Source organism: Rahnella inusitata, from assembly GCF_018288855.1.
GTDB lineage: Bacteria > Pseudomonadota > Gammaproteobacteria > Enterobacterales > Enterobacteriaceae > Rahnella > Rahnella inusitata.
Genome location: NZ_CP065024.1, coordinates 2358417 through 2413993, shown reverse-complemented (window position 1 = coordinate 2413993; position 55577 = coordinate 2358417). Strand labels below are relative to the sequence as shown.

The window sequence follows — 55577 nt, the reverse complement described above, 5'->3', positions numbered from 1 at the left end:
CGGATCTGACACAGTGGCAGCGTCCTGATACAGACATCGACGGCGTGCGCATCGCAATGGGTAAATGCGGCGTACAACTGCCGGGCCCCGATATCCCTAAAACAAATAATGAGTCAGTTCTGTACTACCAATGCATGGAGAATATGGGGTTTACCCGTAAAGACGGATTCGAAATTTGCAGCATTCGTGTTTACCATGATACCCCAGCCTGCCTTGAGCAAGAGCAGGGGCATCCTTTAAGTCAGAGCCAGCTGGAAGCGCTGCCGTTTGTCGCAGACAGTGGGTTTCATCCGATTAAACCGGATTCTGGCATAAGCCCGTATTCCCTGATTACCTGGCGCAAAAAAGGGGCTTCGCTGCATTTTTCTCATAAAGTTGAAAACGACAAACAAGCACTGGCGGTAATGTACCAATGCGGTTATCCACAACCCTTGGGCTCGGTGCCTTACGTACCGACGCTGCGCAAAGCCGCTGATGTTCAAAAATGCATGCTGGATAAAGGTTTCGAGCCTAAATACGAACTCAATCTGGTCTGTCGTAATTACCCGAAAGTCACAGGCTGCCCAAAAACCTGATTATTTCTTCTGACATTACCCTGGGACGCTGTATTAACACTGGAGAAATCTGCCCCGGCATCGCCTTTCACTGCCCTGCGGCTTGTTCCCTTCGTATCTCAATGAAAATAGAGTTTCAGCGTTCTTTCTCATCAATCCAGGCAATGAGATCGGCCAGCCTGTTCTCAGAAAACACGGCTATGCCATGTTCAGTAAGCAGGGATGCTGCGATCCCCATACCTGCCTTACGCTTGCCGCTAAATGAACCGTCATAGATAAATTGGCTACCGCATGTTGGACTGCCATCGGTTAACAGCGCAGCGGTACAGCCTGACTCCTGAGCGGTACGCAGCGCCAGCCAGGCGCCAAGCTGATATTGCTCCGTGACATCTTGTCCGGTAATTTCAACTATTCTGACCTGCTTCGGCATGACGTCTTTACCTTCAGCAGACACAATCTCAGCCGGTGGACGCGGCGTTGGCAGCCCGGCGGCGAGTTCAGGACAGTGGATCACAAGACGCTGCTCTTTCTGCCAACGGTGCAACTGATCGACCATTTGTGCTTTCTCGCTACCGTCATAGCGGACTTTGAACCCCATGAGGCAGGCACTTACCAGGATTTTATTCATCATCGTTATCGTATATCAGGGCAATTTAAGGCCGGGATTATAACACCTTCGCTTTATACACCGGCTTCGCTGTAGCAGTGTCAACCGGCGGCTCAGAGCGAAGAGCAGATGCTGATAAAGTGACCCACCGCCTGTATCTTGCAGTCATATCGTTTTAAACCTCTGACCTGCTGCCACTGATATACGCGATGATTTCATTGATTTTTTAAAATCAATAGTGAACTAATCCGCCGTCCACAGCATATTGGCTTCCGGTGACATAAGACGCATCATCTGAGAGCAAAAACAGTGCGACGGCGGCCGCTTCATCAGCGGTACCGGCTCGCCTGAGTGGCACCTGGTTCACCACAAAATCCTCAAACTGTTGCCGCGACTCCTCGGGCATGAAGTGTCTGAAATTAGTCTCGATGGGTCCCGGTACCAGCGTGTTGGCGCGAATGTTGCGTGTAGCCAGCGAGGCGGCCCAGCTTTTTACCATGGCGACAACGGCCCCTTTGGTTGCAGCATACAGGCTGGTCATTGCCGCGCCTTCATAGACCGAAGACGACGCGGTGACTAACACTGATGCGCCAGGATTCAAAGCCCTGGAAAGCGATGCAAGCTGGAGCATAGGCCCGCGAACATTGGCATTCATCATGCGATTAAAGGCGTCGGCCGTAACAGATTCCGGTGTCCCCACTTCTGCGAAACCCGCATTCAGCCACAATCCGTCGAGATGCCCCCAGTCGCTGACAGCCGTTGTCAGCGCATCGATATCAGCCTCACTGGCTGCATCACTTTTCAGGACCAGTGCGGTACCCGGTAACAGCCTGCGAGCCTGGGCCAGACGTTCTTCATTGAGTCCCGTGAGGGCAATTTCCCCTCCCTCTTTCACAATTCGCAGCGCCCCTGCCAGCCCTATACCGCTGGTGCCGCCCGTTATAAGTACACGTTTACCGTCAAATCTGCCCATTATCGATCCCTTTTAATCCTTAAAGTTGCCATTTACCTTACGAAAGATATGCACAGTCGTCATCTGTTTCATCCGGTCGCAATGGCATTAAGTCCTTCCTGATCAGGGTATTTAGTATGATGATTAACCGCCGGTTGAGGGTAGTCGTGAGATAATCAGGTTTCACCCTGAATGTATGGCAGAAGAACGCAGTAACAACTAACCCGAAGACAGATCAGCTTTTCCGACCCTCACCACACGCCCTTCTTTGAAGGTTTTGGCAGCATGGCGACAAGGCGCAGAAAGTGTTTTTCGCCGCGCGGGTCGTGGTGCCGTTTTGCCGTAAATAAGCGGTTAAATGTGAAGGAATTGTGCAGGACTCCGCAAAAAATGCGGTCGGTGCAGGGAACTTTTCGAACAGCATGAGAAAGCTTTGGCCTGTTGGCAATAAATCCTTATAATTAGCGACCCTGAAATGTGATTCGTTACACATACTGAGTCTCATTAAAGTGCTCTGTGAAAGTACCGTGTCTCTCCGGTGGTAAGCCTGCCGGGGGGAAATCAACATTCTGACAACAACTGCCAGTGTGGCATTAACGACCAACGAAAATATGAAAATGAGCATTCGCGCGATAGTTACCCTGGTTTTGGCAGTTGCTGCGTACAGCCAGGCATCTTTTGCTGTGGTATATCCTCTTCCGGCGAACAATGGTCGTCTGGTCGGTGAAAATATTACGGTCACTGTTCCACAGGGCAGCAGCCTGCCTCTGGAACATTTTGCAGCGCAATACCAGATGGGTTTGAGCAACATGCTTGAAGCCAACCCTGGCGTTGACCCGTTCCTGCCAACCCCTGGCACCGTGCTGACTATTCCGCAACAGTTAATCCTGCCGGATACGCCGCACGAAGGTGTTGTCATCAACAGCGCAGAAATGCGTTTGTACTACTACCCGAAAGGCAGTAATACCGTTGTCGTTCTGCCAATCGGTATCGGTGAGCTGGGCAAAGACACCCCGCTGAACTGGGTGACCACTATCCAGCGTAAGAAAGCTGGCCCGACCTGGACCCCGACGGCAAAAATGCATGAAGAATATGCCGCCCGCGGCGAGTTCCTGCCTGCCGTCTTCCCTGCCGGCCCGGACAACCCGATGGGTCTGTACGCGCTGTACGTAGGCCGCCTGTATGCTGTTCACGGCACCAATGCCAACTTTGGTATCGGTCTGCGCGTTAGCCACGGTTGTGTGCGTCTGCGTGATGCTGACATCAAATGGCTGTACGACAACGTACCACAAGGCACCCGCGTTCAGTTCATCAACGAGCCGGTGAAAGCCACCGTTGAGCCAGACGGCAAGCGTTATGTTGAGATCCATAACCCGCTGTCTTCCAACCAGGAAGAATTCGACTCCCAACAGCCGATTCCAATCAGCCTGACCGGCAGCTCCAACGCCGTGGCGATGGATCCAAGTGTAAATCAGACAGTGGTTCAGCGCGCGATCGAGATGCGTGCAGGCATGCCGGTTCAAATCAACTAAGCGTTAAGGCTTGGAGTGGTGTGAGACGTTGGAAAGCCCCGAAACTATTTCGGGGCTTTTTTTTGGGGATTTTTTGGACTGCCATCCAATGGCGGCTAAAAAAATAACCGAGAAAGTTTCGGTTTCTCAATAGCAGTGATCACTTAACTCGCTGCGCCGAAACCGCCCAAAGAGGGTCAGGACGGGCCCTCTTTGGAATCTCCACGTCTTTTTAAAACATGCGCTACCGCTGGAACGATGGACCTGTTCTGTTGCTGACGCGTGTGGCGCAAAATCACGCCGCAGGAAGAGGTGGAAAACCGCGCGTATCTTTGCGCAGGTTGTAACCCGACCGAAGGGTACCGCGCAGCGGCGGGATTTTGCGGCAACAGGAGGAGTTTCTGAAACAGAGCCGGGATGCATGGCACGTGTTTTAAAGAGCCGGGGATTCTTAAGGGGGGCGGCGATAAGCCCCCTTTAAGGCCGGTTTGGGTGGCAGCCCAAGGTCTTAACCTTAAGGCCAGTTTGGGGTCTTGACCTTAAGGCCAGTTTGAATGGCAACCCACGCTCTTGAATTTAGTGGGCGAGGAACTTCTCCAGAAACTGCTTAGTTCTCGCGTGCTGCGGATTCGAGAACAACTCCTTCGCAGGCCCCTGCTCCACGATCCTTCCCTGATCCATAAAGATCGCCCTGTCCGCCACATCGCGCGCAAAACTCATTTCATGCGTCACGATAACCATTGTGCGGTGCTCGAGCGCCAACGCGCGGATAGTGTTGAGGACTTCGCCGACAAGCTCCGGGTCGAGGGCAGACGTCGGTTCATCGAACAAAATGACTTCAGGATTCATTGCCAGTGCGCGGGCGATCGCCACACGCTGCTGCTGACCGCCGGACAACCGGCGCGGGTAGGCGTCTTCTTTACCGCTCAGGCCGACTTTTTCCAGCAGTTTGCGCGCGGCGGCAATCGCTTTCTCTTTCGGTTCGCCTTTTACGATGACCGGGCCTTCAATGATGTTTTCCAGCACGGAACGGTGCGGGAACAGATTAAAGTTCTGGAATACAAAACCTACCTGCTGACGCAGTTCGCGAACTTTGTTTTTCTGCTTGCTGACAGGCTTGTTACCGTCAATTTCGATTTTACCGACCTTGATGGTGCCACCGTCCGGCTCTTCCAGCAGATTGATGCTGCGCAGCAGCGTGGTTTTACCAGAACCGCTCGGGCCGATAATTGCCACTACTTCTCCGGCATTCACCTGTAAATCGATACCGTGTAACACCGTTTGGCCGTTGAATTTCTTAGTCAGTTGCTTAACGTCAATGGTACTCATGAAGGCTCCTGATCCTGACGGTTAACGCGGTCTTCCAGACGGTTTTGCAGGAAGGATAAAACGGTTGCCAGCACCCAGTAGATGATCGAGGCGGCAAGATACATGGTGAACACTTCCAGCGTGCGCGAGGTGACCAGCTGCGCCTGACGGAACAGCTCAGGTACCTGAATGGTCGCGGCCAGCGAAGTGTCTTTGACCAGACCGATAAAACTGTTGCCAAGCGGTGGCAGCGCGGTACGGGCGGCCTGCGGTAAAATCACGCGGCGCAGCGTCTGCCAGTGGTTCATACCAATGCTGGAGGCGGCTTCCCACTGCCCTTTTTCGATCGACGAAATCGCCGCACGCAGGGTTTCAGAGGTGTAAGCCGCTGTATTAAGCGACAGGCCGATCATGGCAGCCGGAATAGGATCCAGCTCAATGCCAAACTGCGGCAGGCCGTAATAAATCATAAACAGCTGTGCGATAAGCGGCGTACCACGAAATACTGACACGTAAAAACGTGACAACCATGACAGCGGCCAGAAACGCGAAAGGCGCATCAGCGCCAGCATAAAGCCCAGTAATAACCCGAAAATCATCCCGCCAATACTTAGCTGGAGCGTAAACAGGGTTCCCTTCAATAAAAATGGTGCTGAATCCAGCACCAGTTGAATACTTTCTTGCATCCGATAAAGACCTTTTGGATGTTTGCTCTAAGAGTACCGGGAGCAACATCAGCTCCCGGTGCAACGAGCATTATTTGGTGACGTCAGCCCCGAACCACTTCTCAGAAATTTTGGTCAGTGAGCCGTCTTTTTGCATCTCGGCAATGGCTTTGTTGATTGCAGCCAGCAGTTCCGGGTTGTCTTTACGCAGCGCCACGCCCGCTTCCAGACGGGAGAACGGTGCGCCCGCAACGGCTAAGGTGTTGCCGGTTTTCTTCACCAGATCCAGCGCTGCCAGACGGTCTACCAGAATCGCATCAATACGGCCTACGCGCAGATCCTGATATTTTGTCGGGTCATCATCATAGGTACGAATATCCACGCCCTGAACATTTTCACGCAACCACTGCTCGTAGTTACTGCCCAAACCCACGCCTACTTTCTTACCTTTCAGGTCTTCAGGTTTAGCAAAATTGGCCTCATTGCCTTTTTTGGTCAGCGCCTGAATGCCGGAAACGGTGTACGGGGTGGAGAAATCATATTTCTTCTGACGCTCAGGAGAAATCGTCACCTGGTTAATCGCCACGTCGATACGCTTGGATTCCAGCGAGGCCAGCATGCCGTCCCACTTGGTCGGTTGCAGCTTGGCTTTTACACCCATGTGCTGCGCCAGCGCATCAGCAAACTCCACTTCAAAACCGGTCAGTTTGCCGTCTTCACCCTGGAAACTGAACGGAGGATAAGTGCCTTCCAGCCCGACGATCAGCGTGCCGCGTTCTTTAACTTTCTTCAGTAAACCTTCATCAGCGAAGCTGTTGCTGACCATGCCGGCAGTTAACGTCACCGCCACAGCACCCAGGAGTAAACGACGACGCAGTGTAGAAAAACCCATATTCACCTCATTTATAGTTAATTATAAAACGTTATATACCCTATGGATTTGCGCACAGTAGCACCCGTCGCATCAGTTATCAGGAATATAATTCTATAATCTTAGCTCAAAATGGAATAAGCACACTTTAAGCCATCAAAACGATCACTTCCACCCATCACAGCGATATGTGATGCCTATACAAAGGGGTGATAGGCAAACAGCGCTGGTGCCCCGCCGGTGTGAATAAACAGGATCGGGCCGTCTTCCGGGAAGAGACCGCGTTCGATGCCATCGAGTAAACCCGCCATCGCTTTGCCGGTGTAGACCGGGTCGAGCAACATCGCTTCCTGTTCGGCCAGCAGTTTAACCGCCGCCATACCCGCTTCGTTCGGCTCGCCGTAGCGCGGCGCGAAGTATTCATCCCACAAAACTATCGACGGAATGTTTTCATCCAGTTGCAGATGAGTGGCAACCTCGCGGGCAATCGCCTCCACTTTCGGACGTTGCTCGTGGGCTTTACGTGACACCGTCACGCCAATCAGGGCGGTATCCGGCATCAGATGGCTCAATGCCACCGCCAGACCGGCGTGCGTCCCGGCGCTGCCGGAAGCGACTACCACGGCGCTGAAATCCACAAAGCTGGCGGAAGATTGCTCAGCGATTTCCAGCGCACATTGCACGTAGCCCAGCGCGCCTAATGCATTTGAGCCACCGACCGGCACCACGTAAGGACGAAAACCCTGTGCTTCCAGACGCTCTGCCTGCTCTGCCAGCTGCGCCATCGGATCGTGCAAAGCCTCGCACATCACCACTTCGACGTTGAACAGGTCCAGCAACAAACGGTTGCCGTTGGTCAGATAATTTGTCTCGACGGTGCCAATCGGGTTTTCCAGCAGCGCGACGCATTTTAGCCCGAGTTTTGCGGCCACGGCGGCGGTCTGGCGTACGTGGTTTGACTGAATAGCCCCGGCGGTCACCAGCGTATCCGCGCCCTCTGCCAGCGCGTCGGCGACCAGATATTCCAGCTTTCTGAGCTTGTTGCCGCCCATTGCCAGCGGAGTGACGTCGTCGCGTTTGATGTAAATGTCGCGGCCAACGTGTTCTGAAAGACGGTGTAATTTTTCCAGCGGCGTGCAGTTACCCAATAAATCGAGACGATCAAAGGCATCCAGCCGGTTTTTAAGCATTGAAATTTGAGCAGGCACAGTGTTCCCCTGACGCGCAGCCGCAGGGCTGAGCGAAACCGTAAAAAGAATTATTCGGATATGAAATGATATTGATGATTAAGTATATAAAGAATGTATACAAACTGGAGACAAAAAAACAGGCTCCCGGAGGAACCTGTTTAGGGTGTTTCATTGTCATTCTGTGCGAAACGGACTCAGGCGGATTTCTGCCAGGCCAGATACTGATCGTATTTGCGCAGGGCAATACGGTAGTTATCGTGTGCCGCCACCGGTACATCACTAATGATCCGCTGGTGGATGCTGTCCCCTTTCAGTTTATCGAGAGGATAGTTGCTGGCAGATAAAATCTCATCCAGACGGCGGAGGCGGACAACGTACTCGCGCACCGTGCTGTGATTCATTTCAGTCTGTTCAAACAGATATTGCTTAAACGCCATGATGTCGAAATACGACGAATGGCTGTTACAGCTAATCTCACTGCAAAAACGACACAGTGCGGTCAGTTCTTGCGACAGGTTGTGCCACACGTCGTCATCAATAGGCTGGTCCATCTTAGCGATGGCCTCTTTATTGATGATTTGCCCGCGAAACACCAGTGCCATCCTGTCGAGTTCTTTTGCACACTGTGAGCAATGAGTCTGACTATGTTTAAAATCTTTAAGATAACGGCTTAAAGGCCTTGTTTTGATTCCCGCTGGCATAAATTTATTCCTGATAAGGGACATAAAATGTATAACCGGCCAGGAAAAAGCGGATCAGTGGTCGTTGGCCAGGCGCGTTCGCAATCGCTTAATCGCCTGACTGTGCAGCTGGCTTACCCGGGATTCCCCGACTTCCAGCACTGCCCCGATCTCTTTTAAATTCAACTCTTCCTGGTAGTAAAGCGTAAGAACTAACTTTTCCCGTTCTGGTAACGCATCGATGGCTTCCATCACCCGGTGGCGTAAATTGCCCTCCAACAGATGATGTAACGGGTTGGCCTCTTCGTGCCCTTCCATCAATGCCTCGGCTGAATCGCCGTGCTCTTCACGCCACTCGTCATAAGAAAACAACTGGCTACTGTTCGTGTCCATGAGTATTTGCCGGTATTCCTCGATGGGAATATCCAGCGCCTGCGCCACCTCTCCTTCGCTCGGTGGACGCCCTAATCGTTGTTCTGCATGATGCATTGCCTGGGACACTTCACGCGCATTGCGTCGCACGCTGCGCGGCACCCAGTCGCGGCTGCGCAACTCATCAAGCATCGCGCCGCGAATACGCTGAACGGCGTAGGTGGTAAACGCCGTGCCCTGCATCGCATCAAATCGCTCAACCGCATTCAACAGGCCAATTCCCCCCGCCTGCAGTAGATCATCAAGCTCTACGCTGGCGGGAAGCCGTACCTGCAAACGCAGGGCTTCGTGGCGCACCAGGGGAACGTAGCGCTGCCACAAAGAATTTTTGTCTATCACGCCGTCGGCGGTATACAGATCGCTCACTGTCGTAACCTGTAAAATTAAGGGTCTGTAGCATTGTGACAGTGGAAACCCTGTTCAATCGGCAGAATAAGGACAAAAAAGCGCGGCTATTTTGATTATGTCTCGAACATCGCCTGTCGCCATCCCTTTGACTGCCGGTCGTGATAGCTTAAATTTTATTCTAAATATAAAGATTATCCTAAATTATACCAGCCTGCCCGCTAAAGGGATTGTACAAATTCGTAAGTTTTGGTTAAAAAAAACCCCGCCGAAGCGGGGTTGGACTGTTTGTAACCTGCGAAGAAATTATTGCAGCAGGGACAGAACAGACTGTGGAACCTGGTTAGCTTTAGACAACACTGAAGTACCCGCCTGTTGCAGGATCTGCGCTTTAGACATGGCAGAAACTTCAGTCGCATAGTCAGCATCCTGAATACGGCTCTGTGCAGACTGCAGGTTGGTGGTGGTGTTGTTCAGGTTGGTGATAGCAGAATCGAAACGGTTCTGTACAGCACCCAATGAAGAACGGAATTCGTCAACTTTAGCAATGGCATCATCCAGTGCTTTAAGTGGATCAGCCGTTGCTGCAGAAGTGGTAGCGACATCAGTGGTTAATTTACCAGCAGCATCTTTATAGATTGCAGCACCTGAGCCATTAGTTACAGCGCCATCTTTCTGCAGATAATAATTAGTATCTGTTGTCGTTGCAGTGGTCAGAGCACCCTTAGAATCGAGATTTACAGCTGTAGCAGAGGTAGTTACCGCGCCAGTAGTTGCAACATCATAATCAGTGCTGCCACCAACAGTAGCGGTATATGCTTTGCCGGTAGTTGTTGCTGCCAGACTTTCAGCACTCACAGAAGCATCTTTTACGCTGAAGGAGACGCCAGTGCCACCCAATGTCGTAAAGGTACCTTTATCAGTTGCGATAGATGTTTCAACTGCGGTACCACCATCATCGGCGTTAGTCTGTAAACTAAGCAATGTTGCCTGGCTCAAGCCACCTGCGTTGTTTTTGGTCAGGTTACCGGTAGTGTCCAAATACATTACTGCACCATCATCTGATGCGGTCAAAGAACCATCTTTGGCAATAATAACGTCTTGAGAAGTACCAGTGGCTCCTCCTGTTGTAACAGTAGCTTTAGTTGAGGAACCCACTGACGGATTAAGATAGGTGAGAGCCTGTGCAGTCGTTACACCTGCGGTGTCAAATGTGAATGCCTTAGATGTCGCGTTATAAGTATAATCAGCAGATGCTGCTTGACCTAAACCAGTATCACTACCAGCATAAGTAACTGTGTCATTATCTTTCAGGCTTGAAAGAACATTCGCTGCTGTTGCAGATGCATTTGTAACTTTATCAGTGTAAGTAATTGCACCTGTTGTCGCATCAGTCGCACCAACGGTCATACCTGATAAATCGCTTTTTGCTGCAGCAGTATTCGCCACTGAACCGGCACCATTCACGTTGAAGCCCGTCAGTTTCAGAGTATCAGCAGTAATTGCTTTCAAATCGATTTTGATGGTTTCGCCATCGTTAGCGCCAACCTGGATAGACATGGTGGAGTCTTTCGCCAGTACTTTCACGCCGTTGAACTGAGTCTGACCAGATACGCGGTCGATTTCAGACAGACGGGACGTGATTTCGTCCTGGATTGAATCCAGGTCAGAAGAGGAGTTGGTGCCGTTCTGCGCCTGAACAGTCAGTTCACGGATACGCTGTAAGTTGTTGTTGATTTCGCTCAGTGAGCCTTCAGTGGTCTGCGCAACGGAGATACCGTCGTTGGCGTTACGTGAAGCCTGAGTCAGGCCAGTGATGTTAGAAGTGAAGCGGTTAGAAATCGCCTGACCCGCTGCATCGTCTTTGGCGCTGTTGATACGCAGACCGGAAGACAGACGCTCGATAGCAGTGCCCAGAGCAGATTGTGATTTGTTCAGGTTGTTCTGAGTCATCAGTGACAAACTGTTGGTATTGATTACTTGTGCCATGAGGATATTCCTTCAAATCTGGTTAAGGGTTCGGGCTTATTTGCCCACGGCGTTCATCACCGTCCAAACTTGTATCGGCGCTTCACCAACAACCTTTAGAATTATTTCTCAAAAATCCAAACTTTCTTACGCCGCGAAATACCCCTCCTTATACCGGCTATTCCCGCCATTACTTTTTGTTGCATTCCATTAAACTTTTTCTACGTCGTGCCGATAGGGCTTAAAGACACTTACACACTGTAAAGGATACGTATGGCTACTATCACTTCATTAGGCATCGGTTCAGGATTGGACCTCAGCACTTTATTGACCAATCTGAGCACGGCGGAAAAAGCGCGTTTAACGCCAATTACTAACGCGCAGAGCTCCAACACCGCGAAGCTGACTGCCTACGGCACTCTGAAAAGCGCACTGTCTACCTTTAACGATGCGTCAAAAGCGATGGCCAGTGCAGACCTCTATAAGAGCAGCACGGCGACATCCAGCCTCAGCAGCGCTGTTACCGTAACGACGACCGCCGGGGCCGCGTCGGGTACTTACGCCATCGGTGTGACTCAACTGGCGAAGGCACAGTCCCTGATTTCTGGTGTACAGCCTGATACCACCACTGCGCTGGGCACCACTGGCAGCACCCGCACGTTGACCATTCAGCAAGGTGGCACCGCCAAACCTCTGACCATCAACTTGACGGATGCGCAAACGTCGCTGGGTGGAATGCGTGATGCCATTAACAATGCCGGTGGCGGTGTCACAGCCAGCGTATTGAAAGTCTCCGATGGCAGCTACCAGCTGATCGTCAGTGCCAATAACAGTGGCGTGAATAATGCCATGTCGATAAGCGTCACAGGTGATGACAAACTGAACAGCGTGATTGGTTATACCGCCGGTTCTGAAGCGACTAACGGTATGAAGCAAAGCGTTGAGGCTAAAAATGCCAAGTTAACCTTAAACGGTACGCCAATTGAGCGCGACAGTAACATCGTCACCGATGCACCTGAAGGCGTAACACTGAATCTGCTGGCCACCACCACGACGGGCAATGATGCCAGCGTGACCGTCACTAAAGACACCACGGCAGCGGCTACGGCGATCACCAACTTTGTGAATGCCTACAACACACTGCAGGACAGCTTCTCAAGCCTGACCAAATACACGGCGGTAGATGCCAATACTGACACGCAAAATACCAACAACGGGGCGCTCTTAGGCGATTCGGTGTTACGTGATATTCAGGTGAAACTGAAAAGTGCTATTTCCAGCGCTCAGGGTAGCGGCACTTTCACGAACCTGGCGGCGATTGGTATTACTCAGGACCCGACCAATAACGGTAATCTTAAAATCGACAGCACCAAACTCACTGCTGCGCTTAAAAACAATACCGTAGCAGTTTCCCAGTTGATCGTAGGTGATGGTAAAAAAACCGGTATCGGTACAATGGTCACCAATCTGGCGACAGGGTTTATTGCCACCGATGGTTCCATCGAAACGGCAAAAACGGGGATCAATAATACCCTCAAGCAACTGACCAAACAGTACAACTCAACCAACGACAGCATTAATGACACCATCGCGCGTTATAAAACCAGTTTCACTGCGCTGGATGTTGCCATGTCGAAACTTAAAAATACCGGCGACTATCTGACTCAACAGTTCGAAGCAATGAATTCGTCAAGTTCATAAGGATTGAGAAATGTATAACTCAAAAGGAACACAGGCCTACGCTCAGATAGGAATTGAAAGCGCTGTCATGAGCGCTTCTCCGCATCAGTTAGTGGTGATGTTATTTGACGGGGCGCGCAGCGCCCTTATCCGTGCTGGCATTTTTATGCAGCAGGGAAATATTGCCGATAAAGGCAAAGCGCTCTCTAAGGCCATTAATATTATCGACAGCGGACTGAAAGCCGGAATGAGCCGCGAGAAAGGCGATCCCGATTTAGTGGATAACCTCGAAGCGCTCTATTCCTATATGGTTCGTCGCATATTGCATGCCAATTTACACAACGATCAGGAAGCCATCACGGAAGTGCTGGGCTTACTGGAAAATATTGCCGATGCCTGGCGGCAAATCGGCCCAAACTATCACCCGTCGCAGGACCAATATAATGGATCAACATCAGTATCTGGTTAATGAATATCAACTGATCCTGACTTTAAGCGAGCAGATGTTGCGGCTGGCGAAAGAAGAGAAATGGGATGAGCTGGTCGAGCTCGAAGTCAGTTATCTGAAAGCCGTGGAAGCGACCACCACGTTACCGGTATCCGAAAGCACGTCGATGGCTATTCAGTATGAAGTACGCAAATATTTGCGTCAGATTCTGGATAACGAAAATATGATCAAAACATTATTACAAGCCCGGATGAATCAACTCACCGAGCTGATTGGACAGTCGTCAAGACAACAACAAGTGAATATGACTTACGGAAAAATCGATCTCCGTTCGATCGCGTTTGGCGATCGCCAATAATTATTACTTTTGTTTTATTTTATATTGTTCTATTTTATCAAATATTTCTTGTACATACTAAGGTTTCAGAGGCAGAGAGCACACAGCTGCCAGGGCTAATTCTCTCTGTCTCCATCCCTGACTTTCGCCTCAACCGGTGACCAGTTTGTATTAGTAACAAAGTCGCGCAGCTTTGATTTATATTCAGGCAACTGGACGCCGTCGTCGTCATATTCGGGCATCATCACCATGGTACGTAAAATAAAAGTCACCCCAGGGATAGGATCGACCTCGCTACTTATTCAGCACAGTGAACTTTTTATTCAAGATGTGTATATCGACAAACCTCAGTTACTCCTGATCCAAAATGGTAGCATGACGGTTCATTATCAGCATCAGGAAGTGTCCCTGCAAACGGGTGAAATGCTGGTGCTCAACAGCGGGCAAACGCTGGGGCTTACTCATCAGCTTTCTGAAAATGGGCCATTTAGCTGCGCGATTATGGCGTGGGATAATGCCCTGCTGACCGATGCAGGATTGCACACGCCGGCGTTTAAACCCCCGCTGATTACTGTCGATCACCTGCAGGTCATCCCCCACGTTCCCGGCGCTTTCAGACAAAGTTTTATCGATACACACAATGCCATTCTCTGGCATCACGGTTTACCTGCGCCGATTACCCGTCACCGGATGCTTGAGCAGTTGCTGTGGCTGTCGCAGCTCGGTGTGCGCTATTCCCTGCAACACAGCGAAAGTATGACCCAGCGGGTGCGCGAACTGCTGGTCAACAATCTGCATAAAGCCTTTACGGCAGCGGAAGTGGCCGAGCAACTGATGATGAATGAAGTGATGCTGCGCCGCCGGTTGGCAGCCGAAAACAGTGTACTGCGTAATCTGATGATTGATGTTCGCATGACCCACGCCCTGCGCTTGTTGCAATGCACGGATCTGGCCATCTCCCACATCGCGCATCAGGTTGGCTATGAAAGCGGTTCGCGTTTTGCTGAGCGGTTTCGCAAACGTTTCGGTTTTGCACCCACCGCCATTCGGGGGCATTTACGCGCGCAGTCGGTTCATTCCCCCATCACAAGTGATGTTCAATAACAATCAATGCCAAATACTTACATTACAAAATCATGAGTAACATCACACAATAATTGATTACCAGATGTTAACGGAATATCATACCCGCCGGTTTTTATGAATGGTCAGGGGTTGGTTGTGCACGTTTGGTGGGAAGTGATTAAAACGATTTACTGGGGCGGGCTGGGTATCGCCGTACTGTTCACCCTGCTGGTGAGCCGCGATACGATCAAGATCAGGCTATTAACGTCCGGCATTATTGGATTTACCTGGCCGATGAGCCTTCCTGTGGTCCTCCTCTTCTCTCTGTTCTGACCCTCGAAAAAGAAAACCCGGCATTCAGACCGGGTTTTCAGATGACGTGTTATGTCAGTCTTCGTGCTGCGATGACAAGGCTTGTTATTTACGCGTCTGTACCCAAAAACCGTGGATCAGACCCGGGAAATAGCCCAGTAAAGTCAGCAAAATATTCAGCAGAAATGCTCCGCCTAAACCATTACCTATCAGTACGCCCAACGGCGGTACCAGAATGGTGATCAGTACTCTCCAAAATCCCATTTTGTATCTCCCTTTGGTTATCATCGTGTTAATGATAGTTCATCCCTAAAAAGACAGACATCAGAAGAAACCTAATTGATCAGCTCCAGCATAATTTCCATATCCCGCCGGGTTTTTTCCAGAATTTCCACATCGCCTTGCCGGTGTTCAGCATCGGTCACCTGATGGATCTGGCGCATCTGCCATCTCACTTGATTTTTTTGCTCTTCGGTCATGCTCCGGCACATCACGATAATAAAATTGCGCAGCATCAGATGTTGCATGGCAGTTTCTTCGACGTGTTTATTGACCGACATGACCAAATCTATAACCTGTTTATCTGCCATTGCATTTCCTGCGCGAGTAAAAGAGTCAACGTAGCCAAAGTAGCACGACATACCTGACTTCTAAGCCCGCAGCACAAGGGATTAACCCCCCTATTTCAACCGCTGACCTCTGTGGCGGCTCAACGAAAAATGCCTTCATTCACAATGGCCTGACGGAATGTCTGCGCACAATCACAATCATGGAAAAATATAAAGTGACGCAGGTCACATTTCACCCATATTTCTCCCCCCATCTTGTGATCTGCTCTATAGTTTACGTAATAAAAAATGTGTTCTTCGGGTGGTTTCGGCGCCCGTTATTGTCTCTCTTGTTTTGTTTTCGGGTTGAAATTCCAGGTAGTTTCCTTGTAGTCAGGACAATTACCCCATCATATTTGGGGTTCAGGAGGCAGTATGTCTGAATATCATTATTTACTGGTTGGCGGAAGCCGCGACGGACAACGGCATGTCGATGCATGTCATCAGTTTTCGCTGTGTTTCTGGGAAGATGCATCAAAGAATGTGGATCGTGAATTTTACGGTAAGCGTAACGAGCGTTACAAAGTGAATCCGGAGAAAGGCGCTGACGGAAGATGGTATCTGGTGGGGTATTGCGGCAGTTGTTCAAAAATTCCCGCAGACGTTCTGACGACTCAGGCGAACACCAAACACGTGAAGCCAATGATGTAACTGACGCCATGTCAGCGTGAAGTGAAAGTGTGAAGTAGTTAAAGACCCCGCCACTAAAGCGGGGTTTTGTTTTTTATGCCTCGGGGGCCATACCCTGAATATTTCTGGCATAGAAAGCGACCTGCCCGCCGAGCGCAAAATGCGCCTGCTCGTGCCCCTGCCGGCCAAGGGTGGCGATGCGGACAATCTCGCCCTCGAACTCACCGTCATGGATGGCGGTAATCGCCACATCCAGCTGATAGCTGGCAGGATGAATGCCCACGGGAAAAGTGAGTAACTTCACCCTGTCTCCCACCTGAAAACGGGTTAACAGCGGTAAGGGTGCCTGTTCGAACAAGTCCTGATCCATTTGTGACTCCTTGTTTTTCAGTAGGATTAATTAGAGGATAGGACATGTTGCGTCGTTTTGCAGAAACACGACGTGAGGCACTTCTCCCTTTTCAACATCTTTTCAGAAACTTTTAACACTTTTAAAAATTCTGCTTTTAAAAATCGCTTAAGGAACTCAACGTGACGAAACTAACACCCGAGCAATGCATCATCCTCACCGGTTTTACCGGCATTCTGCACGGAGAGTTTGAGGGATTTCACGAGGATTTAGAAAAACGATTGGGTCGTGATGTGCAGACATCCGAACTGGGCTACCCGGAGTTTATCCAGGAGTGCCGCGAGCTGTACGAAGAGGATTTTAACGCGCTGATGCCTGACTGACCGGGGCACAAAACATGACCGGTCAGGCAGCAGCTACGCAGCCTGACCGGTCATATTGTTAAGGTTTTATAATTCCGCGAATGAAGTTCTCATTCACTCTGATCACATTGCCAGTCTCAACATTCATCAACTGATACTGCACCGGCGATACCTCATTCAAAATCGTGATTACTTCAAACAAACCTGGTGTAAAAGTAAGCGTGACAAAAACGCCAACAGGATAGACAGCCATAATTTTATCCTTCATTCAAACACTTATAATGTGTCTCGTTCATCTCACTGTGATTGCAGGGTGTGAATTAATCACGGTGAGTTATTGCATTGTATACACTTCTTACAGTGGAAGAATATGAGGTAAAAGAAATAGGGATGACAGACAAAGTGATCACATTTTGATCAATTCAGATAACTCTGACAGACGTGGCCAAGACTTCTTCAATTATTACGATTTCCTTACACCTTCGAGTGCCCCCTTCCCTTCATCCCTCTGGCAGTCCCTTGTTTTTGGGGCGATTTCGGTTAAGAATATAAATCCAAAATGTTGCATTGAGAGCCACGCCGTGAGTGCCCAGATTTTTGAAACCGATGTCGCCCACCCGCATTTAGCCCGTCTTATTGCCGAACTCGACGCTTATCAGTACCCGCTCTATCCACCCGAATCGTTTTACGGTGTCAATATTACTGAGCTGGATGAAGGCGATATCACCTGTTTTATGGCGCGTGTCGATGACGACTGGGCCGGATGCGCCTGCCTGTACATCTCAAAACATCGCATCGCTGAGATGAAGCGGGTGTACGTCAATCCCTTATTTCGCGGGCAAGGGATCGCTTCACTGCTTATCGCCGCGATGGAAAAGAAATTGAAAGAATTGGGGCACACAGACCTATATCTGGAAACGGGCGTGTTTCAGGAAAAAGCCATCACGCTGTATGAGAAACTCGGCTATGCACGTACGGAAGCCTTTGGCGATTACATCCAGTCGCCGGATCCGCTGAGCGTCTATATGATGAAAACCGTGGCTTAGAGGAGTTCTCCATAACACTGTCGGTATGGCAGTGCTATGGAGACTGTATCACATCAGGACGTTGCTTTTGGTGGCAGGCAGGTCATTAGAAGGAATGACCCATTTTTTGAGTGTGATAACAAAGAAATTCTTACCCTTGGTGATTTTCGCACCGCGATCTCCGCATTCCAGCGCTAGTTTGAAAAACTCATCACTGTTAATACTAAAAGCCAGTTCGACTTTTTTCACCATACCGGAATTCAGCAGGTCTTCGGCTTCGTGCAGGGATTTGGCCTGAATGACTGACATAAATACCTCGAAAATGCTTAGGGACGTTATACAGCGGACCCGTCCACGCTATTTCATTTTTGTTGCGTATTTATGACAGTCTTATGAATCTTACCCAAACCGTGACACTCGCCACCTAGGTCAGACGATAATGCGCGTCCGGCATCGGCGTGTCCGGTAGCTGCGACTGGTTGTTCATCTCCAGCAAATTGATTTCGATGTTGGTACACATCGCATCCATCGGCAGGTGATTGTTGGCATAACCAAACGGCATCTCCAGCTCTTCAGCCAGCGTATCGAGCGACAGAAATGTATAGGAGATAAAACCGGACACCAGCAGCGTCATGTAATGCAAATCCACCACCAGGGCAAACGGCAGCAGGCTACAAAAGAGATACACCGTGCGGTGCAACAGCAGCCCGTAAGCGAAAGGGATAGGCATACTGACAATGCGCTCGCAACCGCCGACAACCTGAGAAAGCTGTGACAGCGTGGTGTCCATGTGCGCGTAAACCACATCCGACATTTCGCCGGTCCGGCGGCGTTCCGCCAGCCATTGCGATAACCGCAGCTGCACCATGTTGGTCGGTGCGCGCCGTGAAAGAATATCCTCCGCATCATCCCCTAACAAACGTTCAAGATCAGGCCGTGAATCGCTGTGGCGCAGCTGATGCTTGAGGCTGTAACAGAACGCCAGCAGCAACGCCGTCACCCGATGCGCTTCGCCCGGACAGACGGCCATCACCTGACTTTGCAGCGTACGGCAGGCAATCAGCAACCCGCCCCACAGCTGACGCGCTTCGATATAACGCGAATACGCTACACTATTTCTGAACCCCAAAAAGATCGCAATCGAGACGCCAAGCAGGCTGAAAGGCGCAAGTGTCAGCTTAACGCCAAGCGTTTCGTACCAGGGCAGACAAAGGATGGCGGCCAGTGACATCAGAAGATTAAGACTCAGCCGGAACATAATGCTGGGCAGCACAGAGCCGTGCCAGACGAACAAACGCAAGAACCAGTGACGGGGTGGGCGGATTATCATTTTGTGCAGGTGCTTTTGGCAGGTGGAAACATTTTTTCGCGATTTTGGCAAATAAACCTGCACAAGCAAAGGACAATTTTGTGACATCGGTAACATATATTTTTTAGAAAACTCATTTTGTTCACAACGCAACCTTCACGTTGAACAATAAATTGAAACAATTCTTCCCTGCCTATCAAGTTGTAGTTGTTTGCGGTCGATAATAATATCAGAACGTGACTATTCAAAAACTAAGTCAGGATCTTATGACTGTAACAAAACAGTCCTAAGCTCGGGAAAATGACGGACGTCCTGTGAGAACCTTCGCAAAAGTGAAATGAAGGAATTGGGCTATGATAATTTTGTTTATTGTTTTGGCATTGCTGGGTCTGGCTGTGTGGTGGGTGATCCGTTCGGCCATGCAGGATATTGATAACGATTATTAACAGTTAAGGTTCGAATTTTTTTGCGAAGTTTGTCTTTGCTGCTCCTGTTATTTCCTTCCCCCTCAAAAAACCCAATAAATTGCCCCCGCCATGCCCCACAGGGCAACAGGTAGCAATTCTTTTATCATTATTTCATTCACTTAATACATTACACCGACATATTCATGACATCCTGATAAGCCGCCACCAGCTTGTTGCGTACCTGCACGCCCAGTTGCAATGAGATCGAGGATTTTTGCAGATCGACCATTACATCGTTGAGGCTGACGCCCGGCACACCCATTTCGAGTTTTTCAGCCTGCAACTTTGCGTTGTTTTGCGTTTCACTAATTTTGCCTAATGCGGCTTTCAGCTCACTGGCGAAACCAGCTTCTGAGGTGGCATCGGGTTGCTTTATTGCTCCCGCTTGCACTGCCGTAGCCTGCATTTGCTGTAAAACGCTCTCAATGCCTTGAATTGACATGCTTTCTCCGCTTATCGCTGTATCGGTAACCAATGGGGTTCTTTCATGGAATGACACCCTATCACATCAGTTTTTTCCTAAACGCCGTAATTGACCGCAAAAACCATGGCTTATCGGGCCATTAACTTTGCCTTGCGCGACAAATAATGGCTCACCTAGAAAATAGGCCTGCCTGTATGGAGGTTTGAAAAATATCACGCTTCAACGATTGCGCACTTGGGAGTCTGTTTTGTTACGAGACAACATGAACACCACCATCCAACAGCTAAATAGGGATCTTGTATGAGTTCCGCAATAGCCGGCGCAGAAAACCCTCGAAGCGGTTTTACTGCGTTGCTTAATCGCCTGCGCGCCAACCCAAAAATTCCTATCGCCATTGCTGCTGCCGCTGCCATGGCTGTTATTGTTGTTATGACACTGTGGGCCAAGCAACCGACGTATAAGGTGCTGTTCAGTAACCTCAACGATAAAGATGGTGGCGCAGTCGTCACACAGCTCACGCAGATGAACATCCCCTATCAGTTTTCTGATAACGGCGGCGCGGTTCTGATCCCTGCGGACAAAGTGTATGAAACGCGTCTCAAACTGGCTGCGGCCGGTTTGCCGAAGGGCGGCGCCGTCGGTTTTGAACTGATGGATCAGGAGAAGTTTGGTATCAGTCAGTTCAGTGAGCAGATTAACTATCAGCGCGCACTGGAAGGTGAACTCTCCCGCACCATCGAAACGCTCGGCCCGGTCTCCAGCGCCCGCGTTCACTTAGCCATTCCGAAACCTTCTTTATTTGTCCGCGAGCAGAAAAACCCTTCAGCTTCCGTCACCCTGAATTTGCAACCGGGCCGCGCCCTGGATGATGGCCAGATCAACGCCATCGTTTATATGGTGTCGAGCAGCGTCTCCGGTCTGCCGCCTGCCAGCGTCACAGTGGTCGATCAAAGCGGTCATCTGCTGACCCAGTCTGACAGCAACGGGCGTGATCTGAATGCTTCGCAGCTGAAATATGCCAACGAAGTGGAAGGCCGCCTGCAACGTCGCATCGAAGCGATTCTGCAACCTGTGGTCGGTAACGGTAACGTTCACGCGCAAATCACCGCGCAGATTGATTACGCCACCCGCGAACAGACCGATGAAAATTACCAGCCGAACGGCGCTGCGGATAAAGCAGCAGTACGTTCCCGCCAGCTCAGCACCAGCGATCAGATTGGTGGTTCAGCAGTCGGCGGCGTTCCGGGAGCCCTGAGCAACCAGCCAGCCCCGGCCGCCACCGCGCCAGTGACGACGCCTGCACCCGCCAATACGGCGAACGGTGCGCAGAATCAGGCAGCCAATGGTCAGAACGCGGCCCAAAACAGCACGGCGAACCGTTCAACGGTGCCGTCGAACAGCCGTCGTGATGAAACCACAAACTACGAAGTCGATCGCACCATCACTCACACCCAGCATAGCGCCGGTGCGGTACAGCGCCTGTCTGCGGCGGTAGTCGTCAACTATCAGACCGGTGCAGATGGCAAATCTAAGCCGCTGACCGACGAGCAGTTGAAGAAGATTGACGATCTGGTGCGCGAAGCGATGGGTTTCTCCACCGAACGCGGCGATACGCTGAACGTGGTAAATACGCCGTTCAATGAAGCGAGCGACGACTCTGCTGAATTGCCGTTCTGGAAACAACAGGCGTTCTTCGATCAGCTGATCGACGCAGGCCGCTGGTTACTGGTGCTGATTGTTGCCTGGCTGCTGTGGCGCAAAATGGTTCGTCCGATGCTGCGCAAACAGCAGGCCGAGAAAGACGCCGTTGCCGCTGCTGTTCTGGCCGCGTCCCAGCCTCAACCTGAAGGCAGCAAACCGGTGAAACTCAGCAACGACGAGCTGGAGAAACGCAAGCGTTCACAGCAGCGCGTCAGCGTCGAAGTGCAAACTCAACGCGTTCAGGAGCTGGCCGATAAAGATCCTCGTATCGTCGCCCTGGTTATCCGCCAATGGATGAGTACCGAACAACCATGACTATGACCGGAACTGAAAAAAGCGCCATTTTGATGATAACGCTGGGCGAAGACCGCGCGGTAGAGGTGTTCAAGCATCTCTCCCCGCGCGAAGTTCAGCAAATCAGTGGCGCGATGGCGAACATCCATCAGATCTCCAATAAGCAGCTGGCCGAAGTCCTGAATGAGTTCGAGGACGAATCCGAGCAGTACGCCGCGCTGAGCGTCAACACCAGTGAATACCTGCGTGCGGTACTGACCAAGGCGCTGGGCGAAGAACGTGCGTCCAGCCTGTTGGAAGATATTCTGGAATCCCGCGAAACCACCAGCGGCATGGAAACGCTCAACTTTATGGAGCCGGTGATTGCGGCAGATCTGATCCGCGACGAGCATCCGCAGATCATCGCCACCATCCTTGTGCACCTCAAACGCGGTCAGGCAGCCGATATTCTCGCGCTGTTCGACGAACGTCTGCGCAACGACGTCATGTTGCGTATCGCTACCTTCGGCGGTGTCCAGCCAGCGGCGCTGGCAGAGCTGACGGAAGTGCTCAACAACCTGCTCGACGGCCAGAACCTCAAGCGGGCGAAGATGGGCGGTGTTCGTACGGCGGCGGAAATCATCAACCTGATGAAAACCCAGCAGGAAGAAGCGGTTATCGAAGCAGTACGTGGTTACGACGGCGAACTGGCCCAGAAAATTATCGACGAGATGTTCCTGTTCGAAAACCTGGTGGACGTGGACGATCGCAGTATCCAGCGCCTGTTGCAGGAAATCGAAGGCGAATCGTTACTGGTCGCACTGAAAGGTGCCGAACAACCACTTCGCGAGAAATTCCTGCGCAACATGTCGCAGCGTGCGGCCGATATCCTGCGCGACGATCTGGCCAACCGCGGCCCGATGCGTATGTCTCTGGTCGAGAACGAACAGAAAGCGATCCTGCAAACGGTTCGCCGTCTGGCAGAGTCTGGCGAAATGATGGTTGGCGGCGGCGAGGACTCCTATGTCTGATAATCCAGCTCCGGAGAAGAAAACCGCTGAAGAGCGCCAGACAGAACGTCTTAACGCCCTGCCGTGGCAACCGTGGCGGCCAGGCGATCTGGCGATGCCTTCCTTTACCTCGCCCCTCGAACCTCTGTTCCAGGAAGGTGAGGAAGAGCAGGACGACGGCCAGCCGAAAGTGCAGGTCGACCAGAATGAACTGCAAAACTTGCAACGCCGCGCTGAACAACAAGGGTTCCAGCAGGGTCTGGAAGCCGGTCAAAAACAGGGCTACGCCGCAGGTTTTCAGTCTGGTCAGGAAGCCGGGCAGCAGCAGGCTTTACTGGAAGGCCAGCAACAGCAGGCCGTGCTCACTGAACACTGGCAGGTGTTGGTGGCCGATTTCCAGCAAACGCTGGATGCGCTCGATAGCGTTATCGCCTCACGCCTGATGCAAATGGCGTTGACGGCGGCCAAACAGATTTTGGGTCAGGCACCGATTTGTGACGGTTCCGCCCTGCTCAACCAGATCCAACAGCTCATTCAGCAGGAGCCGATGTTTAAAGGCAAACCGCAACTGCGCGTCAATCCGGCTGATTTTGAGCGTGTTGAAACGCAAATGGGTGCGAGCCTGAGCATGCACGGCTGGCGTTTGCTGGCCGATAACCAAATCCACAGCGGCGGCTGTAAAGTCAGTGCGGAAGACGGCGATATGGATGCGTCCATCGCCACGCGCTGGCATGAACTGTGCCGTCTCGCGGCACCGGGAGATCTCTGATGACCGCCCGCCTGAGCCGCCTGCTGAAAACACTCGACGATGCCGAAAAGCGCATGGGCCGTACGCCCTCGGTGCGCCGCTATGGCCGACTGACCCGCGCCACGGGGCTCATCCTCGAAGCTACCGGTTTGCAGATGCCGCTCGGCGCGACCTGTCTGATCGAACGTCATGACGGCCCGACCGTGCAGGAAGTGGAAAGCGAAGTGGTTGGCTTCAACGGCCAGAGCCTGTTCCTCATGCCGCTTGAAGAAGTCGAAGGTATTTTGCCGGGTGCTCGCGTGTATGCGCGGATCTCGCCCGATGGCCACACCGCGGGCAAACAACTTCCGCTCGGCCCGCAATTGCTGGGCCGCGTGCTCGATGGCAGTGCCAAACCGCTTGACGGTCTGCCGCCGCCGGATACCGGTTATCGCGCTGCGCTGATCACCCCGCCGTTTAACCCGCTGCAACGAACGCCTATCACCGATGTGCTGGACGTTGGCGTGCGCGCCATTAACTCCCTGCTCACCGTCGGTCGCGGCCAGCGTATGGGGCTGTTCGCCGGTTCCGGCGTCGGTAAATCCGTTCTGCTCGGCATGATGGCGCGCTATACCAAGGCCGATGTGATCGTGGTCGGGCTTATCGGTGAGCGTGGCCGTGAAGTAAAAGATTTTATCGAGAACATTTTAGGTGACGAAGGCCGCGCACGTTCGGTGGTTATCGCCGCACCGGCGGATGTTTCGCCCCTGTTACGCTTGCAGGGTGCCGCCTACGCCACCCGTATCGCCGAAGATTTTCGCGATCGCGGTCAGCATGTTCTGCTGATCATGGATTCCCTGACCCGTTACGCCATGGCCCAGCGTGAAATCGCCCTCGCCATTGGTGAACCTCCGGCGACCAAAGGCTATCCGCCTTCCGTCTTCGCCAAACTGCCTGCGCTGGTCGAACGCGCGGGGAACGGCATCAGCGGCGGCGGTTCTATCACTGCATTTTATACCGTGCTGACCGAGGGTGATGATCAGCAGGATCCGATTGCCGACTCCGCCCGCGCCATTCTCGATGGTCACGTGGTGTTGTCACGCCGTCTGGCGGAATCCGGCCACTATCCGGCCATTGATATTGAAGCGTCGATCAGCCGTGCAATGACGTCTCTGATTGACGATGCACAGTACGCCCGCGTGCGTAATTTCAAACAACTGTTGTCCAGCTACCAGCGTAACCGTGATTTGGTCAGCGTCGGGGCGTACGCGGCAGGCAGCGATCCGATGCTCGATCGCGCCATCCGGTTGTACCCGCAGATGGAGAACTTTCTCCAGCAGGACATCATGGAACGCAGTACCTATGAAGACGCCTGTCTGGAACTGAACATGTTGTTCCCAGGCTAAATTTTTAACCGATAAAGGTAAATCAGATGGAAAACTCATCACCATTGATCACCCTTTGTTCTCTGGCGCAAAAAGCGCTGGATCAGGCGACCAATCATTTAGGGCAAATCAGGCAGTCGCATACTCAGGCTGAAGAGCAGCTCACCATGCTGCTCAACTATCAGCGCGAGTATCGCGACAAACTCAATAACACCATGACCGGCGGGATTGCGGCGAATACCTGGCAAAACTACCAGCAGTTTATCGGCACGCTGGAAGTCGCCATTGATCAGCACCGCAGACAGTTGCAGCAGTGGGACCAGCGGCTGAATGCGGCGGTAAACCAGTGGCAGGATAAGCAACAGCGGCTGAACGCCTATCAGACCCTGCAAACCCGGGCCAGTGAACAGCAGCGTTCGCATGAGAACAAAATGGATCAAAAGCAGAACGATGAATTTGCCCAACGCAGCGCTTACAGGAAAAAAATGCTATGAATCTGAATATATTGCCTGCGGCCGTTACCACGGCAAAAACCACCGTCTCTGCTGCGTCCGGCAGTGCGGCCTCCTCTTCTGCCACGGCCTCTGATGGCACCTCCGCCGGGGGTACCTCCACGACGGGTGTGACGACAGATTTTGCCACTCAGTTGCAGGCGCAGCTCGGCGAAAAGCTCGACCCTAAACTTGCCAGCCAGCTCTCGCAGCTCGGCCAGAAGATCAGCGCTAAAGGCCAGACGGTGGATAAAACCACGCTCACTCAGGCGGTGACCACCGGTGAAGAAGATGGCAGCCTGACCCTTGATGACAGTGATCTGAGCAAAATGATTGCGGCGATCCAGCTGTTGCCTAACGGCAGCCTGAAAGGCACGGATCCCTCGTCGGTGAAAACCGCTGCGCTGACGGATAAAGATAAAGACAGCAAAGCAGATGACACGACCAACCTGCCAGTGCAGGCGCTTTTCGCCCAGCTGGCGGCGCAACAGCAACCGGCTCAGCAGGTGCAGACCGCGACCGCAGCGCTCACGCAAACGGCAACGTCCGGTGACGCCACGGATGCCGATAAAAAGAGCGCGTTGCTCGCCGGGCTGACCTCCGCATCGTCCTTACTGACCGATGACGGCAAAACAGCCGTGACTGACAGCGCCGCAGCGACCCCTGCTGCGACGCATACTGCCAGCAAGAGCTCTTCCGCGGCGACCCCGGATTTCAGCAGCGCGCTGGCCTCCATGACCGCCGCGACCGGTAATGCAGCGCTAACGCCGCAAACCGAAAGTCGCACAACCGATGGCATCCAAAATCTGGTGAATAACGCCGCCGTGGCCGTCTCTTCGGCGCCGGTGTCCACCACGCCGACCACCACCAGCGTGGTCAACAGCCCGAGCACGCCATTGCTTAACGCCCAGCTGGGCACACCAGAATGGCAGCAGCAGCTCGGTCAGCAAGTGATGATGTTCAATCGTCAGGGGTTACAGAGCGCCGAACTGCGTCTGCATCCACAGGATCTGGGCTCCATTCAGGTCAGCATGAAGATCGAAAACAATCAGGCGCAGCTGCACTTTGTTTCCGGCCACAGCGCAGTGCGTTCTGCCATTGAAGCCGCGATGCCGGATCTGAAAACGGCGCTGGCGGATAACGGCATCAGCCTCGGCCAGAGCAGCGTCGGCAGCGACAGCTCGCAATGGCAACAGGCGCAGCAGCAAAATTCACAATCCGGTTCTCAGCAGGGGAACGCCTCCAGCTGGGCGGCCTTTAATGCGGGCGGTGTGAACTCAGCGGCGGACGCTTTACCGGTTCCAGCCTCCCTCGCGCAACGTATCAGCGGTAACAACAGCGTCGATATCTTTGCGTAATTGTTCGCAAAATTGTTTCAGGTAATTACTGACGGTCAGTGTTCACTTAATTCAAACGGCAGAGCTGACCTTATTTTTCCCGCCTATTCTGACTATTGAACAACAGGATAAGCGGGATAATCATTCTCAGAATTGACTCAGCAGGTTGAGCCTTCCTCAGCTGACCTGCTCATACTTACAGGAAATCGCCTCATCCATGTCTGACTCTGCTCTCTCGGCCTCGCGCAAAAAAAAGCGACCGCTTTTGATGATTCTGCTTTTACTGGTGGCCATTGGTGCTTGTGGTGCGGCGGGTTACGCCTGGTGGATGTTGCACAAACAGCAGTCGGCTCCGGGTTCACAGACTGCCGAAGTGAAGAAAAACGAACCGCCAGTACCGCCTATTTTCCTGGCACTGGATACCTTCACCGTCAACCTGCAAACGCCGGATAACGATCCTGACCGTGTGCTTTACATCGGCCTGACCCTGCGTCTGCCGGATGAAAAGAACCGCGCGGTTCTTAATGAGTACCTGCCCGAAGTGCGCAGCCGCTTGCTGTTGCTACTTTCTCGTCAGAAAACGTCGGATTTAGTCAGTGAAACCGGCAAGCAACAACTGGTGCAGGAAATCAAACAAGTTCTGGACGTGCCCCTGGTCAAAGGTCAGCCCCCACAGGTGATCAACGACGTGCTTTTCACTGCTTTCATACTGCGATAATCAAATTATGGGCGACAGCATTCTTTCACAGGCCGAGATCGACGCACTGCTCAACGGTGACAGCGGCGACAGCGCGCCTGAAACCACCAACGCCAAAAATCAGGCGGCCGATGACGGCGTAAAACCTTTTGACCCGACGACGCAACGCCGTGTTGTGCGTGAACGTCTGCAGGCGCTGGAAATTATTAACGAGCGTTTTGCCCGTCATTTCCGTATGGGGTTATTTAACCTGTTGCGCCGCAGCCCGGACATCACCGTCGGGCCGATCAAAATTCAGCCTTATCACGATTTTGCCCGCAACCTGCCGGTGCCGACCAACCTCAACCTGATCCACCTTAAGCCTCTGCGCGGCACGGCATTGTTTGTGTTCGCGCCAAGCCTGGTGTTTATCGCGGTGGATAACCTGTTCGGCGGCGATGGTCGTTTTCCGACCAAGGTGGAAGGGCGTGAATTCACCCACACCGAGCAGCGCGTGATTAAACGCATGCTGACGCTGGCGCTTGACGCCTATGAAGATGCCTGGAGCGGCGTCTACAAACTGAGCGTCGAATACGTGCGTGCAGAATTACAGATCAAATTCACCAACATCACCTCTTCCCCGAACGATATCGTGATCACGACGCCGTTCCATGTGGAAATCGGTGCCCTGAGCGGTGATTTCAACATCTGTATTCCGTTTAGCATGATCGAACCAATTCGTGAGTTGCTGACCAATCCACCGGTTGAAAACTCCCGTCATGAAGAAAGCCAGTGGCGCGAAAATCTGGTCACGCAGGTTCAGCAATCCGAGCTGGAACTGGTGGCGAATTTCGTCGAAATCCCGCTGCGTTTGTCCCAGATCCTGAAACTGCAACCGGGCGATGTGCTGCCGATTGAAAAACCGGATCGCCTGATCGCCCACGTCGACGGCGTGCCGGTGCTGACCAGCAAATACGGCACCTTAAACGAACAATACGCTCTGCGCGTTGAACATTTGATCAACCCAATTTTAAATTCTCTAGATGAGGAACAGCCCCATGAGTGACACCAATAAACCGTCTGACGCGGGATCGGAAAACGTTGACGATTTATGGGCTGATGCGTTTAACGAACAACAATCTGCGGGCAGCGCCAAAGCGTCAACCGAGGGTGTTTTCGCCGCGCTGGGCGCCCAGGAAGGAGCCGGTGGTTTGCAGGATATCGACATGATCCTCGACATTCCGGTGAAACTGACCGTGGAATTAGGCCGCACCAAGATGACCATCAAAGAGTTGCTGCGTCTGTCGCAGGGTTCCGTGGTCTCCCTTGACGGCCTGGCCGGTGAGCCGCTGGATATTTTGATCAACGGTTACCTGATTGCTCAGGGTGAAGTCGTGGTCGTGGCCGATAAATACGGCGTGCGCATCACCGATATCATCACGCCGTCAGAACGTATGCGTCGTCTGAGCCGCTGATGAACCAGAACGCCGCGACGGATTCTCCGTACATTTCCGGCCCGGCAAACCATGCCACAACGCAGGCCTCAGCGCCGGTGGTTCCCGCCAGTTCCGTGCTGACTCAGGTCAGTTCGGTGCTCGGCGGCATTCTGCTGCTGATCCTGTTTATCGGTTGGGTGGCTAAACGCACCGGTCTGGCACCACAGGCAAAAAATAACAAGCTGCTGAAAATCACGTCCAGCTGTCAGGTCGGGCGCAGTGAAAAAGTGGTGATTGTGGAAGTGGACAATACCTGGCTGGTTCTGGGTGTGACCGCCCACAGCATCACGCCGCTGCACACTCTGAGCGCGCCGCCGGTGGACACCCCTGCGGTGAGTGCCGCAGAACTGCCCGCGGATTTTCGTCAGCTGATGCAAAAAATGTTAAAACGTCCGGGAAAGCAGGCATGACCTTTTTGAAATCCCCCTTGATCACCCGCCTGTGTCTGCCGCTGTTATTATTCATCAGCCCGTCAGCCTTCGCGCAATTACCGGGCATCATCAGCCAGCAAATGGCCAACGGCGCACAGAACTGGTCTTTGCCGATTCAGACGCTGGTGTTCATCACTACGCTGACGCTGCTCCCTGCGATGCTGCTGATGTGTACCAGCTTTACCCGCATTATTATTGTTCTGGGTTTGCTGCGAAATGCGCTGGGTACGCCGTCCGCACCGCCAAATCAGGTGCTGCTCGGCCTGGGACTGTTTCTGACCTTCTTCGTCATGGCGCCGGTCTTCGACAAAATCTATACCGACGCCTATCAGCCGTTTACCGAAAACAAAATCAGCATGCAGGATGCGATGGACAAAGGTGCTCAGCCGCTGCGTGAATTCATGCTGCGCCAGACCCGTGAAACCGATCTCGCACTCTACGCCCGTCTCGCCAACCTGCCGCCGCTGGCCGGTCCCGAAGCGGTGCCGATGCGGATCCTGTTACCCGCTTACGTCACCAGCGAACTGAAAACGGCTTTCCAGATCGGCTTCACCGTATTTATCCCGTTCATGATTATCGATTTGGTGGTCGCCAGCGTCCTGATGGCGCTGGGGATGATGATGGTGCCACCCGCGACCATCTCACTGCCCTTCAAACTGATGTTATTCGTGCTGGTTGATGGCTGGCAGCTGCTGCTCGGATCGCTGGCGCAGAGCTTCTACAGTTAGCGGCGCCTCTTCGGATGAGAGCTATTTTGCGCCTCCCCCTGCGAAGGGGGAAGTTGGGAGGGGGTATCGCAGGCGGCATCTGAGTTGCCTTTAATACCCCACCCCAACCCTCCCCTTCGCAGGGGAGGGAGCTGAACAACGTCTTTTATGAGATAAAAGAAATGACTCCTGAATCAGTTATGGCGATAGGCAATGAAGCGATGAAAGTCGCGCTGGCTGTCGCTGCCCCGCTGCTGCTGGCGGCGCTGGTGACCGGTCTTATCGTCAGCCTGCTGCAGGCTGCGACGCAAATCAACGAACAAACCCTCTCCTTCATCCCGAAGATTCTGGCGGTGGTTGCCACTATCGTTATCGCCGGTCCGTGGATGCTCAACCTGCTGCTTGATTATATGCGCACGCTGTTTTCCAGCCTGCCCTACATCATCGGTTAACGCATGGTTTCCTTCGACAGCACCCAGTTAGCCGGTTGGCTGAGTATGTATTTCTGGCCAATGCTGCGCATTCTGGCGCTGATCAGTACTGCGCCTATCACCAGTGAAAAGCAGGTGCCCAAAAAGGTGAAAATTGGTCTCGCAGCGATGATCACCTTTCTGATTGCACCCGCACTGCCGGTGGTCGATACACCGATTTTCTCCACACCCGCGCTGTGGCTGACCATGCAACAAATTATGATAGGCACTGCGCTCGGCCTGACCATGCAGCTGGCGTTCGCCGCAATCCGCATGGCCGGTGAAATCATGGGGCTGCAAATGGGTATTTCCTTTGCGACCTTTTACGACCCCAGCAACCGCCTGAACTCACCGCTGCTGGCCCAGTTTCTCAATCTGCTGGCAGTGCTGCTGTTTTTGAGTTTCAACGGCCATCTGTGGCTGATTTCTCTGCTTGCCGACAGTTTCCATACCCTGCCGATTAACCCGAATCCGATGAATGCAGAAGGTTTTATGGCGGTCGCCCAGGCGGGCAGCATCGTGTTCAGCGGCGGCCTGATGCTGGCGCTGCCGATTGTCACCCTGCTGCTGACGCTGAACATGGCGCTCGGCATCCTCAACCGCGTCGCGCCGCAGCTTTCTGTTTTCGTGATAGGCTTCCCGCTGACGCTCAGTATCGGCATTCTCTCCATCGGTATGATGATGCCCCTGCTCGCCCCTTTCAGCGAACATCTGTTCAGCGAAGTCTTCGATAAACTGGTACTGGTGATGAATCAGTTGGCGACCGGGCGTTAATAATCCTCAGGCTAACGTCTTAAATAAAACACGACGTGCTGACTATTATTACTTTTGGCCTTCAATTAGAAATTACTTACAGTTTGGTCATGCTTATTCATTCACGTAGCTTACGGGAATAATAAGAAAAGGGGGTCTGGTACGGTTATTTATCGGCTGACTCGCGAATGAGTAATGCCATTACTTCATAATGTGCGGTATGCGGAAACATGTCGAACAACTGAACGCGTTCGATGCGGTAATCCGGCAGCAAGGCCAGATCGGCTGCCATAGTTTTCGCATTGCAGCTGGAATAGAGTACCGTCGCAGGCGCCATCTGGCTCAGGTAATCGCACAGCGTTTTTCCAATGCCGCGACGTGGCGGATTAACCAGGACCAGGTCCGGCACTTCTCCTTTGCCGGTGGCAAAACCGGTGGAGTCCAGCGCCTGAAATTCAACGTTTCGCAGCCCCAGCCGCGCGGCGGATTCTTTTGCACACGAGATGGCTTCGGCACTGATTTCGATCCCGGTCAGCGTCATGTCGGGTGTCGCGCAGTGCAGACCAAAACCACCGACGCCGCAGAACAGATCCCACATACTGCCGATGTTACCGCACTCACGCACCCAATCGCGCGCCGTGGCGTACAGTTTTTCCGCCACCTGCGCATTGGTCTGGAAGAAGCTTTGCGGGCGAATAAACAGCGGCACATGGTTGAATTCCTCTTCCAGACGCTGAACGTCAGTCAAAGGAATTTCCGTATCCCCTTCGAGGATCGCCATATGCACCGGCTGAAGATTGGCGGAAATAACCTTCAACTGCGGCAGCTGCTGTTGCAGCCACGGCAACGCCGCGCGCAGTTGGGTCAGTTTGGTCTCTGAACGCAGGACAAACCGCAGCATCATGCCGCCGTCCTTCTGGCTTTCGGTCAGCAACAGGAATTTCAATTCGCCGCGTTTACGCGCGACGTTATAGGGCGTCAGACCTGCGCGGGCGATAAAGGTTTTGAGTACGGCAAAGACCGCCGGAAAGCTGGCCGGATACAGCGGGCAATCGCACAAATCCACCGGCGTGCCGTCGCGATGTAACATGCCGAGCAGCGGACGCTCCACGCTGCCACTGACCACCATTTTGGCTTTATTGCGAAATTCGCGCTCTTCGCCTGTTACCGGTTCGCACCACTCCCCTACCGGCATTCCGCTCAGCAAATCGTGCAGGTCTTGCTGTTTATCGGCCAGCTGGCGGGAGTAAGGTTTGTCGAGCCACTGGCAGGAGCGACAGGTTCCGGCGGTGTAGAGAGCGCAATGCATGAAAAGGTTCCGGTGTTCAAAGCAGGAAAAAACTGGCGCGCAGTGTACCACCACGCGGCAGGAAAGGCTCATCAGCAGTACAGGCTATTTATAGCGCGCAAAGAACCGCTGACTGCTGGCGGGCACAAACAACAACAGCAGCACCAGAATATCGGGGATTTTTTGCATCAGCAGCGCATACAGGAATTCGCCCTGTGTTTCGACGTTAAAGCGAAAGATGCGCGGTCCGAACCAGTCGAATGACGCGAGCAGCATGTAGCTGACAACAATCGCCTGACAGCCGATGAACGCCCAGCGTCCCCAGCGGCGCGCGCGCATCATCGCGTATGCCGCCCGGCATTCCACCAGAATGATCAGCATACTGGCGAGCATGATGATGCAGTTCAGCCAGGATTCAGCGCTGACCTCGATAAAACTCATCAGGCCGGAAAAACCCATTGCATCAAACAGTAAGATGAATTCCAGCAGGCGCGTCGCCACAATCGCCGACGCGCCAATCATTACAGGAACGGGGATAAATGCTAATTTCATACTTCCTTGTTATCTCCTTGTTCCTGGTTTTAATGTTAAGTCAATGAGGACACTATCCTCGCGCAGCGCGTTGTATCTCTTTAATCCGTTGTTTCTCAGCCCGTGACATAAACCACCACGCAATCATGCCGATAATGCCCACCACCAGCAGGATCAGCGTCGCCAGTGCGTTGATTTCCGGATTGACGCCCATGCGCACACTGGCAAAGACCAGCATCGGCAAGGTGGTCGCACCCGGTCCGGCGACGAAGCTGGCGATCACCAGATCGTCAAGCGACAGCGTAAACGCCAGCAGCCAGCCGGAAATCAGAGCAGGCAGAATCATCGGCAGCGTGATGATGAAGAACACCTTCAGCGGCGCTGCCCCTAAATCCATCGCCGCCTCTTCGATAGAGCGATCCAGCTCGCGTAACCGCGCCGACACCACCACGGCGACGTAGGCGCTACAAAACGTCACGTGCGCCAGCCAGATGGTAAACATGCCACGCTCCGCAGGCCAGCCAAAGGCGTGCCCCATCGCCACAAACAGCAGTAACAGCGCCAGCCCGGTAATGACATCAGGCATGACCAGCGGCGCGGTGAGCATAAAAGCAAACCCGGTCGAGCCGCGAAAACGTCTGAAACGCACCATCACGACAGCGGCCAGCGTGCCGACAATCACCGCCATTGTCGCCGCGGCGGTGGCAATCGTCAGGCTCATGCCGACCGCGCTTATCATCGCGGAATCATGGAAAAGCTGAGTATACCAGCGGGTAGACCAGCCCGCCCAGACCGTAACGAGCTTGGAGCTGTTGAACGAGTAAATAACCAGCATCAGCATCGGCGCATACAAAAACGTAAAGCCGATGATCAGAATAAGAATTCGCCACGGCGAACGGACAACCGGTAACTTATTCATTCTTTATCTCCCAGCTCTTTGTTTTGGTATTTGTGGAACCACAGAATTGGCATGATGAGCAGCAACAGCATGATCACCGCCACCGCAGAGGCCACCGGCCAGTCGCGGTTATTGAAGAATTCCTGCCACAAAATACGCCCAATCATAATGCTGTCCGGTCCGCCCAGCAGTTCCGGGATCACGTATTCCCCCACCGCCGGAATAAACACCAGCATAGAACCGGCGATAATTCCGCCTTTGGTCAGCGGCATAATCACCTTGAAGAAGGTTTTCAGTGGCCGCGCACCGAGATCCAGCGACGCCTCTACCAGCGAGTAATCCATGCGGGTCAGCGCGGTGTAAATCGGCAGCACCATAAACGGCAGATACGAATACACAATGCCAATATAGACCGCCAGATTGGTATGCAGGATAACCAGCGGCTGATCGATAACGTGCAGCCACAGCAGTACGTTGTTAAGCACGCCGTTGTCTTTCAGAATGCCCATCCACGCATAGACGCGGATCAAAAACGACGTCCACGACGGCAGAATCACCAGCAACAACAAAATATTCCGCGTCGACACTTTACTGTGCGCCACCGCCCACGCCAGCGGATAACCGATTACCAGACACAGCGCCGTTGAGACAGCCGCCACCTGAATCGATTGCAGATAGGCTTCGATGTACAGCGGATCGTCGGTCAGTGAGATGTAATTGCCGATGTTCAGTGCGATATCCAGCATGCCGTCTGAGAAAGTGACCAGATCGGTATACGGCGGAATGGCGCGCGCCATCTCCGCAAAACTGATTTTGAAAACAATCAGGAACGGCAGTAAAAACAGCAGCAGGAACCACACCAGCGGCAGCAGGATAACCAGCTTGCGGCCATGACGTTGTTGCAGACGGCCAATGAAAACTTTGAATCCACCCGGAGGTTTACTGACCGGTTGTTCAGAAATGACAGACATATTCAGCGCCCCTTAAACAGTCAGCACGACGCAGCTGTCGGCTTCCCAGCACAGGCGCACTTCGTCGCCCCAGGTTGGCATGCCTTTGCGGAAACGATGGCCGTTTTGCAGCTGTGCTGTGATCATCTGACCGCTGTGCAATCTGACGTGATAGATAGACAGGTCGCCCAGATACGCGATGTTCACCACTTCACCGACCGCAAAGTTGCTGCCGTCTTCCGGCACGTCTTCGCACAGCATGATTTTTTCCGGGCGCAGCGCCACAAATACCGGTACGCCGTCCACCACTGACGCGTCGGCATCGACTTTCAGCGGATGGATTAAGCCCGGCGAGGTCAGGATCAGCGCATCGTCCAGACGTTCTTTCAAAACGCCTTCGAATATGTTCACTGAGCCGATAAACTCTGCGCTGAAGCGGCTGGTCGGATGCTCATAAATTTCTTCCGGTTCGCCAATTTGCACGAACTTACCGCGGTTCATGATGGCGATACGCCCCGCCATGGTCATGGCTTCTTCCTGATCGTGCGTCACCATCACGCAGGTCGCGCCAACGCGCTCAAGAATATCCACCACTTCCAGCTGCATCCGGTCGCGCAGTTTTTTATCCAGCGCCCCCATAGGTTCATCAAGCAGCAATAATTTCGGACGTTTCGCCAGGCTACGGGCCAACGCCACGCGCTGACGCTGACCGCCGGAGAGCTGATGTGGCTTACGTTTAGCGAATTCCTGCATGTGCACCAGCGTCAGCATTTCCGCCACGCGACTTTTGATTTCCGCTGAGGGTAATTTGTCCTGCTTGAGCCCGAACGCAATGTTCTGTTCCACCGTCATGTGCGGGAACAGCGCGTAGGACTGGAACATCATGTTGATTGGTCGCTGATACGGCGGTACCTGCGAGAGATCAACGCCATCAAGGACAATCTGCCCTTGCGTCGGCTGCTCGAAACCTGCCAGCATGCGCAGCAGCGTCGATTTACCACAGCCGGACGCGCCGAGCAGTGCGAAAATCTCGCCTTTATAGATGGTCAGGCTGACGTCATCCACGGCGGCCTGGCCGTCAAAAGACTTGGTTAAATTACGGATCTCCAGCAAAGGCGTGAAACCTTTCTGGGACTTAGGCTGCGGGCGGGGAATAGCGTCGTTCACTCAGAGAAATCTCCGGTATCAAAATAAAGCAGGTTCAAATAAGCATAACAGTCAGGGGGAAAAGTGCCTGATCCGTATGCCCAAACGTCATCCCGGACAAAACGTCAGCGGCCCCGCCGTGATTCTGCGGAGCCGCTGAAAAGTCTTCCTGACCTTTTTTAAACGGTACTATTTACCTGTCTTAACTTTGGTCCATGATCTTGTGATGACACGGTCAATCTTCGGATCCTGAACTTTCAGGCTGAACAGTTTGGCCTGCACATCCGCTGGCGGATAAATGCCCGGATTGTTACGCACCTCTTCATTGACCAGTGGCGTAGCGGCTTTGTTGCCGCTGGCGTAGTAAACGGTGTTACTGACCTGCGCGATGACTTTCGGCTCCATCAGGTAGTTGAGGAACTGATAGGCTTCGTCGAGGTTTTTGGCATCTTTCGGGATAGCAAACACGTCGAAGAACGCCAGCGCGCCTTCTTTCGGAATGCTGTAAGCCACGTTCACGCCGTTTTTCGCTTCTTTCGCGCGGTTAGACGCCTGCATGACATCCCCAGCCCAGCCGATCGCCACACAAATATCGCCGTTCGCCAGGTCATTAATGTACTGGGAAGAGTGGAAATAACGGATGTTCGGACGCAGTTTCAGCAACAGATCGTTCGCCGCCCCGGTGTAATCAGAGGCTTTGGTGCTGTTCGGATCAAGATGAAGATAGTTGAGTACGGTCGCGTAGATTTCTGCCGGTGCGTCTAAGAACGACACGCCGCAGCTTTTCAGCTTCTCTAAGTTTTCAGGCTTGAGAACCAGATCCCAGCTATCGACCGGCGCATCTTTACCGAGCACCGCTTTCACTTTATCGACGTTATAGCCGATACCGGTGGTCGCCCACAGATAAGGAATGGCGTATTTGTTGCCCGGATCGTGTTGCGCGACCATTTTCAGCAGGTCGGGATCGAGGTTTTTGTAGTTAGGCAGTTTGCTTTTATCCAGCGGCTGGAACACACCCGCCGAGAGCTGGCGCTCAAGGAAACTGGCCGAGGGCACCACGAGATCAAAGCCAGTGCTGCCGGCCATGAGTTTGCCTTCCAGCACTTCGTTGGAATCAAACACGTCGTAAACCACTTTGATGCCGGTTTCCTTCTGGAAATCAGGCACGGTGTTTGGCGCGATATAATCGGACCAGTTATAGATATGCAGCGTTTTCTCTTCCGCAGACGCTGTGACGGACGCGGCCATAACCAGACCGGCGACAACACCCGATAACCACTTTTTACGCAGGGTGAACATCCGTTACTACCTCCAAGACAGGGGAATATATCAATGAATTTGTATCACTGGGATGGATACAAAACCCTTCACTACCAGGCCAACCGAATCCTATAAAATATGCATAGGCATTCAATGTTGACGAATACGCTGCCTGCGAATTAACCGTTTGGTTTTACGACGTAATCACGCGTGATGCAGAGTCAGAAGCATAGCGTCTGCAACCCCCGTGTACCAGCCTCCTGAGACAAAACCGGCGTTTATCGATTATTTATGCAAATTTGCTGTAGTCCGTCTGGCATTTTTGCCATTAACAAAGTGAAATATAGTGCAACATTGGGTAAACGGCAGCATAACTTATCGTGAAAGCGAATAAAGGCAGCGGAGCCGTGGTTGATACGGCTCGCAGGGAAGGATCTTCAGAGGAGAGAGAAAAGAGTAAAACGAATCAGTGAAGAAAAGGCAGATTGACCGATGCCGCAGGTGCGCCGTCTTCTTCGTCATCACCGATAAACAGCAAGTCATTAGCATGGGCTTCGAGAATGATCATCGACATCTGTTCTTCTGCCTGTTGCAGGAAGAAAGAGAATTGCTCATGCGTAACGCCCACCGCGATGGTCAGCGACTGGCAAACAATCAGCTTCGGCAGATTGTCATCCTGAATATCGACGAAGGCTTTAATGGTCAGGGAGCTGGCATTGATCGAGCTTAAATCGGCTACCAGCGGGATAAGCGCCGTCGGTTTCACTTCGGCCAGCGCCGAGAATAAAATCACGTTGTCCACAATGTCGAGCTTGGCATCAAAAATGCCATCGAAATTCTGCATATGCGGCAGATGGAGAGCCTGACAGGAATCACACTCGAAAAAAGAAATGCCCAGCTGATCAAGCCAGCGCCGTAGCAGCGCCAAATCAGGGACGATGAGCGAATCCATAGAATGCCTCACGAGTTCAACAACGAAAATAACCCCTACTCGCTACGCACACGGCGTTACGAAGGGGCGATAGCTTACGGAATTATACCGGCCAGCGCTACGATCAATACCGGGTTCGTCAACATTAGGCCGATCAATTGAGATTTAGCCGCCGGATTTTAAGCGAAAACCCGGTTTCGCACGTTGCTCGATGTAGTCGATCATCATCCCGGCGATGTCCAGCCCGGTGGTGGTTTCGATGCCTTCCAGCCCCGGCGAGGCGTTGACCTCCATCACCAGTGGCCCGCGATGCGCCCGCAGAATATCCACCCCGGCAATGTCCAGCCCGAGCGTCTGCGCGGCTTTGACGGCAATCTCTTTTTCCTGCGGCGTGATGTTTACCTTCGCCGCCGTTCCGCCGCGATGAAGATTGGAACGGAAGTCCCCCGGTTTAGCCTGCCGCTCGATCGCCGCGACCACGCGTTTGCCAATCACCAGACAGCGGATGTCCCGCCCCTGAGCCTCGCGGATATATTCCTGCACCAGAATGTGCGCATTCAGCCCGCGAAACGCATCAATTACGCTTTCCGCCGCCTGACGGGTTTCCGCCAGCACCACGCCAATGCCCTGCGTGCCTTCCACAAGTTTCACCACCAGCGGTGCGCCACCGACCAGCGCAATGAGATCTGACGTATCGTCGGGCGCATTGGCAAATCCGGTGATCGGTAAATCAATCCCCTCCCGCGCCAGAATCTGCATCGAGCGTAATTTGTCGCGCGCACGGGTGATCGCCACTGATTCGTTGAGCGGAAAGCTGCCCAGCATTTCAAACTGACGCAGCACAGCGGTGCCGTAAAAGGTGATAGCCGACCCGATGCGCGGGATCACCGCATGATAAATATCCAGCTGACGCCCGCGATAATGCACGCTCGGCGCGGCCGGATTGATGTTCATATAGCATGACAACGGATCGATAATGTCGATCTCATGCCCCCGGCTCTGTGCCGCTTCCTTCAGGCGCTTGCACGAATACAAAGACCCGTCACGGGAAAGAATTGCAATCTTCATCCGACACTCCGTCGCCGATTAGCGCGTTACCCAGCCTTGTTTATGCAATGCGTCCAGCATAAACGGACGCTGTTCCTTTTTAAGCGTACGAACGATCAAATCACTCCAGGTATCGCGACGGGCGTTGCTGTCGCGCTGAAGATAATATTCGCTCAGTTCTTCGTCATACTGCGCCAGCACGGCTTTATCCACCGGCTGATAACTGTTTTCATGCACCAGTAAAGACTGCGGCATGCGTGGCTTCACCTGATGATCCTGCGCAGGCGTGCCGATGCAGAAACCAAACAGCGGCATGACAAATTTTGGCAATTTCAGCAGCGCCACAACGTCTTCGACCTGGTTGCGGATCCCGCCGATAAATACGCCGCCGAGCCCCAGAGATTCCGCCGCTGTCATGGCGTTCTGCGCCATCAGTGCAGTATCAACGCAGCCCAGCAACAGTTGTTCTGCAAGACCTAGTTCCGCTTCAGGATTAATCTGCTGATTACGGTTGAAATCGGCGCAGAAAACCCAAAATTCAGCGGCGCTGGCCACGTATTTTTGACCGCCGGTGTAGCCGACCAGTTTTTCGCGCAGTGCAGGACTGGTGATGCGGATAATTGAAGAGCATTGCAAAAAGCTGGACGTCGATGCGCCCTGAGCGGCGGCAATAATCGCCTCGCGCTGTTCGTCAGACACAGGCTTATCGGTAAAAGCACGAATGGAGCGGTGTGAACGCAGGAGATCGATAGTCGGTGTCATGAAGAGTCCTTGGACTAAAAGTGTAAACATCAGCGCTCAATGATTGATGCACTGAGCACAGTTTGCAAGGTTTCGGGATCTAAATGCTGTAACAATGTGCAGTCCCTAAAAATACCTGCAGGTTCATTTGGATAGGTCAAAGGTATCGGACTGACAGGTAATTCCTGCTTTTTTTTATGGTTTGCAACAGGCATAGTAGCGACATCAAAAAGGTGATGCAGTTAACAAAACGAATCATTTCCTTTTCATTCATTTTTTAAAACAAACAAAGGAGTCTCCATGTTTGCAGTAATTTTCGGGCGCCCTGGCTGTCCTTATTGTGTACGTGCAAAAGAGTTGGCTGAAAAACTGACTGAAGAACGTGATGATTTCAACTTCCGCTACATCGACATCCATGCAGAAGGCATCACCAAAGCCGACCTGGAAAAAACTGTCGGTAAACCGGTTGAAACGGTTCCACAAATTTTCCTCGATCAGCAACACATTGGCGGCTTCACTGATTTCGAAGCTTACGCGAAAGAACATCTGGCACTGTTCAGCAACTAATTGTTCTGCAATTAATCGTTCTGTAACGCTTGTCAGTCACTGAGCCGGTAATTCACTGGTTTAGTCAAAAAAAAGAAGATACACACAGCAAAAAGGCGCTCACTGAGCGCCTTTTCTTTTAGCGAGAATCCAGTATTTATCTCGGTTGCCTGAACTGCTGGTACACCGTAATCAGCAGCTGGACCAGCATCGCGCCGAGCACACACCAGAATATCGCGCTGGTGGCGTAGGCGATTTCCTGCACCAGCGGACGTAAGCGAGGGAAAAACACCCAGCGAAGTAAAAAGCAAACGGGTATCGACGTCAGCCCGCCGATAAAAGAAGAAAATATCGGCGACTCCCTGGCAATCAGTGCCGTCACAATGCCGGGCAACAGGAAGAGCAGCAGACCGTATTCAGGTCCGGGCGCGGTGGTTCTGACAACGATCCAACTATTTTTTAATGAAATAAAAATCACGATAAAAAATATACAGCAAAGTACAGGGGCTCTGACCGTGCGCCAAAGTGCCATTTTACTTCCTCCCTAAAGTTGGCGAGTTTTCACAGGCTGTGTTCAATGCCTCTGATGCGTTCTGTTACCTGAATGAGCCTTCTGACTCCTTTCCCTGACGTGCCACGCAATCCCGCGTAACACAAATTAAGTGTTTACATCATTTTATCCGGGCTTTTCTCTGGCTGTAGAGACGTTCTGTGACTAAAATGACGCCCGAAACCTGCTTTTCCCCGTCGTCTGCACTGCGCAACCACGGTAAGAACGGGTTAGGATTTTTCTCTTTCTGAATTTATCCTTTACATTCTCCCATATCAAGAATTTGTTGGTAAACAATAAGTTATCCTTGTGAATATAAACGTCGCTAGTTTGTTAAACGGGAATTACATCCTGTTATTATTTGTAGTTTTGGCGCTCGGTCTGTGCCTTGGAAAAGTGCGTCTGGGCTCTGTCCAGCTCGGAAATTCTATCGGCGTATTAGTGGTTTCCCTGCTTTTAGGCCAGCAGCATTTCAGTATTAACACCGAAGCGCTAAATCTCGGCTTTATGCTGTTTATTTTCTGCGTCGGCGTTGAAGCCGGACCCAACTTTTTTTCGATTTTCTTCCGCGACGGCAAAAACTACTTCATGCTGGCGCTGGTGATGGTCGGCACCGCCATGTTGCTGGCACTCGGACTTGGGCGGTTCTTCGGCTGGGACATCGGCCTCACCGCCGGTATGCTCGCCGGTTCCATGACCTCCACGCCGGTGCTGGTGGGCGCGGGAGATACGCTGCGTAACACCATGGGCGGCAACAAACTCCTCGGTCCTGAGCTCGATAACCTGAGCCTCGGCTACGCCCTGACCTATCTCATCGGGCTGGTCAGCCTGATCTTCGGCGCGCGCTACCTGCCAAAACTGCAACACCAGGATTTACCGACCAGCGCCCAGCAAATCGCCCGCGAACGCGGTCTGGATACTGACAGCAAACGCAAAGTCTATCTGCCGGTTATCCGCGCCTACCGCGTTGGCCAGGAGCTGGTGGCCTGGGCTGACGGCAAAAACCTTCGCGAACTGGGGATCTACCGCCAGACCGGATGCTATATCGAACGTATCCGCCGTAACGGGATTTTAGCGACGCCCGACGGTGACGCGGTGTTACAGGTCGGCGATGAGATTTCGCTGGTCGGCTATCCGGATGCACATTCGCGTCTTGATCCTAGTTTCCGCAACGGCAAAGAAGTCTTTGACCGCGACCTGCTCGATATGCGCATCGTGACCGAAGAAGTGGTGGTGAAAAACAATCATGCGGTCGGTAAACGTCTGAGCCAGCTAAACCTCACCGATCAGGGTTGCTTCCTTAACCGCGTTATCCGCAGCCAGATAGAAATGCCGATCGACGACAGCATTGTGCTCAATAAAGGCGATGTATTGCAGGTCAGCGGTGATGCACGTCGTGTAAAAAGTGTGGCAGACCGCATCGGGTTTATCTCCGTACACAGTCAGGTCACCGACCTGCTGGCCTTCTGTGCCTTCTTTATCGTCGGCCTGATGATTGGCCTCATCACCTTCCAGTTTAAAAACTTCAGCTTCGGCATTGGTAATGCCGCCGGTCTGCTGTTCGCCGGTATCATGCTCGGCTTCCTGCGTGCCAACCACCCTACTTTCGGCTATATCCCGCAAGGTGCGCTAAACATGGTGAAAGAGTTTGGCCTGATGGTCTTTATGGCGGGTGTCGGCCTGAGCGCCGGTGCGGGGATCAATAACGGACTGGGCGCCATCGGCGGACAGATGCTGATCTCGGGGCTTATCGTCAGCCTGGTGCCGGTTATCATCTGCTTCATCTTTGGAGCTTACGTCCTGCGGATGAACCGGGCCTTGCTGTTTGGCGCGATCATGGGAGCGCGAACCTGTGCGCCCGCGATGGAGATCATAAGTGATACCGCGCGAAGCAACATTCCGGCACTCGGTTACGCCGGAACCTACGCTATCGCTAACGTATTACTGACGCTGGCCGGGACATTGATCGTGATCATCTGGCCGGGAGCATGACGTAACTCATTGAAGTGTAATGTGGTAAAATAAAATCAATAATTTTTTTATATTTTTGCCACATGAAACGAACTTTTACAGAGGGCAGCAGTCTTAATTAGTGCCACTGCTTTTCTTTGAAGTCCCCAAATTTGGAGAGCCCGTGAATCCCGCCTTTTTAGGTTCAAGATTCCCGGGTTTTTTATTATCTGAATTTTGTCGTCACCTTGCTGCAACGCCCCTCAGTTCTCAATCACCCTTACCAGCGTTCCATCAATATCAATCATTACGCCCATTTTCATGCCCCATGACTGGGTTTCGGGCAGATGGACACAGGGACGCGTATGCGGATCTTCACCGATTCCGGCGGCCTTGAAGTCCGCGAACATCGCATCGGCATCATCGACGCGCAGGCAACAACTGAACCAGCTGGTCGCCGGATCGAGGTCGGGATGCAGGAAAAATTCCAGAATGATGCCGCCGCGAACCATGATCAGCCAGCTGTCGTCGACGTAGGTTTTAGTGAAACCGAAGCTGCCGTAAAAGCGCTGGGTTTCTTCAAAATTGCGGGAAGGAAGATTGGGTGTGGCGTGATCGGTCATGACGGGCCTCGGCGAATTTCAGGTTTATCAAAGGATAAGCCATGATGCATGAGGTCGCAGGAAAATTAAATGTGTAACGCTAAACAAAAAACCCTTCCCAAACGGGAAGGGAATTAGACACAGCAGACTAACAGGCCCGAATAAATGTGGGCAATAAACGGTTTATCAGAACTGATAAACCAAACCTACCGCGACAATATCGTCGGTAGCAATACCGGCATCACGGGTCAGACGGGTGTCGTCCATCAGGTTAATTTTGTAATCGACGTAGGTCAGCATGTTTTTGTTGAAGAAGTAAGACGCGCCGACATCAACATACTTGGTCAGGTTTTGTTTACCATAACCTTCAACGCTTCTTGCGTGTGACTGCACGTAGGCAACCGACGGACGCAGACCGAAGTCAAACTGGTATTGTGCAACGGCTTCAAAGTTCTGCGCTTTATCTGCATACCCGTAAGCCTTGCTGCCCGCTGAACCGAAGCGGTTGGCGTTGTAGCTCTGGGTGTACATCGCTGCCAGATAAACATTGTTGGCATCGTATTTCAGGCCGCCGCTGTAAGCAGTGGCTTTGTCGCCGTTACCCAGAATCGCTGAATTGTTGCGGCCGTTCTGTTCGTTGGTGCGGTCAGATGCCATCATCGCAGCGGCAGCACTGAAGCCTTCGCCAAGATCATATGACAGGGACATGCCGTAGCCGTCGCCGTTTTGAGCCAGCACGTCGCGACCGTTGTTGGTTTCAGTGGCGCTGCCATTTTTACCCTGATACTGCACCGCAACATCCAGACCATCGACCATGCCGAAGAAGTTCTGGTTACGGTAAGTCAGGACGCCGTTGGCACGCTGGAACATGAAGTTGTCTGCGCCGTAAGTATCACCGCCGAACTCAGGCAGAACGTCGGTCCATGCTGCGACGTCGTACATCACGCCGTAATTACGGCCATAATCCAGTGAACCGAACTCAGCAAATTTCAGACCGGCGAAGCCCACACGGGTGAAGTTATTCGCATCATCGCTTTCCGCTTTATTCAGCGCAGCCTGATATTCCCATTGGCCGTAACCGGTCAGTTCGTTGCTGATTTGAGTTTCGCCGCGCAGACCGAAACGCATATACGACTGGTCACCGTCGGAACCATTGTCATTGGAAAAATAGTGCAGGCCGTCAATTTTACCGTAGAGGTCAAGTTTGTTGCCGTCTTTATTATAAATTTCAGCAGCGCCTGCGGTGCCTGCCATCATCAGTGCCGGGATTACCAGAGAAAGTACGCGCAATTTCATCATCAATATCCTTGATCAATTTATAAATTGTATTATTTGCCGTCAGGCAAGTTTTATTACTCCTTACTGCGAAGCTTTATATCTTCTTCAGAACCGGAGCAGATGGACGTCAAAATAAACGAGGATAAGTTCCGTTGCAACCAGTAATTATTTGAAATAGTTTTCGTTTAAGAATGATTTAGAAAAATAACGCCGAGCAACAATACTATTAACATCTGCTGGCTGATCCACCAATACTTCGCCTGAAAAAAACTTAAGATGTAAATATAATACACATGAATTTCAATGCATTATATGTAGCGCATCCACTGATTTTTATAATTTTATTTTAGGTACATCTTATTAAAAAATGACTATTATTACGCAATTCATCCCCTGCCTTACCCTGTTTTTTCCGTCATGCGGCCTTCCGGGATTGTAAGGTTTTGTATATCTTGCGTTGTTTCTTAACGTTATTATTGCGTTTAACATAGTCATATTTTACCGATGTGAATAATCTGATCCGGGGAAATAGTTCTTATTGTTGCCCTCCGGTATTTTTTTCTGACAATAAAAAACCACCCGGACGGTGGTTTTTTATACTTCGTGCACGGTGGCAATATTACAAGATGCGTTCGAGTCGCTGATCTTTACCGCCTAAACGTCCGTCAGTCTGATTCCATTCCTTTTCGTACGCCTTATAAGCAAACACAAAGGCCTGATGGCCGTCTTCAAAATTCTGATCAGGGCGTTTGTGCCAGCCGGAATAGGCGTCATAACGCAAAATCTCATATACGCCATCTGCCGGACGAATAAGGTAGGTATAATGCTCACAATACTCCGGCGCGTAAGGAATATCCTCGCCCTCTTCCAGAGTGATGAACAGACCGCCGAGGCGTAATTTAATCATCGATATCCTTTTTCATGATCCACAATTTGGTGGTTTGCGTTTTTGTTACATAGGCACTTTCAATCACCTGATGCATGCCCTGACGCTGATAAAACCCTATGGCGGGCAGATTACTTTGCAACACGTCCAGCCACAAGACTGGCTGCTGACGTTCTCTGGCTGCGGCTTCCACGGCGGCAAACACCCGTGATCCGGCACCGCGCGCGCGACTTTGCGGCGTGAAATAGAGTTTGCAAAGTTTCGCCCCCTGGCCTTTTGCAATTCCCAGCGGTTGATCAAAATGAAGTTTAGCAAACCCGATGGCATTGCCTTGTTCCAGCGCGATAATCCAGCGGTAACGGGCATCCTGCAAACTGCTCTGCATTTCTTCATCGCCAAAATCATGCGCCAGAAAGGCTTCCAGTTCGTCGCTATTGTGCCACAAATCGCCAAAATAGTGACGATAGGTCTCCCTGCCCAGCTGTTGTAACGTGATCAAATCTTCAATTACCGCCTGCCGAATCTCCACCCTGTTGCTCTCCCTTTCTGATTTTATTTACACTGTTTCGGCCAAAATGAATTGGCAATTAAGATTATTTTTATAGGAGTCATTCTTATGACGCAAAACATTTACGACGATCAGGCTTTTTTTGAGGGTTACGCCCAGCTGGGCCGCTCGCAGTTCGGTCTTGCTGGTGCGCCCGAATGGCCGTCACTGAAAGCGATGCTGAATAATGTCGAAGGTGGCCGTGTGGTCGATCTCGGTTGCGGTTACGGCTGGTTCTGCCGCGAGGCGCGGGAACTGGGCGCTGAAGACGTGCTGGGTCTGGACGTGTCGGAGAAAATGCTGGCGAAGGCGCGATCAATGACCTCGGATCCGGGGATCCGCTATGTGCGGCAAGATCTCGAAAGCCTGACGCTACCCGAAAATGCGTTTGAACTGGCCTACAGTTCCCTCACGCTGCATTACATCGTGGCGCTGCCTGCGCTGCTCGACACGGTATATCGTGCGTTATCGCCCGGTGGATCTTTTGTTTTCTCGGCTGAACACCCGATCTATAACGCGCCGTCGAATCCCGGCTGGCATATTGATGAGCGCGGGCAGAAAAGCTGGCCGCTTGATGGCTATCAGCGCGAAGGTAAACGCATCACAAACTGGTTTGCCGAAGGTGTCATCAAACAGCACCGCACGCTGGGCACCTATATCAGTTTGCTGATTAATGCAGGTTTCGTTATCCGCGAGCTGAACGAATGGGGACCTTCCGCTGAGCAGATCGCCGCCGTTCCTGCGCTGGCCGAAGAAGCCGAACGCCCGATGCTGTTCCTGATGTCCGTTCAAAAACCTCGCTAATACCCTTTCTCACGACCACGTCCGACACGTTTTCTTTCACTTTTTTGTCAGGCATTTTTGCCGGGAGGCTCGTCCTCCCGCCTGCTTAAGGTTTTGTTAAGCTCCCTCGTATAAATTCAGTCACATCGGGAAACTATACAGCGCATCAATGAATTCGATATTCAGACGATCCCCTCTGTACGTTAACGGCAGCATAAACTAACGTGGAACTCACTTTTAGATGTGTTGTCAGTCTGTTACTGGAACATTTTTAAGGCTCTTTTAGCCTTTTGTTGATGAGGGTACGTTTATGGAGCAGTTGAACCATCTGCTTTTTTTATGGATTAACGCAACGCCGGCTTCGCCGGAGGCACTGATTAAGCTGGCGATATTTTTGGCGGATGATCTGATAATGATCGTCCCCGTGTTGATTATCGGACTGTGGCTGTGGGGCCATCGCGAGCACATCGGTCAGCAACGCGAGCTGGTCAGCAAAACCGCCATAGCGCTGTTGTTCGCGATGGCCACCGCCAAAGCCCTGTCGGAACTTTTCCCGCATGCACGCCCTTTTGTCGAAGGCTTCGGTTATAACTTCCTGCATCATTCACCTGATGACTCCTTCCCGAGCGATCACGGCACGGCGATCTTCACCTTCGCGCTGTCGTTCCTGTTCTGGCACCGTTTGTGGTCAGGGGCATTGCTAATGGTCACCGCGCTCGGCATCGCCTGGTCGCGGGTCTATCTTGGCGTGCACTGGCCGCTGGATATGCTGGGAGGATTACTGGTCGGGATGCTCGGCTGCCTGTTCTCACAGCTGGTATGGAACCTGTTCGGCGAGCAGATTAACGCGCTGATGTGTAAGGTTTACCGCTTCGGATTTGCCTTCCCTATTCGCAAAGGTTGGGTACGCGGCTAATTAAGAAATACACATTGTGGATATAAAAAAGCGAGGCTCTGTGAGCCTCGCTTTTTATTTGCTGCAACGTCAGTTATTTGCCAAATACGCTGCCAAACAGTCCGCTGATTTTCATCATCACAAAGTCCCAGATACGGCTGAAGAAGCCCCCTTCTTTCACTTCCTGCAAAGCGACCAGCGGGCGTTGTTCGATAACTTTGCCGTCCAGACTGAAATCAACCGTACCGACGACCTGATTTTTCGCGAGCGGGGCTTCGAGCTGCGGCGTGGTCAGGTTGAAGCTGGCTTTCAGATTTTTCAGCTGGCCTTTCGGCATGGTCAGCGAAGCATTTTCCGCGACACCCAGCGGCACCATTTTCTCATCACCAAACCAGACCCGCTGGCTGGTAAAGGCATCACCGGCTTTGATTGGCGTCAGCGTCTCATAGAAGCGGAAGCCCCAGGTCAGCAGGCTCTCGCTTTCGTTAAAGCGAATGCGGTCACTCGGCGCGCCCATCACTACCGCAATCAGACGCATACCGGTGGAGTCACTGGCAGAAGACACTAAATTGTAGCCCGCGCCAGAGGTGTAGCCGGTTTTGATGCCGTCAACGTTGAGATTGCTGCTCCACAGCAGGCGGTTACGGTTAATTTGCTTGATGTGGTTGAAAGTAAATTCTTTCTCTTTATGCAGCGCATATTCTTCCGGCGTATCGCGGATCAGCGCCTGCGACAGCAGTGCCATGTCGGTGGCCGAGGTGTATTGCCCGTCAGCATCCAGCCCGTGTACCGTTTTGAAATGGGTGTTTTGCAGCTTCAGCTGCTCCGCGTAACGGTTCATCAGATTGACGAAAGAATCCTGGCTTCCCGCCACGAAATCCGCCAGCGCGATGCTTGCATCGTTACCTGACTGGATAACAATGCCTTTATTGAGTTCGGAAACCGGCACGCGGTCGCCCGGCTTGAGGAACATCAGGGAAGATCCGCGCAGCACCGGATTGCCGGTCGCCCAGGCATCGTTGCCTACGGAAACCAGATCGTCGGATTTGATTTTGCCGGATTTGATAGCCTGACCGACCACGTAGCTGACCATGATTTTACTCAGGCTGGCCGGGTCGAGGCGCGTATCAGGGTTTGATTCAGCGATGATTTTTCCGCTGTTGTAATCCATCAGCACCCAGGATTTTGCGTTCACCTGAGGTGCCACCGGGGCATTGTCGGCCTGAGCGGCAGGAAGGGAAAGCAACATTACTCCGCCGCCCAGCGCGTAAATAAAAGTCCGTTTGAATTGGGAAGAAATAGTCATAGGTATCAGCGCTTTTGTCCGGGTTACTGAAATTTATCTTATCTTTCAATCAGATTGTGCAAGTCTGCAGGTGTAAAAACTACTGCTTTCCGGGTTGGGAATAAACCTAAATAGTGTAAAGATCTTAAGAATAGGTGAATTTTCTGATGCTTGCGCGAAACGCGCTGGTGAAAAAATCCGCGCTGAAGCCTGCTTCATCATATTGATAAACACCCATCCAACTCCAGAATACATAAGAAATATCTATAACAATAAGCGCCTTACCCCCAACGCGACCTCAACGATTTTGCGCGAAGTTTCGCACATCAGACCGCAAAATCACGGATAAAGGCCTCACTCTCGCGGCTGACCTCATCGCGGATAAAATCGATAAATTCACTCAGCGCCACCGAACGCCTTTTGCCCGCCGGCGTCTGCAACTGCAACGTCCGCTGGCTGAGCTGCTCGATGTTAACCGATTTTACCCGCAGGTCGTCGCGCCGTGCTTTATACAGAATCGAGAAATGGCTGCACGCCACAATCGCCCCCGGCGTTTGCACCATAAAATCATACAACGTCGAGAACCGGTTACAGCTGACGGCAGGCTCGAGGAAGATGCCGCTCATCCGGCAGGATAAATCGAATAGCTGGCGGATAGTGCTGCCCTGCTCATTCATTGCCAGCGGATAAGGATGCAGATCGGTGAGCTGTAAATCGCCTTCAGCCAGCGGATGATCCTGTCGCATGACCATGCGCACCGGCGCCGGAAAGGACGCCATGACATCAACGCCGCGTTCGGCGACCAGACTGAACTGCAATGCCAGTTCCACTTCGCCGCTGTGGATCATCTCTGACACTTCCACCGCCGTGCCAACGTTGAGATAAAACATCACGCCGGGATTGATCAGCCTGAAACGCGAGAACAACTGCGGCAGCAGATCAAACGCCAGTCCGTCAGTGCAGGCCATACGGATCACCGTCCGCCGGACTGCATTCAGCCCCTGAATCTCGGCAATCGCGTGTTCCATGTCCATCATGCTTTTTCGCACGTGGTTTTCCAGAATCTGTCCGGCATCGTTGAGCACCATGCCGCGTGCATGACGCTCAAACAGCGGCGCGCCTATACGTTCTTCCAGCCGCTGGATCTGACGACTGATGGCGGAAACCGCGACAAAAAGTTGCTTACTGGCCGCACTCAGCGAACCGGAATTGGCCACCGCGAGGAAATAACGAATTTCAGTACTTTGCATGGCGGACGTGCCTCATAAGTGTGCAGACAAGCATTACATTAAAAGCAACGCTAAGTTGCAATTATTATTATTGTGGCAACGCTTACGCAGCGCTTAGAGTGAAACTGCTAAAAAAACCAACAATAAGATGACAAACACAACATAAGCAGGTTCCTCATGACAGCGGATAATATCGTTGAACAGGCATTAGCCTGGTTCGATCAGGGTGAATATCAGCGCATTCTGGCGCGCCGTGTCGCTATTGCTACCGAAAGCCAGAGTATCTCACGCGACGCCGAACTGGCGCGCTACCTCGATGAAGAGATCAAACCGGCCTTATCGGCGATGGGCTTTCGTCTGCTCAGCGTCGATAATCCTCACGCCGCGAACCGTCCCTTCCTGATTGCGACTCGCATTGAAGACAGCGCGCTGCCGACGGTGCTCAGTTACGGCCACGGCGACGTGGTGTTCGGTGACGATGAGAACTGGCGCAGCGATCTTTCCCCCTGGACCTTGAAAGAAGAAGGCGACCGCTGGTACGGACGCGGCAGCGCGGACAACAAAGGCCAGCACAGCATCAACCTCGCGGCGCTGGAGCAAATCTTCAAAGCACGCAACGGGCGTCTGGGCTTTAACTGCAAACTGCTGTTCGAAATGGGCGAAGAGATCAGCTCTCCCGGTCTGGCCGATTTGTGCCGCACCTATAAAGAAGAACTGAGCGCGGATATTTTCCTCGCCTCCGACGGCCCGCGCCTGAGTGCCGTTCGCCCGACGCTGTTTCTCGGCTCACGCGGTGCGGTGAATTTTCGCCTGACAGTCAACGCCCGCGACAACGCGTATCACTCAGGAAACTGGGGCGGCCTGCTCACCAATCCCGGCACGCAGCTGGCGAACGCGCTGGCCTGTCTGGTGAATCAGCACGGTCAGTTGCAGGTCGCGGCGCTCAAACCGCCTGCGGTCAGCGAGGCGATTCGTGAAATCCTCAGCGACGTAGAGGTCGGCGGTGGTGAAAACGATCCACAGATAGACCCACACTGGGGCGAAGCCGGTCTGACGCCGACCGAGCGTCTCTACGCATGGAATCAGCTGGAAGTCCTGTCATTCCTGACCGGCAATCCGCAGCGCCCGATGAACGCCATTCCCGGCCACGCCACAGCGGTGTGCCAGCTGCGTTTTGTGGTGGGCACCGACTGGCAAAATCTGGCGAAGCATGTGCGCGCGCATCTTGATGCCCGTGGCTTCCCGCAGGTAGAGGTGGAATTCATGCGCGGTTCTCCGGCAACCCGCTTTGACCCGACCGATCCGCTGGTCGGCTGGGCGCTGGGCATCATGCAGCAAACCACCGGCAAAAAACCGGCGCTGCTACCGAACCTCGGTGGCTCACTGCCCAATGACGTCTTCGCCGACATTCTTGGCCTGCCGACGCTGTGGGTGCCGCATTCATATCCGGCCTGCGGCCAGCACGGCGTCAATGAACATATGCTAATTTCGGTAGCCCGCGAAGGGCTGGCTGTCATGACCCATCTGTTATGGGATCTCGGCGAACAGGGTTCCGCCCTGCTCGGTCAACATCACGCACACCAAAGCGCGCAAGCCGGAGTGGTTCAATGAGCCAGATAACTGCATCTTCAACACCGGTCAACAGCACGGCTGAAAAACCTAACCTGATGAAAACGCTGTTCGCTACCTGTATCGGTAACGCGCTGGAATGGTTTGATATCGCGATCTACGGCTTCTTTGCCAGCTATATCGCCCACGCCTATTTCCCGACCTCTGACCCGACCGTTTCGCTGTTACTCACCTTCGGCAGCTTTGGCGTTTCCTTCCTGATCCGTCCGCTGGGCGCGATTGTGCTGGGAGCCTATGCCGATAAACACGGGCGCAAGGCCTCGCTGCTGATGTCCATTAGCCTGATGATGCTCGGCGGCCTGATCATTGTGATCACCCCGTCTTATGGCACCATCGGCATGGCGGCGCCGCTGCTTATCCTCGCGGCGCGCCTGATTCAGGGCTTCTCGGCGGGCGGTGAATTCGGCAGTTCTACGGCATTTCTGGTGGAACATTTTCCGGAGCGCAAAGCCTTTATCGCCAGCTGGCAGTTCGCCACGCAGGGCGCGAGTACGTTGCTGGCCTCGGCGTTTGGTCTTGGGTTATCGGCTCTCCTGACGGAAACACAGCTTCAGGACTGGGGATGGCGCATTCCGTTTATCTTCGGTCTGCTGATTGGCCCGGTGGGGTTATATATCCGCCGCCATATTAAAGAGTCCGAAAGCTTCCGCACCGCTGAAAAAACGGCGTCACCGCTGAAAGAAATCGTGCGGGCGCAGAAAGGTCTGTTCTTTATCGCCATCGGCCTGATGGTAGTGTCGACCGCCATTAACTACATGCTGAACTACGTGCCGACATATGCCACCAAAACGCTGCATCTTCCGGCTTCGGCGGGCTTTACCGCCACGTTGTCTGCGGGGATTATCCTGACGGTAGTGACGCCGCTGATGGGGTTATGGGCGGAAAAAGTGGGCCGTCTGCCGCTGATGTGGGGCTCGCTGCTGCTGATGCTGGTCTCCATCTATCCGGCATTCTGGCTGATGCTCGAATACACCTCGGCGCTGTCATTGCTGCTGCTTATCAGCTGGCTGGCGTTGCTGAAATCGGTATATTTCTCCGCCGTGCCGTCGATGATGGCGGACCTGTTCCCGATAACCACCCGCGCCAGCGGCATGGCCATCAGTTACAACGTAGCGGTTACCGTATTTGGGGGTTTCGCACCGTTCATCTGTACGCTGCTGATTTCCGCCACCGGCAGCAGTCTGGCACCGGGCTATTACCTGATGGTCGTCGCGCTGCTCAGCGTCTGGTCATTGTTTAAAGCGCAGAAACTTCAGCGTTAACCCACATGACATCACGCTCAGTGACTGCAACACGCCGTCGCTGAGCGTTTCTTTTTTCGCTTCGCTTAATTTTCTCTCTGGCTTATAGTCTTAAGCAGTCATCATCACAACAATCAGTCTTTCTCTATTTAAAACAAGGGGTTCTGAATGATCACCGTGTGGGGCCGTGAAAACTCGACTAACGTCAAAAAAGTATTGTGGATGCTCGATGAACTGAGTCTGGTGTATGAAGTCATCAACGCGGGCGGCGCGTATGGCAAAAACAAAGACCCGATTTATCTTTCACTGAATCCAAACGGGCTGGTGCCTTGCCTGCAGGAAGATGATTTTGTCCTGTGGGAATCGAACGCCATTTTGCGTTATCTCGCCGAACGTTCGGGTAATGAGCAGTTCTGGCCAGCCAGCGCGCAGCAGCGTGCCAGTGCTGATAAATGGCTGGACTGGGCGAGTAATTCGCTGGTCACGCCGTATCGTCAGGTCTATCAGACGCTGGTGCGCATTCCCGAACCCGAGCGCGATATGGCGCTGGTGGCCAGCGGAATGGAAACGTTTGAGAAGTATTGGGCGATTGCTGATGCGGTGCTGGCGAAGCAGAAATGGCTATCCGGAGACGAGTTCGGGCTCGGTGATATTCCGCTGGGGATTTACGCCTACTCCTGGTACTCGCTGGATATCAAACGTCAGTCGCACCCGAATATTGAGCGCTGGTATCAGCAACTGACGCAACGTCCTGCGTTCCAGAAACGAGTGATGATCCCGCTGAGTTAAGGCGTGTTCTCGAAATCAAGGCCGGTGAAAACAGGTTTTGACACTTTCACATCTATTTCTGGCGGGTCTTATGACCCGCCTTTTTCATTTATTGCTGCGGCGAAACCTTCAGCAGTTTGCCGTCTTTCTCATCGGTCAGCACATACACAAAACCGTCCGGTCCGGTCTGCACTTCCCGAATGCGTTCTTTGCGATCGGTCAACAGACGCTCTTCACCGGTCACTTTATCGCCGTCCACTGTCAGGCGGATTAACGATTCGCCTGCCAGCGCGCCGATAAACAGCGAATGCTTCCATTGCGGGAAACGGTCGGCGTTGTAAAACGCCATCCCGCTCAGCGCCGGTGATACTTCCCAGTAATAAATCGGATCTACGGCTCCGGCAAGCGTAGTACCTTTGGCTTCGGGGATCGGCTGCCCGGAATAATTGATGCCAAACGTCGCCAGTGGCCAGCCGTAATTTTTGCCCGGCTGCGGCAGATTCACTTCATCGCCACCGCGCGGGCCGTGCTCAGCTTCCCACAGGGCGCCGGTCCACGGATTGATCGCCAGACTTTGTGGATTGCGGTTGCCGTAAGTCCAAACCTCCGGTTTAGCACTCTTATCCTTCACAAACGGATTGTCCTGCGGCACGCCCCCCTCCGGCGTCAGGCGTAAAATCTTGCCCTGCAACTGGTTAAGATGCTGTGCGTTGATGCGCTGATTATTATCACCGGTGGACATGAAAATATTGCCCTTAGCATCAAAAGCAATGCGCCCGCCGAGATTGATACCGCTGCTCAGCGCCGGTTGCTGAACGAAGATAACGTGGAAATCTTCAAGTGTCTGGTTATCCGCCGAAAGCGTTCCATAACCCAGCGCGGCATGAGGTTCGCCCTTCTCACCTGGCTGGGCGAAAGTCAGATACACGCGGCGGTTTTTGGAAAAGTCGGGGGATAAGCGCACATCCCACAATCCCGCCTGCCCGGCGACCCACACGCGCGGCACGCCTTTGAGCGGCTGCGACAATCCACCGTCAGGC

The 55577-nt window shown here is 52.7% G+C and carries 63 protein-coding genes (2 of these 63 cut by a window edge); 30 read left to right on the top strand and 33 right to left on the bottom strand.

The features are described from left to right. A protein-coding gene (locus I2123_RS11400; protein ID WP_112168069.1) for a hypothetical protein crosses the window boundary here: on the top strand, positions 1-575 show its 3' portion. Its footprint begins 79 nt before the window's first position; 575 of the gene's 654 nt are visible here — the last part of the coding sequence; its start codon lies beyond the left edge, outside the window; the stop codon is at positions 573-575. A gap of 115 nt (positions 576-690) precedes the next feature. Here the strand turns inward: I2123_RS11400 and I2123_RS11395 are convergent, their stop codons facing one another. Both I2123_RS11395 and I2123_RS11390 read right to left on the bottom strand, forming a co-directional pair. After that, positions 691-1185 (bottom strand): 2-thiouracil desulfurase family protein, encoded by a 495-nt coding sequence (locus I2123_RS11395; protein WP_112168070.1) that lies wholly within the window; start codon positions 1183-1185, stop codon positions 691-693. A 208-nt stretch (positions 1186-1393) separates the two neighbouring features. Beyond that, entirely contained in the window at positions 1394-2134 is a 741-nt protein-coding gene (locus I2123_RS11390) for an SDR family oxidoreductase (protein WP_213050459.1), read from the bottom strand. A 590-nt stretch (positions 2135-2724) separates the two neighbouring features. On the opposite strand from I2123_RS11390, the gene I2123_RS11385 reads away from it, so the two are divergent. Next, complete coding sequence (locus I2123_RS11385) at positions 2725-3645, top strand: L,D-transpeptidase family protein (protein WP_112168072.1); 921 nt, start codon at positions 2725-2727, stop codon at positions 3643-3645. Between the two features lie 555 nt (positions 3646-4200). Here I2123_RS11385 and tcyN read toward each other — a convergent pair. From tcyN to I2123_RS11350, 7 genes are all read right to left on the bottom strand, one after another. Beyond that, positions 4201-4953: an L-cystine ABC transporter ATP-binding protein TcyN gene (gene tcyN, locus I2123_RS11380; protein WP_213050458.1), complete on the bottom strand. Its 753-nt coding sequence runs from the start codon at positions 4951-4953 to the stop codon at positions 4201-4203. Next, on the bottom strand, positions 4950-5618 hold the full coding sequence (tcyL, locus tag I2123_RS11375; RefSeq protein ID WP_112168074.1) for a cystine ABC transporter permease: 669 nt from the start codon (positions 5616-5618) through the stop codon (positions 4950-4952). Before tcyL ends, tcyN begins: the two co-directional genes overlap by 4 nt. Before the next feature lie 70 nt (positions 5619-5688). Beyond that, positions 5689-6489, bottom strand: coding sequence for a cystine ABC transporter substrate-binding protein (tcyJ, locus tag I2123_RS11370; protein ID WP_213050457.1), 801 nt, complete (start codon positions 6487-6489; stop codon positions 5689-5691). Positions 6490-6665: 176 nt separating this feature from the next. Then, positions 6666-7658, bottom strand: coding sequence for a D-cysteine desulfhydrase (locus I2123_RS11365; RefSeq protein WP_213052497.1), 993 nt, complete (start codon positions 7656-7658; stop codon positions 6666-6668). A 194-nt stretch (positions 7659-7852) separates the two neighbouring features. Beyond that, positions 7853-8359, bottom strand: coding sequence for a flagella biosynthesis regulatory protein FliZ (fliZ, locus tag I2123_RS11360; RefSeq protein ID WP_112168077.1), 507 nt, complete (start codon positions 8357-8359; stop codon positions 7853-7855). Positions 8360-8413: 54 nt separating this feature from the next. Continuing rightward, entirely contained in the window at positions 8414-9136 is a 723-nt protein-coding gene (locus tag I2123_RS11355) for an RNA polymerase sigma factor FliA (protein WP_056769937.1), read from the bottom strand. A 285-nt stretch (positions 9137-9421) separates the two neighbouring features. Continuing rightward, positions 9422-11104 carry a FliC/FljB family flagellin gene (locus I2123_RS11350; protein WP_213050456.1) on the bottom strand — a complete coding sequence of 561 codons (1683 nt, stop codon included), beginning with the start codon at positions 11102-11104 and terminating at the stop codon, positions 9422-9424. A gap of 252 nt (positions 11105-11356) precedes the next feature. Here I2123_RS11350 and fliD point away from each other — a divergent pair, with 252 nt between their 5' ends. From fliD to I2123_RS11325, 5 genes are all read left to right on the top strand, one after another. Then, positions 11357-12784, top strand: a complete 1428-nt coding sequence (gene fliD / locus I2123_RS11345) for a flagellar filament capping protein FliD (protein WP_213050455.1) — start codon at positions 11357-11359, stop codon at positions 12782-12784. A gap of 10 nt (positions 12785-12794) precedes the next feature. Then, positions 12795-13232: a flagellar export chaperone FliS gene (gene fliS, locus I2123_RS11340; protein ID WP_213050454.1), complete on the top strand. Its 438-nt coding sequence runs from the start codon at positions 12795-12797 to the stop codon at positions 13230-13232. Beyond that, positions 13207-13569, top strand: a complete 363-nt coding sequence (fliT, locus tag I2123_RS11335) for a flagella biosynthesis regulatory protein FliT (RefSeq protein ID WP_112168081.1) — start codon at positions 13207-13209, stop codon at positions 13567-13569. The genes fliS and fliT overlap by 26 nt, the downstream gene beginning before the upstream one ends. A 228-nt stretch (positions 13570-13797) precedes the next feature. Further along, complete coding sequence (locus I2123_RS11330; protein ID WP_112168082.1) at positions 13798-14652, top strand: helix-turn-helix transcriptional regulator; 855 nt, start codon at positions 13798-13800, stop codon at positions 14650-14652. A 117-nt stretch (positions 14653-14769) separates the two neighbouring features. Then, entirely contained in the window at positions 14770-14946 is a 177-nt protein-coding gene (locus I2123_RS11325; protein WP_013575783.1) for a GhoT/OrtT family toxin, read from the top strand. 84 nt (positions 14947-15030) lie between these two features. Here the strand turns inward: I2123_RS11325 and I2123_RS11320 are convergent, their stop codons facing one another. Both I2123_RS11320 and I2123_RS11315 read right to left on the bottom strand, forming a co-directional pair. Then, a complete protein-coding gene (locus tag I2123_RS11320) occupies positions 15031-15189 on the bottom strand; it encodes a YqaE/Pmp3 family membrane protein (RefSeq protein WP_112168083.1) in 159 nt (52 codons plus the stop codon). Between the two features lie 71 nt (positions 15190-15260). After that, positions 15261-15515, bottom strand: coding sequence for a hypothetical protein (locus tag I2123_RS11315; RefSeq protein WP_112168084.1), 255 nt, complete (start codon positions 15513-15515; stop codon positions 15261-15263). A gap of 393 nt (positions 15516-15908) precedes the next feature. Here I2123_RS11315 and I2123_RS11310 point away from each other — a divergent pair, with 393 nt between their 5' ends. Then, the gene (locus I2123_RS11310) at positions 15909-16184 is read left to right on the top strand and encodes a hypothetical protein (RefSeq protein WP_112168085.1); all 276 of its coding nucleotides are present in this window, start codon (positions 15909-15911) and stop codon (positions 16182-16184) included. Between the two features lie 73 nt (positions 16185-16257). Here the strand turns inward: I2123_RS11310 and I2123_RS11305 are convergent, their stop codons facing one another. Further along, positions 16258-16533, bottom strand: coding sequence for a hypothetical protein (locus tag I2123_RS11305; protein ID WP_112168086.1), 276 nt, complete (start codon positions 16531-16533; stop codon positions 16258-16260). A gap of 161 nt (positions 16534-16694) precedes the next feature. On the opposite strand from I2123_RS11305, the gene I2123_RS11300 reads away from it, so the two are divergent. Continuing rightward, complete coding sequence (locus I2123_RS11300) at positions 16695-16895, top strand: DUF7736 domain-containing protein (protein ID WP_112168087.1); 201 nt, start codon at positions 16695-16697, stop codon at positions 16893-16895. Positions 16896-16953: 58 nt separating this feature from the next. Here the strand turns inward: I2123_RS11300 and I2123_RS11295 are convergent, their stop codons facing one another. Continuing rightward, a complete protein-coding gene (locus I2123_RS11295; protein WP_167457463.1) occupies positions 16954-17127 on the bottom strand; it encodes a hypothetical protein in 174 nt (57 codons plus the stop codon). A gap of 328 nt (positions 17128-17455) precedes the next feature. Here I2123_RS11295 and I2123_RS11290 point away from each other — a divergent pair, with 328 nt between their 5' ends. Further along, entirely contained in the window at positions 17456-17920 is a 465-nt protein-coding gene (locus tag I2123_RS11290) for a GNAT family N-acetyltransferase (protein ID WP_213050453.1), read from the top strand. 48 nt (positions 17921-17968) lie between these two features. Here I2123_RS11290 and I2123_RS11285 read toward each other — a convergent pair whose 3' ends face one another. The 3 genes from I2123_RS11285 to fliE all read right to left on the bottom strand — a co-directional run bounded on the left by I2123_RS11285 (position 17969) and on the right by fliE (position 20117). Continuing rightward, positions 17969-18208, bottom strand: a complete 240-nt coding sequence (locus I2123_RS11285; RefSeq protein ID WP_112168089.1) for a hypothetical protein — start codon at positions 18206-18208, stop codon at positions 17969-17971. A 115-nt stretch (positions 18209-18323) separates the two neighbouring features. Next, positions 18324-19229: a bestrophin family protein gene (locus tag I2123_RS11280; RefSeq protein WP_112168090.1), complete on the bottom strand. Its 906-nt coding sequence runs from the start codon at positions 19227-19229 to the stop codon at positions 18324-18326. A gap of 573 nt (positions 19230-19802) precedes the next feature. Next, entirely contained in the window at positions 19803-20117 is a 315-nt protein-coding gene (fliE, locus tag I2123_RS11275) for a flagellar hook-basal body complex protein FliE (RefSeq protein WP_112168091.1), read from the bottom strand. A 282-nt stretch (positions 20118-20399) separates the two neighbouring features. Between fliE and fliF the strand changes: the two genes are divergently transcribed. The 13 genes from fliF (at position 20400) to fliR (ending at position 31577) form a co-directional block, all read left to right on the top strand. Then, positions 20400-22115, top strand: a complete 1716-nt coding sequence (fliF, locus tag I2123_RS11270; protein ID WP_213050452.1) for a flagellar basal-body MS-ring/collar protein FliF — start codon at positions 20400-20402, stop codon at positions 22113-22115. Continuing rightward, positions 22112-23104: a flagellar motor switch protein FliG gene (gene fliG / locus I2123_RS11265; RefSeq protein WP_112168093.1), complete on the top strand. Its 993-nt coding sequence runs from the start codon at positions 22112-22114 to the stop codon at positions 23102-23104. Before fliF ends, fliG begins: the two co-directional genes overlap by 4 nt. Beyond that, positions 23097-23852 carry a flagellar assembly protein FliH gene (gene fliH, locus I2123_RS11260; RefSeq protein WP_112168094.1) on the top strand — a complete coding sequence of 252 codons (756 nt, stop codon included), beginning with the start codon at positions 23097-23099 and terminating at the stop codon, positions 23850-23852. The genes fliG and fliH overlap by 8 nt, the downstream gene beginning before the upstream one ends. Next, positions 23852-25216, top strand: a complete 1365-nt coding sequence (gene fliI, locus I2123_RS11255; RefSeq protein WP_112168095.1) for a flagellar protein export ATPase FliI — start codon at positions 23852-23854, stop codon at positions 25214-25216. The genes fliH and fliI overlap by 1 nt, the downstream gene beginning before the upstream one ends. A gap of 26 nt (positions 25217-25242) precedes the next feature. Next, complete coding sequence (gene fliJ, locus I2123_RS11250) at positions 25243-25689, top strand: flagellar export protein FliJ (RefSeq protein ID WP_112168096.1); 447 nt, start codon at positions 25243-25245, stop codon at positions 25687-25689. Continuing rightward, positions 25686-27044 (top strand): flagellar hook-length control protein FliK, encoded by a 1359-nt coding sequence (locus I2123_RS11245; protein WP_213050451.1) that lies wholly within the window; start codon positions 25686-25688, stop codon positions 27042-27044. Before fliJ ends, I2123_RS11245 begins: the two co-directional genes overlap by 4 nt. A 196-nt stretch (positions 27045-27240) precedes the next feature. Continuing rightward, a complete protein-coding gene (fliL, locus tag I2123_RS11240; RefSeq protein WP_112168098.1) occupies positions 27241-27741 on the top strand; it encodes a flagellar basal body-associated protein FliL in 501 nt (166 codons plus the stop codon). A 7-nt stretch (positions 27742-27748) separates the two neighbouring features. Further along, positions 27749-28765, top strand: a complete 1017-nt coding sequence (gene fliM, locus I2123_RS11235; protein WP_112168099.1) for a flagellar motor switch protein FliM — start codon at positions 27749-27751, stop codon at positions 28763-28765. Further along, positions 28758-29174 carry a flagellar motor switch protein FliN gene (fliN, locus tag I2123_RS11230; RefSeq protein ID WP_112168100.1) on the top strand — a complete coding sequence of 139 codons (417 nt, stop codon included), beginning with the start codon at positions 28758-28760 and terminating at the stop codon, positions 29172-29174. Before fliM ends, fliN begins: the two co-directional genes overlap by 8 nt. Beyond that, positions 29174-29605 carry a flagellar biosynthetic protein FliO gene (gene fliO, locus I2123_RS11225; RefSeq protein ID WP_112168101.1) on the top strand — a complete coding sequence of 144 codons (432 nt, stop codon included), beginning with the start codon at positions 29174-29176 and terminating at the stop codon, positions 29603-29605. Before fliN ends, fliO begins: the two co-directional genes overlap by 1 nt. Then, positions 29602-30354, top strand: a complete 753-nt coding sequence (gene fliP / locus I2123_RS11220; RefSeq protein ID WP_112168102.1) for a flagellar type III secretion system pore protein FliP — start codon at positions 29602-29604, stop codon at positions 30352-30354. Before fliO ends, fliP begins: the two co-directional genes overlap by 4 nt. Before the next feature lie 161 nt (positions 30355-30515). After that, complete coding sequence (gene fliQ / locus I2123_RS11215) at positions 30516-30785, top strand: flagellar biosynthesis protein FliQ (RefSeq protein ID WP_056769862.1); 270 nt, start codon at positions 30516-30518, stop codon at positions 30783-30785. A 3-nt stretch (positions 30786-30788) separates the two neighbouring features. Continuing rightward, positions 30789-31577, top strand: a complete 789-nt coding sequence (gene fliR / locus I2123_RS11210) for a flagellar biosynthetic protein FliR (RefSeq protein ID WP_213050450.1) — start codon at positions 30789-30791, stop codon at positions 31575-31577. Between the two features lie 145 nt (positions 31578-31722). On the opposite strand, the gene rlmC is transcribed toward fliR, so the two are convergent. The 9 genes from rlmC to nfsA form a co-directional block, all read right to left on the bottom strand. Further along, entirely contained in the window at positions 31723-32865 is a 1143-nt protein-coding gene (gene rlmC, locus I2123_RS11205; protein ID WP_213050449.1) for a 23S rRNA (uracil(747)-C(5))-methyltransferase RlmC, read from the bottom strand. An 84-nt stretch (positions 32866-32949) separates the two neighbouring features. Further along, the gene (locus I2123_RS11200; protein WP_112168105.1) at positions 32950-33396 is read right to left on the bottom strand and encodes a YbjO family protein; all 447 of its coding nucleotides are present in this window, start codon (positions 33394-33396) and stop codon (positions 32950-32952) included. Positions 33397-33448: 52 nt separating this feature from the next. Beyond that, positions 33449-34294 (bottom strand): putrescine ABC transporter permease PotI, encoded by an 846-nt coding sequence (potI, locus tag I2123_RS11195; protein WP_112168106.1) that lies wholly within the window; start codon positions 34292-34294, stop codon positions 33449-33451. After that, on the bottom strand, positions 34291-35244 hold the full coding sequence (potH, locus tag I2123_RS11190; protein ID WP_213050448.1) for a putrescine ABC transporter permease PotH: 954 nt from the start codon (positions 35242-35244) through the stop codon (positions 34291-34293). Before potH ends, potI begins: the two co-directional genes overlap by 4 nt. A 12-nt stretch (positions 35245-35256) precedes the next feature. Next, a complete protein-coding gene (potG, locus tag I2123_RS11185) occupies positions 35257-36390 on the bottom strand; it encodes a putrescine ABC transporter ATP-binding subunit PotG (protein ID WP_112168108.1) in 1134 nt (377 codons plus the stop codon). Positions 36391-36558: 168 nt separating this feature from the next. Beyond that, a complete protein-coding gene (gene potF / locus I2123_RS11180) occupies positions 36559-37668 on the bottom strand; it encodes a spermidine/putrescine ABC transporter substrate-binding protein PotF (RefSeq protein ID WP_112168109.1) in 1110 nt (369 codons plus the stop codon). Positions 37669-38095: 427 nt separating this feature from the next. Continuing rightward, entirely contained in the window at positions 38096-38581 is a 486-nt protein-coding gene (locus tag I2123_RS11175) for a YbjN domain-containing protein (RefSeq protein WP_112168110.1), read from the bottom strand. A gap of 144 nt (positions 38582-38725) precedes the next feature. Further along, a complete protein-coding gene (gene rimK / locus I2123_RS11170; protein WP_213050447.1) occupies positions 38726-39628 on the bottom strand; it encodes a 30S ribosomal protein S6--L-glutamate ligase in 903 nt (300 codons plus the stop codon). A gap of 18 nt (positions 39629-39646) precedes the next feature. After that, entirely contained in the window at positions 39647-40369 is a 723-nt protein-coding gene (gene nfsA / locus I2123_RS11165; RefSeq protein WP_213050446.1) for an oxygen-insensitive NADPH nitroreductase, read from the bottom strand. A 279-nt stretch (positions 40370-40648) separates the two neighbouring features. Between nfsA and I2123_RS11160 the strand changes: the two genes are divergently transcribed. Further along, the gene (locus I2123_RS11160; RefSeq protein WP_056769821.1) at positions 40649-40915 is read left to right on the top strand and encodes a GrxA family glutaredoxin; all 267 of its coding nucleotides are present in this window, start codon (positions 40649-40651) and stop codon (positions 40913-40915) included. Positions 40916-41051: 136 nt separating this feature from the next. On the opposite strand, the gene ybjM is transcribed toward I2123_RS11160, so the two are convergent. Further along, entirely contained in the window at positions 41052-41426 is a 375-nt protein-coding gene (ybjM, locus tag I2123_RS11155) for an inner membrane protein YbjM (RefSeq protein ID WP_112168113.1), read from the bottom strand. A gap of 327 nt (positions 41427-41753) precedes the next feature. On the opposite strand from ybjM, the gene I2123_RS11150 reads away from it, so the two are divergent. Next, complete coding sequence (locus tag I2123_RS11150; protein WP_112168114.1) at positions 41754-43436, top strand: aspartate:alanine antiporter; 1683 nt, start codon at positions 41754-41756, stop codon at positions 43434-43436. Between the two features lie 221 nt (positions 43437-43657). Here I2123_RS11150 and I2123_RS11145 read toward each other — a convergent pair whose 3' ends face one another. From I2123_RS11145 to I2123_RS11130, 4 genes are all read right to left on the bottom strand, one after another. Further along, positions 43658-44017, bottom strand: coding sequence for a bleomycin resistance protein (locus tag I2123_RS11145; protein WP_112168123.1), 360 nt, complete (start codon positions 44015-44017; stop codon positions 43658-43660). A gap of 165 nt (positions 44018-44182) precedes the next feature. Continuing rightward, on the bottom strand, positions 44183-45292 hold the full coding sequence (ompC, locus tag I2123_RS11140; RefSeq protein WP_112168124.1) for a porin OmpC: 1110 nt from the start codon (positions 45290-45292) through the stop codon (positions 44183-44185). A 601-nt stretch (positions 45293-45893) separates the two neighbouring features. Then, positions 45894-46181 carry a hypothetical protein gene (locus tag I2123_RS11135; RefSeq protein WP_112168125.1) on the bottom strand — a complete coding sequence of 96 codons (288 nt, stop codon included), beginning with the start codon at positions 46179-46181 and terminating at the stop codon, positions 45894-45896. Further along, entirely contained in the window at positions 46174-46689 is a 516-nt protein-coding gene (locus tag I2123_RS11130) for a GNAT family N-acetyltransferase (protein WP_213050445.1), read from the bottom strand. Before I2123_RS11130 ends, I2123_RS11135 begins: the two co-directional genes overlap by 8 nt. A gap of 87 nt (positions 46690-46776) precedes the next feature. Between I2123_RS11130 and I2123_RS11125 the strand changes: the two genes are divergently transcribed. Then, positions 46777-47511 (top strand): class I SAM-dependent methyltransferase, encoded by a 735-nt coding sequence (locus tag I2123_RS11125; RefSeq protein WP_213050444.1) that lies wholly within the window; start codon positions 46777-46779, stop codon positions 47509-47511. A gap of 289 nt (positions 47512-47800) precedes the next feature. Continuing rightward, positions 47801-48406, top strand: a complete 606-nt coding sequence (ybjG, locus tag I2123_RS11120) for an undecaprenyl-diphosphate phosphatase (protein ID WP_112168128.1) — start codon at positions 47801-47803, stop codon at positions 48404-48406. A 73-nt stretch (positions 48407-48479) separates the two neighbouring features. Here the strand turns inward: ybjG and I2123_RS11115 are convergent, their stop codons facing one another. Further along, entirely contained in the window at positions 48480-49691 is a 1212-nt protein-coding gene (locus I2123_RS11115; RefSeq protein WP_112168129.1) for a serine hydrolase, read from the bottom strand. A gap of 305 nt (positions 49692-49996) precedes the next feature. Next, a complete protein-coding gene (locus I2123_RS11110; RefSeq protein ID WP_213050443.1) occupies positions 49997-50920 on the bottom strand; it encodes a LysR family transcriptional regulator in 924 nt (307 codons plus the stop codon). 156 nt (positions 50921-51076) lie between these two features. On the opposite strand from I2123_RS11110, the gene I2123_RS11105 reads away from it, so the two are divergent. The 3 genes from I2123_RS11105 (at position 51077) to I2123_RS11095 (ending at position 54558) form a co-directional block, all read left to right on the top strand. Then, a complete protein-coding gene (locus I2123_RS11105; RefSeq protein WP_213050442.1) occupies positions 51077-52510 on the top strand; it encodes a M20 family metallopeptidase in 1434 nt (477 codons plus the stop codon). Beyond that, positions 52507-53790, top strand: coding sequence for an MFS transporter (locus I2123_RS11100; RefSeq protein ID WP_112168132.1), 1284 nt, complete (start codon positions 52507-52509; stop codon positions 53788-53790). The genes I2123_RS11105 and I2123_RS11100 overlap by 4 nt, the downstream gene beginning before the upstream one ends. 147 nt (positions 53791-53937) lie before the next feature. After that, the gene (locus I2123_RS11095) at positions 53938-54558 is read left to right on the top strand and encodes a glutathione S-transferase family protein (protein WP_112168133.1); all 621 of its coding nucleotides are present in this window, start codon (positions 53938-53940) and stop codon (positions 54556-54558) included. A gap of 88 nt (positions 54559-54646) precedes the next feature. Here I2123_RS11095 and I2123_RS11090 read toward each other — a convergent pair whose 3' ends face one another. After that, positions 54647-55577 carry the 3' portion of a PQQ-dependent sugar dehydrogenase gene (locus I2123_RS11090; RefSeq protein WP_213050441.1) on the bottom strand. It continues 221 nt past the right edge of the window, so the window shows 931 of its 1152 coding nt (coding positions 222-1152); its start codon lies off the right edge, out of view; its stop codon occupies positions 54647-54649.

Excerpts from the sequence above, each read along its gene's own strand:
- potI (WP_112168106.1), bottom strand. The coding sequence starts at position 34,294 with ATGAATAAGTTACCGGTTGTCCGTTCGCCGTGGCGAATTCTTATTCTG.
- fliE (WP_112168091.1), bottom strand. The coding sequence starts at position 20,117 with ATGTCAATTCAAGGCATTGAGAGCGTTTTACAGCAAATGCAGGCTACG.
- fliH (WP_112168094.1), top strand. The coding sequence starts at position 23,097 with ATGTCTGATAATCCAGCTCCGGAGAAGAAAACCGCTGAAGAGCGCCAG.
- I2123_RS11125 (WP_213050444.1), top strand. The coding sequence starts at position 46,777 with ATGACGCAAAACATTTACGACGATCAGGCTTTTTTTGAGGGTTACGCC.
- I2123_RS11350 (WP_213050456.1), bottom strand. The coding sequence starts at position 11,104 with ATGGCACAAGTAATCAATACCAACAGTTTGTCACTGATGACTCAGAAC.
- I2123_RS11365 (WP_213052497.1), bottom strand. The coding sequence starts at position 7,658 with ATGCTTAAAAACCGGCTGGATGCCTTTGATCGTCTCGATTTATTGGGT.
- potF (WP_112168109.1), bottom strand. The coding sequence starts at position 37,668 with ATGTTCACCCTGCGTAAAAAGTGGTTATCGGGTGTTGTCGCCGGTCTG.
- fliO (WP_112168101.1), top strand. The coding sequence starts at position 29,174 with ATGAACCAGAACGCCGCGACGGATTCTCCGTACATTTCCGGCCCGGCA.
- fliD (WP_213050455.1), top strand. The coding sequence starts at position 11,357 with ATGGCTACTATCACTTCATTAGGCATCGGTTCAGGATTGGACCTCAGC.
- I2123_RS11100 (WP_112168132.1), top strand. The coding sequence starts at position 52,507 with ATGAGCCAGATAACTGCATCTTCAACACCGGTCAACAGCACGGCTGAA.
- fliL (WP_112168098.1), top strand. The coding sequence starts at position 27,241 with ATGTCTGACTCTGCTCTCTCGGCCTCGCGCAAAAAAAAGCGACCGCTT.
- rlmC (WP_213050449.1), bottom strand. The coding sequence starts at position 32,865 with ATGCATTGCGCTCTCTACACCGCCGGAACCTGTCGCTCCTGCCAGTGG.
- I2123_RS11385 (WP_112168072.1), top strand. The coding sequence starts at position 2,725 with ATGAAAATGAGCATTCGCGCGATAGTTACCCTGGTTTTGGCAGTTGCT.
- I2123_RS11305 (WP_112168086.1), bottom strand. The coding sequence starts at position 16,533 with ATGGATCAGGACTTGTTCGAACAGGCACCCTTACCGCTGTTAACCCGT.
- nfsA (WP_213050446.1), bottom strand. The coding sequence starts at position 40,369 with ATGACACCGACTATCGATCTCCTGCGTTCACACCGCTCCATTCGTGCT.
- fliM (WP_112168099.1), top strand. The coding sequence starts at position 27,749 with ATGGGCGACAGCATTCTTTCACAGGCCGAGATCGACGCACTGCTCAAC.
- I2123_RS11110 (WP_213050443.1), bottom strand. The coding sequence starts at position 50,920 with ATGCAAAGTACTGAAATTCGTTATTTCCTCGCGGTGGCCAATTCCGGT.
- I2123_RS11390 (WP_213050459.1), bottom strand. The coding sequence starts at position 2,134 with ATGGGCAGATTTGACGGTAAACGTGTACTTATAACGGGCGGCACCAGC.
- fliP (WP_112168102.1), top strand. The coding sequence starts at position 29,602 with ATGACCTTTTTGAAATCCCCCTTGATCACCCGCCTGTGTCTGCCGCTG.
- I2123_RS11310 (WP_112168085.1), top strand. The coding sequence starts at position 15,909 with ATGTCTGAATATCATTATTTACTGGTTGGCGGAAGCCGCGACGGACAA.
- fliT (WP_112168081.1), top strand. The coding sequence starts at position 13,207 with ATGGATCAACATCAGTATCTGGTTAATGAATATCAACTGATCCTGACT.
- I2123_RS11105 (WP_213050442.1), top strand. The coding sequence starts at position 51,077 with ATGACAGCGGATAATATCGTTGAACAGGCATTAGCCTGGTTCGATCAG.
- fliZ (WP_112168077.1), bottom strand. The coding sequence starts at position 8,359 with ATGCCAGCGGGAATCAAAACAAGGCCTTTAAGCCGTTATCTTAAAGAT.
- tcyN (WP_213050458.1), bottom strand. The coding sequence starts at position 4,953 with ATGAGTACCATTGACGTTAAGCAACTGACTAAGAAATTCAACGGCCAA.
- fliQ (WP_056769862.1), top strand. The coding sequence starts at position 30,516 with ATGACTCCTGAATCAGTTATGGCGATAGGCAATGAAGCGATGAAAGTC.
- I2123_RS11245 (WP_213050451.1), top strand. The coding sequence starts at position 25,686 with ATGAATCTGAATATATTGCCTGCGGCCGTTACCACGGCAAAAACCACC.
- fliG (WP_112168093.1), top strand. The coding sequence starts at position 22,112 with ATGACTATGACCGGAACTGAAAAAAGCGCCATTTTGATGATAACGCTG.
- fliS (WP_213050454.1), top strand. The coding sequence starts at position 12,795 with ATGTATAACTCAAAAGGAACACAGGCCTACGCTCAGATAGGAATTGAA.
- fliI (WP_112168095.1), top strand. The coding sequence starts at position 23,852 with ATGACCGCCCGCCTGAGCCGCCTGCTGAAAACACTCGACGATGCCGAA.
- I2123_RS11200 (WP_112168105.1), bottom strand. The coding sequence starts at position 33,396 with ATGAAATTAGCATTTATCCCCGTTCCTGTAATGATTGGCGCGTCGGCG.
- fliF (WP_213050452.1), top strand. The coding sequence starts at position 20,400 with ATGAGTTCCGCAATAGCCGGCGCAGAAAACCCTCGAAGCGGTTTTACT.
- I2123_RS11175 (WP_112168110.1), bottom strand. The coding sequence starts at position 38,581 with ATGGATTCGCTCATCGTCCCTGATTTGGCGCTGCTACGGCGCTGGCTT.
- I2123_RS11315 (WP_112168084.1), bottom strand. The coding sequence starts at position 15,515 with ATGGCAGATAAACAGGTTATAGATTTGGTCATGTCGGTCAATAAACAC.
- rimK (WP_213050447.1), bottom strand. The coding sequence starts at position 39,628 with ATGAAGATTGCAATTCTTTCCCGTGACGGGTCTTTGTATTCGTGCAAG.
- ompC (WP_112168124.1), bottom strand. The coding sequence starts at position 45,292 with ATGAAATTGCGCGTACTTTCTCTGGTAATCCCGGCACTGATGATGGCA.
- I2123_RS11160 (WP_056769821.1), top strand. The coding sequence starts at position 40,649 with ATGTTTGCAGTAATTTTCGGGCGCCCTGGCTGTCCTTATTGTGTACGT.
- ybjM (WP_112168113.1), bottom strand. The coding sequence starts at position 41,426 with ATGGCACTTTGGCGCACGGTCAGAGCCCCTGTACTTTGCTGTATATTT.
- I2123_RS11330 (WP_112168082.1), top strand. The coding sequence starts at position 13,798 with ATGGTACGTAAAATAAAAGTCACCCCAGGGATAGGATCGACCTCGCTA.
- I2123_RS11280 (WP_112168090.1), bottom strand. The coding sequence starts at position 19,229 with ATGATAATCCGCCCACCCCGTCACTGGTTCTTGCGTTTGTTCGTCTGG.
- I2123_RS11295 (WP_167457463.1), bottom strand. The coding sequence starts at position 17,127 with ATGGCTGTCTATCCTGTTGGCGTTTTTGTCACGCTTACTTTTACACCA.
- tcyJ (WP_213050457.1), bottom strand. The coding sequence starts at position 6,489 with ATGGGTTTTTCTACACTGCGTCGTCGTTTACTCCTGGGTGCTGTGGCG.
- I2123_RS11095 (WP_112168133.1), top strand. The coding sequence starts at position 53,938 with ATGATCACCGTGTGGGGCCGTGAAAACTCGACTAACGTCAAAAAAGTA.
- fliN (WP_112168100.1), top strand. The coding sequence starts at position 28,758 with ATGAGTGACACCAATAAACCGTCTGACGCGGGATCGGAAAACGTTGAC.
- I2123_RS11135 (WP_112168125.1), bottom strand. The coding sequence starts at position 46,181 with ATGATTAAATTACGCCTCGGCGGTCTGTTCATCACTCTGGAAGAGGGC.
- tcyL (WP_112168074.1), bottom strand. The coding sequence starts at position 5,618 with ATGCAAGAAAGTATTCAACTGGTGCTGGATTCAGCACCATTTTTATTG.
- fliJ (WP_112168096.1), top strand. The coding sequence starts at position 25,243 with ATGGAAAACTCATCACCATTGATCACCCTTTGTTCTCTGGCGCAAAAA.
- I2123_RS11115 (WP_112168129.1), bottom strand. The coding sequence starts at position 49,691 with ATGACTATTTCTTCCCAATTCAAACGGACTTTTATTTACGCGCTGGGC.
- I2123_RS11320 (WP_112168083.1), bottom strand. The coding sequence starts at position 15,189 with ATGGGATTTTGGAGAGTACTGATCACCATTCTGGTACCGCCGTTGGGC.
- I2123_RS11285 (WP_112168089.1), bottom strand. The coding sequence starts at position 18,208 with ATGTCAGTCATTCAGGCCAAATCCCTGCACGAAGCCGAAGACCTGCTG.
- ybjG (WP_112168128.1), top strand. The coding sequence starts at position 47,801 with ATGGAGCAGTTGAACCATCTGCTTTTTTTATGGATTAACGCAACGCCG.
- I2123_RS11395 (WP_112168070.1), bottom strand. The coding sequence starts at position 1,185 with ATGATGAATAAAATCCTGGTAAGTGCCTGCCTCATGGGGTTCAAAGTC.
- fliR (WP_213050450.1), top strand. The coding sequence starts at position 30,789 with ATGGTTTCCTTCGACAGCACCCAGTTAGCCGGTTGGCTGAGTATGTAT.
- I2123_RS11145 (WP_112168123.1), bottom strand. The coding sequence starts at position 44,017 with ATGACCGATCACGCCACACCCAATCTTCCTTCCCGCAATTTTGAAGAA.
- potH (WP_213050448.1), bottom strand. The coding sequence starts at position 35,244 with ATGTCTGTCATTTCTGAACAACCGGTCAGTAAACCTCCGGGTGGATTC.